The organism is Nonomuraea cavernae, from assembly GCF_040655715.1.
Lineage (GTDB): Bacteria > Actinomycetota > Actinomycetes > Streptosporangiales > Streptosporangiaceae > Nonomuraea > Nonomuraea cavernae_A.
Genome location: NZ_JBFAKL010000009.1, coordinates 224300 through 281018, shown reverse-complemented (window position 1 = coordinate 281018; position 56719 = coordinate 224300). Strand labels below are relative to the sequence as shown.

At 67.8% G+C, this 56719-nt stretch carries 53 protein-coding genes and 2 pseudogenes (2 of these 55 cut by a window edge); 29 read left to right on the top strand and 26 right to left on the bottom strand.

The genetic code is table 11. The annotated features are described in order from the left end of the window. The 6 genes and pseudogenes from AB0I38_RS16355 to AB0I38_RS16330 form a co-directional block, all read left to right on the top strand. Nucleotides 1–161: the final stretch of a hypothetical protein gene (locus AB0I38_RS16355; protein ID WP_358467692.1), read on the top strand. 3412 nt of this gene lie to the left of the window's left edge; only the last 161 of its 3573 coding nucleotides appear in the window; the start codon falls outside the window, past its left edge; it ends in the stop codon at nt 159–161. Nucleotides 162–168: 7 nt separating this feature from the next. Next, nucleotides 169–3009 carry a pPIWI_RE module domain-containing protein gene (locus AB0I38_RS16350; RefSeq protein WP_358467689.1) on the top strand — a complete coding sequence of 947 codons (2841 nt, stop codon included), beginning with the start codon at nt 169–171 and terminating at the stop codon, nt 3007–3009. Nucleotides 3010–3469: 460 nt separating this feature from the next. Continuing rightward, nucleotides 3470–3820 (top strand): ArsR/SmtB family transcription factor, encoded by a 351-nt coding sequence (locus AB0I38_RS16345; protein ID WP_358467686.1) that lies wholly within the window; start codon nt 3470–3472, stop codon nt 3818–3820. Beyond that, nucleotides 3817–4338, top strand: a complete 522-nt coding sequence (locus AB0I38_RS16340) for an SRPBCC family protein (RefSeq protein ID WP_358467683.1) — start codon at nt 3817–3819, stop codon at nt 4336–4338. Before AB0I38_RS16345 ends, AB0I38_RS16340 begins: the two co-directional genes overlap by 4 nt. Beyond that, nucleotides 4338–5003, top strand: coding sequence for a dihydrofolate reductase family protein (locus AB0I38_RS16335; RefSeq protein ID WP_358467680.1), 666 nt, complete (start codon nt 4338–4340; stop codon nt 5001–5003). The genes AB0I38_RS16340 and AB0I38_RS16335 overlap by 1 nt, the downstream gene beginning before the upstream one ends. A gap of 257 nt (nt 5004–5260) precedes the next feature. After that, nucleotides 5261–5386, top strand: a pseudogene (locus AB0I38_RS16330) (transposase); the annotation flags it as partial. A 98-nt stretch (nt 5387–5484) separates the two neighbouring features. Here the strand turns inward: AB0I38_RS16330 and AB0I38_RS16325 are convergent. The 3 genes from AB0I38_RS16325 to AB0I38_RS16315 form a co-directional block, all read right to left on the bottom strand. Next, a complete protein-coding gene (locus AB0I38_RS16325) occupies nt 5485–6090 on the bottom strand; it encodes a class I SAM-dependent methyltransferase (protein WP_358467677.1) in 606 nt (201 codons plus the stop codon). 617 nt (nt 6091–6707) lie between these two features. Next, complete coding sequence (locus tag AB0I38_RS16320; protein WP_358467674.1) at nt 6708–7304, bottom strand: hypothetical protein; 597 nt, start codon at nt 7302–7304, stop codon at nt 6708–6710. A gap of 294 nt (nt 7305–7598) precedes the next feature. Then, nucleotides 7599–8147, bottom strand: coding sequence for a hypothetical protein (locus AB0I38_RS16315; protein WP_358467671.1), 549 nt, complete (start codon nt 8145–8147; stop codon nt 7599–7601). A 55-nt stretch (nt 8148–8202) separates the two neighbouring features. Here AB0I38_RS16315 and AB0I38_RS16310 point away from each other — a divergent pair, with 55 nt between their 5' ends. After that, nucleotides 8203–8502: a protein kinase domain-containing protein gene (locus AB0I38_RS16310; RefSeq protein ID WP_358467669.1), complete on the top strand. Its 300-nt coding sequence runs from the start codon at nt 8203–8205 to the stop codon at nt 8500–8502. Between the two features lie 266 nt (nt 8503–8768). On the opposite strand, the gene dmpG is transcribed toward AB0I38_RS16310, so the two are convergent. The 3 genes from dmpG to AB0I38_RS16290 form a co-directional block, all read right to left on the bottom strand. Next, the gene (gene dmpG / locus AB0I38_RS16305; protein ID WP_358467666.1) at nt 8769–9779 is read right to left on the bottom strand and encodes a 4-hydroxy-2-oxovalerate aldolase; all 1011 of its coding nucleotides are present in this window, start codon (nt 9777–9779) and stop codon (nt 8769–8771) included. A 442-nt stretch (nt 9780–10221) separates the two neighbouring features. Beyond that, nucleotides 10222–10824 (bottom strand): hypothetical protein, encoded by a 603-nt coding sequence (locus AB0I38_RS16295; protein ID WP_358467662.1) that lies wholly within the window; start codon nt 10822–10824, stop codon nt 10222–10224. Nucleotides 10825–10855: 31 nt separating this feature from the next. Beyond that, the gene (locus AB0I38_RS16290; RefSeq protein WP_358467658.1) at nt 10856–11581 is read right to left on the bottom strand and encodes a helix-turn-helix domain-containing protein; all 726 of its coding nucleotides are present in this window, start codon (nt 11579–11581) and stop codon (nt 10856–10858) included. A 298-nt stretch (nt 11582–11879) separates the two neighbouring features. On the opposite strand from AB0I38_RS16290, the gene AB0I38_RS16285 reads away from it, so the two are divergent. Next, nucleotides 11880–14432, top strand: a complete 2553-nt coding sequence (locus AB0I38_RS16285; RefSeq protein WP_358467655.1) for a HelD family protein — start codon at nt 11880–11882, stop codon at nt 14430–14432. Between the two features lie 24 nt (nt 14433–14456). Here AB0I38_RS16285 and AB0I38_RS16280 read toward each other — a convergent pair whose 3' ends face one another. Further along, on the bottom strand, nt 14457–15602 hold the full coding sequence (locus AB0I38_RS16280; protein WP_358467653.1) for a methyltransferase domain-containing protein: 1146 nt from the start codon (nt 15600–15602) through the stop codon (nt 14457–14459). After that, a complete protein-coding gene (locus AB0I38_RS16275) occupies nt 15599–15730 on the bottom strand; it encodes a hypothetical protein (RefSeq protein WP_358467650.1) in 132 nt (43 codons plus the stop codon). The genes AB0I38_RS16280 and AB0I38_RS16275 overlap by 4 nt, the downstream gene beginning before the upstream one ends. Nucleotides 15731–15976: 246 nt before the next feature. On the opposite strand from AB0I38_RS16275, the gene AB0I38_RS16270 reads away from it, so the two are divergent. From AB0I38_RS16270 to AB0I38_RS16260, 3 genes are read left to right on the top strand one after another with little or no spacing between them, the layout of a single operon-like run. Next, the gene (locus tag AB0I38_RS16270; protein WP_358467647.1) at nt 15977–16246 is read left to right on the top strand and encodes a hypothetical protein; all 270 of its coding nucleotides are present in this window, start codon (nt 15977–15979) and stop codon (nt 16244–16246) included. After that, on the top strand, nt 16221–16733 hold the full coding sequence (locus AB0I38_RS16265) for a DUF6879 family protein (RefSeq protein ID WP_358467644.1): 513 nt from the start codon (nt 16221–16223) through the stop codon (nt 16731–16733). The genes AB0I38_RS16270 and AB0I38_RS16265 overlap by 26 nt, the downstream gene beginning before the upstream one ends. Before the next feature lie 8 nt (nt 16734–16741). After that, on the top strand, nt 16742–18886 hold the full coding sequence (locus AB0I38_RS16260) for an ATP-binding protein (RefSeq protein WP_358467642.1): 2145 nt from the start codon (nt 16742–16744) through the stop codon (nt 18884–18886). A gap of 47 nt (nt 18887–18933) precedes the next feature. Here AB0I38_RS16260 and AB0I38_RS16255 read toward each other — a convergent pair whose 3' ends face one another. After that, the gene (locus tag AB0I38_RS16255; protein ID WP_358467640.1) at nt 18934–19182 is read right to left on the bottom strand and encodes a hypothetical protein; all 249 of its coding nucleotides are present in this window, start codon (nt 19180–19182) and stop codon (nt 18934–18936) included. A 500-nt stretch (nt 19183–19682) separates the two neighbouring features. Next, nucleotides 19683–20165 (bottom strand): ATP-binding protein, encoded by a 483-nt coding sequence (locus AB0I38_RS16250; protein ID WP_358467637.1) that lies wholly within the window; start codon nt 20163–20165, stop codon nt 19683–19685. A 282-nt stretch (nt 20166–20447) separates the two neighbouring features. Here AB0I38_RS16250 and AB0I38_RS16245 point away from each other — a divergent pair, with 282 nt between their 5' ends. Then, nucleotides 20448–21278 carry a helix-turn-helix domain-containing protein gene (locus tag AB0I38_RS16245; protein ID WP_358467634.1) on the top strand — a complete coding sequence of 277 codons (831 nt, stop codon included), beginning with the start codon at nt 20448–20450 and terminating at the stop codon, nt 21276–21278. Further along, the gene (locus tag AB0I38_RS16240) at nt 21260–21481 is read left to right on the top strand and encodes a DUF397 domain-containing protein (RefSeq protein WP_358467631.1); all 222 of its coding nucleotides are present in this window, start codon (nt 21260–21262) and stop codon (nt 21479–21481) included. The genes AB0I38_RS16245 and AB0I38_RS16240 overlap by 19 nt, the downstream gene beginning before the upstream one ends. 155 nt (nt 21482–21636) lie before the next feature. On the opposite strand, the gene AB0I38_RS16235 is transcribed toward AB0I38_RS16240, so the two are convergent. Next, nucleotides 21637–22089 carry a hypothetical protein gene (locus tag AB0I38_RS16235; RefSeq protein WP_358467628.1) on the bottom strand — a complete coding sequence of 151 codons (453 nt, stop codon included), beginning with the start codon at nt 22087–22089 and terminating at the stop codon, nt 21637–21639. A gap of 215 nt (nt 22090–22304) precedes the next feature. On the opposite strand from AB0I38_RS16235, the gene AB0I38_RS16230 reads away from it, so the two are divergent. The 6 genes from AB0I38_RS16230 (at nt 22305) to AB0I38_RS16205 (ending at nt 33387) form a co-directional block, all read left to right on the top strand. Then, on the top strand, nt 22305–24743 hold the full coding sequence (locus AB0I38_RS16230) for a type I restriction-modification system subunit M (protein WP_358467626.1): 2439 nt from the start codon (nt 22305–22307) through the stop codon (nt 24741–24743). Next, nucleotides 24655–25974 carry a restriction endonuclease subunit S gene (locus AB0I38_RS16225; RefSeq protein WP_358467623.1) on the top strand — a complete coding sequence of 440 codons (1320 nt, stop codon included), beginning with the start codon at nt 24655–24657 and terminating at the stop codon, nt 25972–25974. The genes AB0I38_RS16230 and AB0I38_RS16225 overlap by 89 nt, the downstream gene beginning before the upstream one ends. 89 nt (nt 25975–26063) lie before the next feature. Continuing rightward, nucleotides 26064–29231, top strand: coding sequence for a type I restriction endonuclease subunit R (locus tag AB0I38_RS16220; protein ID WP_358467620.1), 3168 nt, complete (start codon nt 26064–26066; stop codon nt 29229–29231). A 19-nt stretch (nt 29232–29250) separates the two neighbouring features. Then, entirely contained in the window at nt 29251–29955 is a 705-nt protein-coding gene (locus AB0I38_RS16215) for a M48 family metallopeptidase (protein WP_358467617.1), read from the top strand. After that, a complete protein-coding gene (locus tag AB0I38_RS16210; protein WP_358467614.1) occupies nt 29956–31839 on the top strand; it encodes an HsdM family class I SAM-dependent methyltransferase in 1884 nt (627 codons plus the stop codon). 21 nt (nt 31840–31860) lie between these two features. Continuing rightward, nucleotides 31861–33387: a serine/threonine-protein kinase gene (locus tag AB0I38_RS16205; protein WP_358467612.1), complete on the top strand. Its 1527-nt coding sequence runs from the start codon at nt 31861–31863 to the stop codon at nt 33385–33387. Between the two features lie 27 nt (nt 33388–33414). Here AB0I38_RS16205 and AB0I38_RS16200 read toward each other — a convergent pair whose 3' ends face one another. Continuing rightward, nucleotides 33415–33930, bottom strand: a complete 516-nt coding sequence (locus tag AB0I38_RS16200) for a DinB family protein (protein WP_358467609.1) — start codon at nt 33928–33930, stop codon at nt 33415–33417. 359 nt (nt 33931–34289) lie between these two features. After that, nucleotides 34290–35108 (bottom strand): sugar nucleotide-binding protein, encoded by an 819-nt coding sequence (locus tag AB0I38_RS16195; protein ID WP_358467606.1) that lies wholly within the window; start codon nt 35106–35108, stop codon nt 34290–34292. 197 nt (nt 35109–35305) lie between these two features. Between AB0I38_RS16195 and AB0I38_RS16190 the strand changes: the two genes are divergently transcribed. Both AB0I38_RS16190 and AB0I38_RS16185 read left to right on the top strand, forming a co-directional pair. Beyond that, a complete protein-coding gene (locus AB0I38_RS16190; protein ID WP_358467603.1) occupies nt 35306–38155 on the top strand; it encodes a helix-turn-helix transcriptional regulator in 2850 nt (949 codons plus the stop codon). Nucleotides 38156–38157: 2 nt separating this feature from the next. After that, on the top strand, nt 38158–39036 hold the full coding sequence (locus tag AB0I38_RS16185; protein ID WP_358467600.1) for an alpha/beta fold hydrolase: 879 nt from the start codon (nt 38158–38160) through the stop codon (nt 39034–39036). 146 nt (nt 39037–39182) lie between these two features. On the opposite strand, the gene AB0I38_RS16180 is transcribed toward AB0I38_RS16185, so the two are convergent. Together AB0I38_RS16180 and AB0I38_RS16175 are read right to left on the bottom strand one after the other, a co-directional pair. Beyond that, nucleotides 39183–39608 carry a VOC family protein gene (locus AB0I38_RS16180; RefSeq protein ID WP_436838750.1) on the bottom strand — a complete coding sequence of 142 codons (426 nt, stop codon included), beginning with the start codon at nt 39606–39608 and terminating at the stop codon, nt 39183–39185. Nucleotides 39609–39751: 143 nt separating this feature from the next. Continuing rightward, a complete protein-coding gene (locus AB0I38_RS16175) occupies nt 39752–40096 on the bottom strand; it encodes a VOC family protein (RefSeq protein ID WP_358467595.1) in 345 nt (114 codons plus the stop codon). Between the two features lie 268 nt (nt 40097–40364). Between AB0I38_RS16175 and AB0I38_RS16170 the strand changes: the two genes are divergently transcribed. The 3 genes from AB0I38_RS16170 to AB0I38_RS16160 are packed head-to-tail and all read left to right on the top strand — an operon-like array spanning nt 40365 to nt 43183. Beyond that, nucleotides 40365–40574 carry a ferredoxin gene (locus tag AB0I38_RS16170; protein ID WP_358467593.1) on the top strand — a complete coding sequence of 70 codons (210 nt, stop codon included), beginning with the start codon at nt 40365–40367 and terminating at the stop codon, nt 40572–40574. Beyond that, the gene (locus AB0I38_RS16165) at nt 40564–41934 is read left to right on the top strand and encodes an NAD(P)/FAD-dependent oxidoreductase (protein WP_358467591.1); all 1371 of its coding nucleotides are present in this window, start codon (nt 40564–40566) and stop codon (nt 41932–41934) included. The genes AB0I38_RS16170 and AB0I38_RS16165 overlap by 11 nt, the downstream gene beginning before the upstream one ends. Before the next feature lie 31 nt (nt 41935–41965). Beyond that, the gene (locus tag AB0I38_RS16160) at nt 41966–43183 is read left to right on the top strand and encodes a cytochrome P450 (protein ID WP_358467589.1); all 1218 of its coding nucleotides are present in this window, start codon (nt 41966–41968) and stop codon (nt 43181–43183) included. 219 nt (nt 43184–43402) lie between these two features. Here AB0I38_RS16160 and AB0I38_RS16155 read toward each other — a convergent pair whose 3' ends face one another. Further along, the gene (locus AB0I38_RS16155; protein ID WP_358467587.1) at nt 43403–44206 is read right to left on the bottom strand and encodes an aldo/keto reductase; all 804 of its coding nucleotides are present in this window, start codon (nt 44204–44206) and stop codon (nt 43403–43405) included. Nucleotides 44207–44315: 109 nt separating this feature from the next. Here AB0I38_RS16155 and AB0I38_RS16150 point away from each other — a divergent pair, with 109 nt between their 5' ends. Next, on the top strand, nt 44316–45014 hold the full coding sequence (locus AB0I38_RS16150) for a helix-turn-helix transcriptional regulator (RefSeq protein WP_358467585.1): 699 nt from the start codon (nt 44316–44318) through the stop codon (nt 45012–45014). 59 nt (nt 45015–45073) lie between these two features. Here AB0I38_RS16150 and AB0I38_RS16145 read toward each other — a convergent pair whose 3' ends face one another. After that, entirely contained in the window at nt 45074–46405 is a 1332-nt protein-coding gene (locus AB0I38_RS16145) for a glycoside hydrolase family 6 protein (protein WP_358467583.1), read from the bottom strand. Between the two features lie 244 nt (nt 46406–46649). Between AB0I38_RS16145 and AB0I38_RS16140 the strand changes: the two genes are divergently transcribed. Continuing rightward, on the top strand, nt 46650–47612 hold the full coding sequence (locus AB0I38_RS16140; protein WP_358467580.1) for a phage baseplate protein: 963 nt from the start codon (nt 46650–46652) through the stop codon (nt 47610–47612). A gap of 80 nt (nt 47613–47692) precedes the next feature. Here AB0I38_RS16140 and AB0I38_RS16135 read toward each other — a convergent pair whose 3' ends face one another. From AB0I38_RS16135 to AB0I38_RS16120, 4 genes are all read right to left on the bottom strand, one after another. After that, entirely contained in the window at nt 47693–48517 is an 825-nt protein-coding gene (locus AB0I38_RS16135; RefSeq protein WP_358467578.1) for a carbohydrate deacetylase, read from the bottom strand. Beyond that, the gene (locus AB0I38_RS16130) at nt 48514–49914 is read right to left on the bottom strand and encodes an MFS transporter (RefSeq protein WP_358467576.1); all 1401 of its coding nucleotides are present in this window, start codon (nt 49912–49914) and stop codon (nt 48514–48516) included. The genes AB0I38_RS16135 and AB0I38_RS16130 overlap by 4 nt, the downstream gene beginning before the upstream one ends. Before the next feature lie 208 nt (nt 49915–50122). Beyond that, nucleotides 50123–50695 (bottom strand): DUF4386 domain-containing protein, encoded by a 573-nt coding sequence (locus AB0I38_RS16125; protein WP_358467574.1) that lies wholly within the window; start codon nt 50693–50695, stop codon nt 50123–50125. A gap of 161 nt (nt 50696–50856) precedes the next feature. Further along, nucleotides 50857–51492, bottom strand: a complete 636-nt coding sequence (locus AB0I38_RS16120) for a hypothetical protein (protein ID WP_358467572.1) — start codon at nt 51490–51492, stop codon at nt 50857–50859. A gap of 392 nt (nt 51493–51884) precedes the next feature. Here AB0I38_RS16120 and AB0I38_RS16115 point away from each other — a divergent pair, with 392 nt between their 5' ends. After that, nucleotides 51885–52454, top strand: a complete 570-nt coding sequence (locus tag AB0I38_RS16115; protein ID WP_358467570.1) for a hypothetical protein — start codon at nt 51885–51887, stop codon at nt 52452–52454. A 115-nt stretch (nt 52455–52569) separates the two neighbouring features. Here the strand turns inward: AB0I38_RS16115 and AB0I38_RS16110 are convergent, their stop codons facing one another. Further along, nucleotides 52570–52911: an STAS domain-containing protein gene (locus AB0I38_RS16110; protein ID WP_358467568.1), complete on the bottom strand. Its 342-nt coding sequence runs from the start codon at nt 52909–52911 to the stop codon at nt 52570–52572. Between the two features lie 409 nt (nt 52912–53320). Between AB0I38_RS16110 and AB0I38_RS16105 the strand changes: the two genes are divergently transcribed. Further along, a complete protein-coding gene (locus AB0I38_RS16105) occupies nt 53321–53494 on the top strand; it encodes a hypothetical protein (RefSeq protein ID WP_358467566.1) in 174 nt (57 codons plus the stop codon). 107 nt (nt 53495–53601) lie between these two features. On the opposite strand, the pseudogene AB0I38_RS40390 reads toward AB0I38_RS16105, so the two are convergent. After that, a pseudogene (locus tag AB0I38_RS40390) lies at nt 53602–53721 on the bottom strand (zinc ribbon domain-containing protein); the annotation flags it as partial. 322 nt (nt 53722–54043) lie between these two features. On the opposite strand from AB0I38_RS40390, the gene AB0I38_RS16095 reads away from it, so the two are divergent. Then, nucleotides 54044–54367: a hypothetical protein gene (locus AB0I38_RS16095; protein WP_358467564.1), complete on the top strand. Its 324-nt coding sequence runs from the start codon at nt 54044–54046 to the stop codon at nt 54365–54367. Here the strand turns inward: AB0I38_RS16095 and AB0I38_RS16090 are convergent. The 3 genes from AB0I38_RS16090 to AB0I38_RS16080 form a co-directional block, all read right to left on the bottom strand. After that, entirely contained in the window at nt 54288–54692 is a 405-nt protein-coding gene (locus tag AB0I38_RS16090; RefSeq protein ID WP_358467562.1) for an AfsR/SARP family transcriptional regulator, read from the bottom strand. The genes AB0I38_RS16095 and AB0I38_RS16090 overlap by 80 nt on opposite strands. A gap of 93 nt (nt 54693–54785) precedes the next feature. Then, nucleotides 54786–55007, bottom strand: a complete 222-nt coding sequence (locus AB0I38_RS16085) for a hypothetical protein (RefSeq protein ID WP_358467560.1) — start codon at nt 55005–55007, stop codon at nt 54786–54788. Nucleotides 55008–55305: 298 nt separating this feature from the next. Next, nucleotides 55306–56719 carry the 3' portion of a sensor histidine kinase gene (locus tag AB0I38_RS16080; protein ID WP_358467558.1) on the bottom strand. The gene runs 809 nt beyond the window's last position, so the window shows 1414 of its 2223 coding nt (coding positions 810–2223); the start codon falls outside the window, past its right edge — the gene reads right to left on this strand; its stop codon occupies nt 55306–55308.

The following is a 56719-nucleotide window of genomic DNA, read 5'->3' as shown; positions in this document are numbered from 1 at the left end:
TTGACGACGGCCTCCTCGCAGCCCTCCGCTCCATCCTCACCCCGTACTTCGACGCCGGAGCCGATCCTGCGGCATTTCCGGACCCAGCGGATCCGGCCCTCGCCCGGCTGCTCTACCAACCGCTGTACAACGCCCTGTCCGACCTCGAACACCACCGTTGAGGACACCGTGCCCGTCACTTACGACTCCATCCGCGCCGCCTCGTGGCAACCCGTCTCGCCGGACGCCACCGTAGTGGGCCGCTACCGCGCGCTGCGCTTCCCTGAGAACTGGCGCGACGCGATCCTCGCGCTCTGCGACCTGGGCCGCCCCGAAGGGGCCGAGCCCTACCGCACGGTGCCCACTCGCCGCTTCGAGCAGGTGATCCAGGCCTTCGCCCCCGACCTCCTGGTGTTGCCCCGTCCGTCGGAGCACTGGCTGTACGTGCCCGAGGAGGTCACAGACCCGCTGCCTGACCCTGTCTTCCGTGCGCTGCTGGACCGCTGGCTCGGCGACCTGCGACCGGAGGCGGAGCACCGTGCCTTCCTCAAGGACGTCCGCGCCGAGCTGGCGGCGTCCCCGCCCGTCTGGGAACCGGTCGAAGCCGAGCTGCTCCGCTGCCCCACGACCCCGATCGGCGGCACGGCCGCGCCCCTCGCGCACCAATTCCCGCTCAGCACCGACTGGCTGGCAAGGCGCGTCCTGGCGCTGGGGCCGTACGAGCACGCCGCCGGCCGGCTCCATTTTCGCGCCGTACCTCGCGGCCTCAAAGACAAGGGCACCGAACTGGTCTCTCAACCGCTTCCGGCGCCGTCCGGTACACGTACCTGGTGGTATTCGGTCGTTCTCAACATCACCCTGCACACCGTTCCCTTCGACCCTCTCCCCCGTTTTCATCTGCACTTCAGCATCCGCCGCTGGGCGACCCGGGTCAGTTCGACAACCGGCAGGGTCCACCTGCCGTACCGGCGCAGGACGACCGTGCTGTTGCGGCCACGGGTGCCGTACCTGCCGGGCGCCCCGCGCAGTGAGCGGTACGCGCTGGCCAAGGTGGAACGCCGCTGGGACAAGGAGCAAGGAGAGTGGGCCGCCGGCTGGGTGAACGGCGGACCGACCGGCATCCTGCGCGGGATCTCGCTGGCCGAGCCTTTCCCCGGCGTGGACGACATCCTCGCCGATCCGGAGGGGTGGGTGAACCAGGGGCTGCGCGCGGGCATCGTCTACAGCACGGCCATGGGCAGCCACCAGGTCAAGGCGGGCCTGATGTCGCATCAGCGTTCTGAGCTCACCGCATGGGCTGAGCAGGCCCTCCCTCCTGAGGTGCGCGCGACCTCCACATTGGTCCGCACGCGACGGGCGCGGTCTGCCAAGCCCCTCAACGCTCCTCCCACCGTGAAAAAGGAGAACAAACCTCAAGAAGACGCCCGCAGGGCGGAGGAACGGCGGGTAGGCGCAGCCTTCGCGATGTCCTTGCTGACCTCGGAGGTCGAGGGGGGAACGCTTCCCACGCTGGAGGCACGGCTTCTCTGGCAGACCCGTGAACTACGCGAGGCCGCGATCGCAGGACTCGTCGAACGCCTCGGGTTGAAGGGCGAGGGCGGCATCTTCACCGAGACGCAGTACGAGGCCGCACGCCCCGGCGACCCGGTGACCCTTGAGTGGCAGTCCGCCGAGCTCACCGTGCGGCTGCACTGCGTCAAGCTGACGGCCGGCCTCGGAGAAGGGCTCGCGCTGGCGCCGAAGGGAAAGCTCCGGACCTCCTCGGCGATCGGCGCGGCCATCCGCGACCGGCGGACCAGCGCCCGCTCCTGGCTGGCCGACGACATCACGGGCACGGCTCCCACACTGGCGCTGGTGGAACTCGACCGCAGGGCCGACTTCGAGACCGGCGACCACGACCCCAAGTTCGCGCTCAGGCTCGGCTTCGCAGACGCCGGCGCGGTCACCCAGTTCGTGTCGGTGCCCAAGAAGGCCGGACGATACGACTCTGTGAAGAACCTCGGTCACCGCGTTTCGATGGCCTGGGACGACGGCCTGCGACAGCTTGGCATCCGGGTGCACCCCGAGCACGGCCTTGGCGAGACGCTGCCCGTCGGCCTGCGGTACGCCGCGGTCTGGCTCGTCAGGAAGAATCGCACGCCACACAGTCGGTGGGCGGCGTACGTCCCGATCGCTGTGCTCGTGACTCCGCAACGATCGGGCAGCGGCATCGCCGGTGTCCAGGGTTGGGACCCCGAGGCGAACGCATGGGTCCCGTATCCCGCGTTGCTGCTGAAGCTGACCCGGCTCGCGGAGGTCGCCGTGCCCGGCACCGAGAACAGCGCACCCAGCAACTACTACCGCGCCATGGACGAGCAGCGGCGTGACACGGAGGAGTGGCTGCAGAAGATGCTGCGCTCCCTGCGCGGCGCCCCCACGCTGCTCCTCGCCCACGGGCAGAACGCCCGTTCGCAATGGACGTGGCTTCAGGACGGCCATGTGGAACCGGACCGCATCCGCGACGGCCACGCGCCGGCTCGGCGGCTGCACCCGGACCTGCGGCTCGTCCGCGTGCGAACCGCGCAGGGCCGGGAGACACCTCAGTGGTGGGGCATCAGCCCGAAGGACGGGGCGAACGGACTGCCGTCCCACCTGTGGGTGCCGCAGGGCGACGGGACAAGCCGCGTCTTCTACAGCACCACCCCTAAGCCCGTCCAGTTCCAGACTTCGGCCATCAAGGCCGACAAATTGGCCCCTCGGCGCGCCGGCGAGGGCGAGAGCGATACCCGGATCGACACCAACATCCCCGGCTGGAATCCCGGGCTGGTGGAGATCGCCGTCCTCGGATGCCATCAGGACGACGGTGACGATCCGGAAGCGCTGGCGCTCGCCGTGCACCAGCTGCGTCAACCGCCGGACTACCCACAGGCCCTCACTCTTCCCCTGCCACTACACCTGGCGGGGCTTGGCCAGGAATACGTCCTGCCGACGCTCACGGAGGAAGTCGAGGATGAGGCTTCCGCTGTCGAGGACCCGCCGCGTTCGACGTAATTCGGGGGTTCTAGAGGATCCGGAGTGCTGAGCTTGCAGGTCAGGGGCCCGGCCGGGGGCGGGCAACCCGCCCCATTTTCACGCCCCAGTGACGTCCCGGAAGAGACAAGGAGACTCTTGTCACATGGATCTCACCCGTGCCACAGCATGAGCTAGATCACCCGCACACCATCCCCCTGGACGTGAACTTCCGAGGCGCCAGAGCAACCGACGCCTCCGCCGCCGAACGCGCCATGTCAGCGTTCCGCCACCGGTGACCGTGACCTGGACGGTGGAGGCCGATCAGGGTTGCTGGATCTCCTTGAACTGCTCTGTTGTGTCTGTGCGCCGTTCCGTCCGGCTCGCACAGGAGGGACGACGGGACCTTCCTGCGGTCTTCCACGTGCCGCACGGTCCGAGACGCTCGTTGGTCACACAGCCCTCGCGTAGACACATTCCGATATAGGCATATGATGGCGGCATGGCACGAGCGGCGACGACCTCGGACGCGTTCAACGCGATCGCCGAGCCGCAGCGGCGGGAGATCCTGGTGCTGCTGCGGGGCGGCGAGCGGCCCGTGACCGAACTGGCGCGGGACCTGGGGATGAGCCAGCCACAGGCGTCCAAGCACCTGCGGGTGCTCCGCGAGGTCGGGCTGGTGCGGGTCCGCGGGGCGGGCAAGCAGCGGCTGTACGGCCTGGACCCCCGCGGGCTGCGGCCGGTCCACGAGTGGGTGGGCGGCTTCGAGAAATTCTGGAACGAGACCTTCGACCGACTGGACGAGTACGTGCGAGATCTGGAACAGGGCAAGGCAGGAGAAACCACCGAATGACGACGACCAGTGGCGGCGGCGAGCCTGACCACACGACCGCGGACCGCGAGATCGTGGTCTCCCGGGCCATCGGCGCCCCACGGGAGCTGGTGTTCGAGGCGTTCACGCAGGTCCGGCACCTGTCGCGATGGTGGGGACCGGAAGGATTCACGACCACGACGCGGTCCTTCGAGTTCCGCGTCGGCGGGGCCTGGGACTTCGTGATGCACGGGCCGGACGGGACCGACTACCAGGAGTGGATCACCTGGACCGAGATCGCGCCGCCGGAGCGGATCGCGCTGGAGCACGGCGAGTCCCGCGACGACCCCAACTCCTTCGAGTCGGTTTTGACCTTCGAGTCGACCGGCGAGGAGACCCGGATCGTGATGCGCACGGTGTTCCCCAACAAGGAACTCCGTGAGGAGGCGGTGGAGAAATACCACGCGATCGAGGGCGGCGAGCAGACCCTGCGCAACCTGGCGGCCTACGTCGCCGAACTCACCTGGAACGAGACCACACCGAAGGGAGCGGAGGGCTGATGGCCGGGAAGGTGTTCTTCAGCGTGACGATGTCGCTCGACGGCTTCATGGCGCCGGAAGCCGTGCCCGTCGAGCTCGTCTTCTCGCCCGAAGGTCAGAGCGACCCGAGGGTCCAGCGCTGGATGACGAAGTGGTCGGAGCTGCAGGCGTGGGCGTTCCCGCAGCGGTGGATCAGGGAGAACCTCAAGCTCGGCGAGGGCGGCGAGGAAGGACTCGACAACGACATCGCACGGGCGACGTACGAGCGCACCGGCGTGAGCGTCATGGGCAAGCGGATGTTCGACGCCGGCGAGCTGGCATGGCCGGAGGAGGCGCCGTTCCACACCCCGGTGTTCGTCCTCACCCACACCAGGCGGGACCCGTGGGAACGGCCGGGCGGCACCACCTTCCACTTCGTCAACGACGGCATCTCCAGCGCCCTCGACCAGGCCCGCGAGGCCGCCGGCGACCGCGACGTCCGCATCGCCGGCGGCGCCGAGACAATCCAGGAGTACCTGGACAGCGGCCTGATCGACGAGTTCTCGATCACCCTCGCGCCCGTGCTGTTCGGCACCGGCATCCGCCTGTTCGACCGCGTGGACCCGGCCCACCTCACCCTCGACCAGACCCGCTCGGACGCATCATCCCGGGTGACCCACCTGACCTACACCGTCGGGAAGCGGTAACCGGCGCACCACCCCGCGGCCCCGGTCGCGCGGGGTGGGGCGCCGGCCCAGCCGAGTACGGGCACCGCTGCGCCCCTGCGGATACTTGTCTGAATTCCGTCCCGCAGTCCGTGATGGTCTATGCCTGAAGATGATCACACTCCGCGATCGACCAGCACCGGAATGCATAGGGAATGAATGCTTACCGCCAGTGGTGATTCCCCGGGTTAGCGTCCACAGGAGCGGTGCGCACCATGGTTCGCGAGTTCGCGCAGCGGATGATTACCGCCGAGCTCGATGAGCTGGTGGTCTCCTTCCGGTCCCGACCCTTGGATGGCGGGCCGTACACCTTCGTGTGGATCGACGCGCTCACCCAGAAGATGCGCTCGGGCCGCCGGGCCGTGAAGGATGTGCGCCGTCGGACCGACATGTGGTCGGCAAGGTAGGCAGGCGCAAGTTGCTCCTCCACGCGGTCCCTGCTCATCCGCCCTCAGCCGCTGTGTCAGGCAGGGCGGAGAAGAGCAACCAGGAAGCTCGAGTCGTCCCCGAACGGACGCAGGTCCCAGGAGGACAGCAGCAGGTCGGGTTCGAGCGCGCTGGCTGCCGCATCCGCAAAGAACTCGCTGAACTCGTAGCCGCGGCCGGCGCCGAAGCCGATCGCGGCCCGGCCCTCCTGCGTGAGGTGCGCGCGGAACCGTCTCAGCACCTCACGACGGGTGCTCGGCGCGAGGAACGTCATCACGTTCCCGGCGCAGACGATGGCATCGAACGGCGTGGTGATGCCTTGCGCAGGAAGGTCGAGTTCGGCCAGGTCGCCGACCATCCAGCGCGGCCCGGGGTGATCCTGCTCGGCGGCCTCGATCAGAGCCGGGTCGACATCGACGCCGACGATGTCGTGGCCGGCCTCGGCCAACATGCCGCCGACCCGGCCGGATCCGCAGCCGGCGTCGAGGATGCGGGCGCGGCGCGGCACCATGGCGTCCATGAGGCGGGCCTCCCCGGCGAGGTCGTCACCGGCGCGAGACATGGAACGGAAGCGCTCAATGAACCAGGTGGAGTGACCGGGGTCGGCCGCGACCTTCTGCATCCAGATGCTCTGTTCAACCATGCCTGCATTCTCCCTGAGCGGAGGGGGCGATCGGCGTCCGCCGATCGCCCCCTCCGCCTGCTCAATAATCGTGAGCGACGGTCCAACCTGGTCGACGCCCTAACGCCCAGCGGACGTCACCGCCCGTACGCAGGATCGCGTACACGCGAAGGCCGCACCCAGGGTGACGACCCAGCGGCGTCCGCCCTCCCATCATGAACCCATCGGCTCTCGAAGGGCCCGGCGGCTCATCGAGATTCAAGATCAGAGCGCTGCGTATCCGGCGCTCATCGACAAGGAGGGAACACGATGTCCAAACGCTCCACCATCGCAGTTGCGATCGGAACACTGGCTGCGGCACTCGTCGGCCCGGGCATTGCCGCGACCGCAACCCCCGCCTCAGCCACAGCGATCTCGCACAGCCAGGTCAGTGAAGTCGGCTCCACGCCTGCTGCGCCTCTCGCGACCTGTAACTACTTGGTGTGGCCGGTGCAAGGAATCAACGTCCACGCCGACAAGGACAGAAGCTCGGCCATACTCCGACACTTCAAGCAGAACACAGTGCTCTACGGACTCAGCTGTGACAACTCGAAGGGAGGCGCTTACGCAAGCTGCGGTTCGGACATTCTCTGGAAGTCCTACGGCGTCGGCTGGCTCCCGACGAAGTGCCTTACGCGCGTTTGATCGGCGCCGGCTACGCACGCCAGCGCGTGGGCGCCGAGAAAACGAGAGGCGCGCGGCGCGGAGGGCGGCGATGACCGCGCGATGAAGGCCAGGGCCGTGGCTAGATCCTCACTCGTACAGCCGCTGGCGATCGTGTCATCCGGCGCGTGCGCGGCAAGCTCGGCACCGAACGCGTCGCGACGGGCGACCAGGCTCCGAATCCGCCGCCCGCCGGCGCGATCGTCGGCCGGCCCGAGCACCAGCGCGGATACCGATGATCGCAGGTACGACCGGTCGGGGCAGTCGAGCACGGCGATCCCGGTGGCCGCCGTCCGCTCGATGACCACGGCGACGGCCTCGTGCCGGCCGGGATCGTCCGCCCCCGGGATCCACGCAGACCACGACCATGGCGTCGGCCCGCCCGGAGTCGATGAACAGCCCGGCGACCGCCAGCGGCGGCAGTCCGCAGTCGGCCGGCAGGCACAGCTCAGGGCCACGGTGCCGAGCATCGCGGCCACGTCCTGTGCCAGGCCGCCGGATACGAAGCGCGACGCGGCGAGCAGAACATCCAACCGGCGGGACCCTTCACAGCAGGGGAATTTCGTGATCGTCGACAGCGATGATCGGCTTTCCGGCCGAGTGGACACGTCGGCCTCGCCGAGACCAAGCAGGGCGTAAGGCCGGCCGCAGCCCGTTCACAGCGCAGGCTGAAGGATCGATGGGCTGCATCACCTGTGCGATGACCGCTGAAGACGAAGACGCAGGCCCACCGGAGGATCGGCGAGCCTGCCCGGGTTCGGTGGGTCAGGTGGTGGCCTCGCCGGTTTGGGTCGGCAGGGTGATCAGTGGATCGTGCCGTGACAATCTCAGGGCTGGGCCAGGCATGGAGCGTCGACAATTCCCACGGAGAGTTCCTTGCCTGAAGCACCCAGTACGCGGATGGCGCTGGTGTCCCCGGAATAGGCCACCTCGGCCGCGGAGTCACAGATCTTCTTGGCCGCACCCGACTCCTCGTCACCGAGGCTGGTCTCGATCGACAGAGAGGTGCACTGGCCTTCCACCGTGACCGAGCGGATCTGCGCCTGCCGTACCTTCTTCTTGACCTTCTCGACGCTCCCGCCGCAGGGATCCTGTCCGGCCACGCTCTGGTCGTCCGAAGAGGACAGGCTCTGCGGCGGCACGCCGGAGCCGTCCTGACCGCAGCCGGTCAGGACGAGCAGGGCAGCGGCAAGCAGGGTAGCGGCGAGCAGGATCTTGCCGGCGTTCGGCGTCATCGCGCGGTCACCGACACTGTCCAGCCGTGCTTGCAGCCGGATCTGAAGGTCCGGCGACCGATCCGGGCCAAGGCTGCCTCTCCACCTGCCAGTGCTCCTGCTGCTGATGCCTGGCATCTCCTGCGGCACTCCGAACGGCATGACAACCACCTTCAATAGAGCAGCACTCTATCCAATAGAGCACTACACTACCTACGTGGCTGTCAAGAGGAAGTCCAGTCAGCGCGCAGGGATCACGTCGAGGCTCGCCCACCCCGGTGCGCCCGTGTTACATGATTTCGGCAGCTATCAGGATCCGGCGCTGGGGAGCCGCCTGCTCATGGTGATGCAGTTCGTCGAGGGCACGGGGGTCGACGACGTCGTCGCCGAGCACGGGCCTCTCCCGCTGGGATGGATCGCGTCCATCGGCGCCCAGGTGGCGGCCGTGCTGACGGCGGCGCACGAGCTCGGCATCCTGCACCGCGACCTGAAGCCGCCCAACCGCCGCCCGGCCTGATTCGCAGACCTTCTTCACCAGGACCTGCATTTAACGAACAGGCACGACCTCCGAGATCATGAGGTTCTCGACGCCAAATGATCAGAGAAGACCGTGCCTGCCCCCTTATCATCGCCGATCATCCCTGCCCTGGACTGCGCAACCTCGCCATCGGCGCGCTACGCCTGACCGGCGCGACCGGTGTGCCCCAGGACCTCAGGCACGTGTCCCTCTCTTGCCGAAATGTCGGTGAAGCCGACCGAGTCGCCGCGGCCTCATCGCGACGGTCATGCCCGGGTCATCTCCAGCGCGATATCGACGAGCATGTCCTCCTGCCCGCCGACCAGCCCACGCCGACCGGCCTCGATGAGCAGGGTGCGGGGGTCGAGACCGGCCGCGGCCGCCGCGGTCTCGGCATGACGCAGGAAGCTGGAGTAGACGCCGGCGAACCCGAGTGTGAGCGTCTCCCGATCCACCCGCACCGGGCGGTCCTGCAGCGGGCGCACGAGGTCGTCGGCCGCGTCCTCCAGCGCCGTCAGGTCGCAGCCCACGTCCCAGCCGAGCAGGGTGGCGACGGCGACGAACGGCTCGATGGGGCAGTTCCCGGCACCCGCGCCCTGACCGGCCAGCGACGCATCGACCCGATACACGCCTTCCTCGACCGCAGCCAGGGAGTTGGCGACCGACAGCGACAGATTCTCGTGGGCGTGGATGCCGATCTGGGTGCCGTCGGTGAGGACGTCGCGGTAGGCGCGCACCCGCTGGCGCACGTCCTCGGTGGTCAGTCGGCCGGCGGAGTCGGTGATGTAGACGCAGTGCGCGCCGTAGGACTCCATGAGCCGCGCCTGCCGGGCCAATTCGGCGGGCTCCAGCATGTGGCTCATCATGAGGAAGCCGGAGACGTCCATGCCGAGTTCCCGCGCCGCCGCGATGTGCTGCGCGGCGACGTCCGCCTCGGTGCAGTGCGTGGCGACCCGCACGGAGCCGACGCCACGGGCGGATGCCTCGCGCAGGTCGGCGACGGTTCCGACGCCGGGCAGCAACAGCGTCGTGATGACCGCCCGGCTCGTCGCGGCGACCGCCGCGTCGATCCACTCCCAGTCGGTGTTGCTGGCCGGGCCGTAGGTGAGGCTGGACCCGGCGAGCCCGTCGCCGTGCGTCACCTCGATCGCGGCGACACCCGCCCGATCCAGCGCCGCCACGATCGCGCCGACCTTCGCGGGGCTGATGCGGTGCCGGATGGCGTGCATGCCGTCGCGCAGAGTCACGTCCTGAAGATAGATCTCCGGCCCGGTCATGCCGCCACCTCCGATGCCGCCGCGACGCGCTCGGCGACGCGGATGGCCGCCGAGGTCATGATGTCGAGATTGCCGGCGTACGCGGGCAGGTAGTGGGCCCGGCCTTCAACCTCGAGGAAGACGCTGACCTTCCACCTGACATCGTCGTCGCCGTCCAGCAGGATGCGGACATCGTTTCGGTACTTATGTTGTCAACCCCGGCCGGTCCGGTCCTGGATCACACCATCCGCGGATCGCCGGACGAACGCGACCGCGACTGCTCCTCCAACAGGTCCGACGCCCCGCTCGTCGCCGGCCCGTCGTACGAGGCAGCGCGAACCACGAGTCCGGGTGTGCGGACGATCTGTTCGCCCCAGAGCGCTTCGGGAGAGTACGGCCACGTGGAAGGCGACCTCGATCCCATCGGACAGGAGCTTGACAGCTTCGGCCAGGTCGTCGGCGGTCACCGCCACGGCGTCAGTGTCGAGTCAGGGAAAGATATGCCTCGGCAGCTGAGCAGGAAGGCCAGGTCGAACAGGTGTCGCTGGGGATCGCGCGAATCCGCTACGGCGGCGCGAGCTTTGATGACGAGGGCGCCTCCCAGATCGGGCATCGGAACCCGGCCCTGCGCGGAGCCGAACATGACGGGCATGACGCCTGTGCTTTGCAGCGCACGCCATCCGCCATCGACCTCGACGGCGTCCTTGCCCGCGATCCGCAAGGGAAGAAGATGCCGGGGCGGATGGTCCGGCGCGACGATATCGATGACTAGCTTGTCCTGCGTGAAACGGTGCAGTCGCCTACCGTCCGAGGTAGGAGCAGGAGTGAAACCCAGCGAACGGACATGAGTGGCGCACGTGGCAAGACTGGACGGCCTCAGTACGAGGTTTGCGATGACGTCCAGGTCCGATGAGAAACGTATAGGGGTCCTGCCCAGAGCCAAGCCGTGAAGCGCCACCATCTGGCCTCCGATGAGCGCCCACGCATGCTCTTCCAGCACCCTCGACAGATTCAACATGGTCGGCCACAGACGGTTGTCGGGCAGACTGACCTGGCCGAGATCCACGGGTCGGTTCCTGAGACGAGGGAGCTCGATTTCAGTCACGGGGGGTGGCTTCCAGGAGTTGATTGATGATCTGGAGGGCGGTCCGGCGGGAGCGCGGATCGCCGCTGTCGAGGAGATCCACGGCGACCACCGCGACCGGCATGACCTCACGATCGATGACTACAGGGAGGTTATTCTCGGTTACCGAGGGCAACCGTAGCACCAGGTTTCCCGATGGACTGGAGACGAGGTGGAACTCCTTCTGCAACAGCCGCCAGGTGCGGTCACCGAGATAAGCCTCTGCCTCCTCCGCCGCGATGAGGTCGAGCCCATGCCGAGCGGTCGCAGAAACTCCGGAAGGGACGACACCGTCCCACCGCAAGATTTCATCCAGGTAGGCGGGCCGGACGCGGACCCGGCGCACGACGGCACGAGCCTTCGCCAGCCCGTCCCAGTTCTCTGCCGGGTTCCGGGCGATCAGCCGCTTGAGTTTGTAGCGTTGCTGCGGCGACATCCCCAGGGCCCTGGTGAGCCCGCTCCAGTCGACCGTCCCCAGATCAGTGAGCAGTGCCGCCCACGCGGACAAGGGGGCCAACGGCCGACCCGGCCGTCGCCAGTTCGTCGCCAGAAGCCGCTGGACGGAGGCAGGATCAATGAGCCGAGTGCGACCGGCCATTCGATAGGCCAGATTGCCCGACCTGGCCATGGCATTGACACGCCCGGCCGTGACCCCGAGCAGGCCCGCCGCCTCATTATTGGTTAGCCAGTCCTCAGCCATATCCTCAACTATAACCGTGCGGTGCTAGTTGAGGATATGCCGGTCCAGCAGGCCGACAGCTTCGAGCATCCACTGACGGCATGCCTGACCCCGACATGGTTGACCACGACGAGGCGAAGCATCTATTGTCATTCACAGCAAATAAGTGGCTGTGTATCGGGGTCACAGTCTCCGCTCATGGCGGTCCGCTTCTCTCCGCGAGCCTAGTGACGCGGGTCGCACAGGGTGATACATCGATTCGACATGCCCGCCGTGGATCGCTCCAACAACGGGTATCGATTCCTTCCCCGGAGGGCATATGAGCACGGTCGAGCGAAACGCGGTGATCGCTGAGGAACAGCTGGCCGTGGATCACATCTACGACTGCGTGGACCAGGACCATAAGGCAGTCGAGAGCTTCCGCCTGGGCAACTTGGGGGACTGCCCGGATGCAGGGCTGGCATCTCACCCGGACCTGCCGAAAGAGTACGGACGCCGCGAAGACCTCGGCCATCAACCCCTGGTGATCGCGCGGATCGATCTGATCGAGGACCCTGACGACAGACTCACCTGGTACATCGGCCGGGGCACGGTACGCGACCGCCAGGGCGACCTGGCGCTGGTGAAATGGACCTCCAAGACGGCGACCGCCTGGCGGCTGGCCGGCCCTGACAATCCCGGCGACGTGCGACGGCAGCGTCAGCTCCGATGCGAAGGCCCCAAGGTTCTCGACTACAGCGACACCGAGATCCAGGTGATCACTGCCAAGGGTGAGACGGTCCTGGCCCCCGTGATCGAGGACGAGCCCGATCCCTTCCTCCTCGCCGACCTGGACCTCGCCCGCGACGGCGTCATGCGCGACATCGTCGAGACGATCCAGCGCCACCAACTCCGGCTGGTGGCCGACAATCGGAAGGGCCTGCTCGTCATCCAAGGCGGACCGGGCACCGGCAAGACCGCGGTCGGCCTGCATCGCGTCACCTGGCTGCTGGACAACGAGCACTTCACCGCCGACCAAGTGCTCGTCATCGGCCCGCACAAGGCATTCCTGCAGTACGTACGGGACGTCCTGCCTCGTCTGGGCACCCGTGGCGTGGCCACTGTGGACATCGCGGCCCTGTGGCCCGGCGACGTCCGCGGGGCCGACCCGATCACCGCCCGCCTGGTCAAGTCGGACGAGCGGATGGCCAGGGTCCTCCACAACGCGGTCGTGAACCTCATCCGAGAGGATCTCGCCACTGAGGAGGGGTTCAACTTCCGCGGGGCGCGCCTGGACATCGACAAGGCGGAGCTCGTCCGGCTGATGTCGGCAGCCCGCGAGGCCAAGGGTTCCTACCTGGTACGGCGCCGCCGCTTCATCGACACCACGATCGACTGGTTGATGACCCAGTACTCGGAGCTGACCCGGGTCAAGAACACCGACGGCCGGCTCCGCGCACAACTGGAGAAAGTCGCAGCTGTTTCCGCGCTCTTCAACCGCGTCTGGCCGTCGGCCAGCGCCGAGCAGGTCTTCCGGCACCTGCTCGCCGACAGGGACAGCCTCGAGGCTGCCGCGTTCGGCGTGCTCACCCTCGACGAGCAGGATGCGCTTGTCCGTCCACAGGCCAGACGTCTCTCGGAAGAACCCTGGTCCGCCGAGGACCTCGTCTGCCTGGAGGAACTCCGCTGGCTTCTGACCGGGGAGAACGAGCGTCGCTACCAGCACCTGATCATCGACGAAGCCCAGGACTTGACGCCCATGCAGGCCAAGTCGCTGGCTCGCTGGTGCCCGTCCGGTTCGATGACGGTCCTCGGGGATCTGGCGCAGACCACGGGCGTCCGCCAGTACGACGTATGGGAGCGCCTGGCGGACATCATGGCCGGTCCCGAAGGCTGGCACATCGCGGCACTGGGTGTCGGCTACCGGGTGCCCGCCGACGTCATGAAGTTCGCCGCGATGCTCGGTACGAAGATCTCGCCCTCCACAGCGATCCCGGCCTCCGTGCGACCGCCATCGGCCGACGCCTTGGAGGTCACATCGGTCTCCAGGCAGCGGATCGTCGCCGAGACGGTCAGCCGTGCCCAGCGACTGGCCATGAAGGATGGCGATCAGGCACGTTCCGTCGCGGTTCTGACGCCGCCGAGCAACGAACTCCACGCCGAGATCGCCGATCGGATCGCCGCCGCCCAGGAGTCCGCCTTGCCGGGGATCGGGCAACAGATCACTGTCATGCCGGCCCACACCGCCAAGGGGCTGGAGTTCGACCATGTCGTGGTCGTCGAGCCGCACCTGTTCGCCGAGCAGAACTCCGCGGGCCTTCGGCAGCTCTACGTCGCTCTCACTCGGTGCACGCAGTCCTTGACGGTGCTCCACTCGTCCCCGTTGCCCGCCGAACTCGGCGGGCCGGTCAAGGCGCCCGTGGCCGCCGTCGAGAAAGCCCAGGTCGCTCCTCCGCCCGCGGGCGAGCGGTTCGCCGACGGCGACGAGTTCCGGGTCTCCCTCAAGGAGCGCGCGGGTACCGATCGTCAGCAGGCCGCGCACGCCCGGCTCAAGCACATGCTCGCCGCCGAGCTGTACGGAAACGAACGCGCGCCCCAGTTGGACACCGACTTCGCCGACATCGTGTGCGAGGGGGCGGATGGGCTCGGCTTCTACGTGATCTCCATGCAGGACGCCGACACCTACGCCGAGCTGCGTGCCCTGGCTCCTCAGCTCCTGGAAGCCGAATGGGCCAGTGATCAGGAGATCGACCGCCTCTTCCTGGTGCTGCCGAAGGAGCCACAGGACCTGTGGGCGGTCGAGGTCGTCAAGCGGCTCTTCGACGTCTCGATCATCTGGAAGACCGAGATGGGTTGGGCCGGCCCTCTAGTGGACGCTGCGCTGGGCCTGTGAGCGGCAACGGCCGATCACACGCGCTCAGCCGATCACGCGGCTGGGCGTGTCGAGCCAGTAGCGCTGCTCCTGCGGACCGACCGTCATGCCGAACCGGTCGCGGCGGGGCTCGCCCCACCGCACCCACTGGAAGTAGGCGGCCACGACCTCGTCCCACACCGGCCGGTCGCTCAGCTGGTACAGCGTGTACTCGGTCTTCCCTTCCTCCCAGATGACCAGGGCTTTCTCCCATGCCCTGGTGGTGCTGGACACCCAGGCCAGGAAGCGGCCCGGCTCGGTGCGCGTGTCCAGCCGCAGCCCTGTCAGCGCGGCGATCGTCAGCCTCGCGCCGGGCGGCGCTCCGGCGATCATGCGAGGGTCGACGCGGGTGGTGCTCTCCCGCAGCTGCACCTCTTCCGGGTCCGGCAGATAGACGGGACGCTGAGACCGCAGGGCCATGTAGTCGGCGTACTCGCGAAAGCGGCCCTGCGCGGTGCCATCCGCCAGCACGACCAGGCGCAGCACATGCCCGTCACCGACCCCCGTGTGCATGGGGGTCACGATCACGGCTCCGGGCCGGCACTGCTGGATCCAGGCATGCGGCACCGTCCGCACCGCGCAGGTGGCGTGCACACGGTCGAACGGCCCGCGCTCGGCGACCCCTTCGGCACCGTCACCGACGACCAGGTGCGGCCGCAGGCCCGCCTCGGCGAGATTCTTCGCCGCCGCCTCGGCGAGGACCGGGTCGACCTCCACCGAGGTGATGTTCTGCTCTCCGGCCAGGTGGCAGAGCAGTGCGGCCGTCCAGCCCGTGCCCGTGCCGATCTCCAGGACCCGATCGCCCGGCTGAGGATCGAGGAGTTCGAGCAGGTCGGCGACCGTCGCCGGCGCGGACGACGACGAGCTGTAGTTGCCGTCCAGGGTGGCCAGGCCGGTCGCGCCGTCGTCGAGCTGGGTGACGATCGCCGTCTCGGTGTAGACGCTGGTCATCCACAGCCCGGGGTCGGTGTCCCGGTCGATCAGGAACGGCGGCCGGCCACCGTCGCCGTCGGCGGGGATCAGCGCCAGCGGCGGGACGTACGCGTGGCGCGGCACCGACCGCAGCGCGCGCTCGATCCGGCTGTCGACCGGGGCCCGCACCTCTTCGATGCGGGCGATCATCGCGTCCAGCAGGGGGCCGAGCTCGGTCACTTCTTGCCGCCGTCGGCCGGCTTCTCCCGGGATCCGCCTCCCTGGCCCGCTCCGTCTTTCGACTGGTCCTTGCCGGGCTTGAACTCGTCGTAGCCGTGCTTCTTGCCGCCCTCGCGCTTACCACCCACAGCGATCTCCTTTCGCATGTGATTGCCCAGCGTGACCGTAAAGGCACCGAACGGTATCGGGCAAGCGACCTTGGGGAGACGGTGTGCTATCCCAGGTTCCAGAGGGTGGCTGTGGACAAAAGCAGACGATCCCTCTGACTGGATAGAGAACGGAAAGTCATCATTCGCAGAACCCGGGATAGCTGCACCCTTCCGAAATGGAGACCTTGACCAAATAAATCCCTCGGTTGAAGCTTGAGGCCAGAAATGACCGACCTCGGCTCTGGAGGCGTCATGGCCCTACGTTTCATCGGCATCGATCCTGACACGGCGGGCGGCAACTGCCCTTCCGTGTGGGTCGACGAGGTCTCAGGTGACCTGTTGTTTCAAGGCTGGGAGGTCACGGATCAGACTACGCTGAACGAAGTCGCAGCCGTGAGCCCGATCGCCGCACATGAGAAGATCGTGAGGCTGCCTGCTCGCATGCGAACAATCATCCAGGAGGCAAGTAGTGACGGAGCGGCCGACCTTCGATGAACTGTTCGCTGGATGCACCCGGTCAGCCGTGCATCTGGAGATGCGAGACATGTACACGCCCGATGACCCGGTGTATCTCGATTGGCAAGCCGGCGTCCATATCGACGCGGTCGAACGATGGCGTGAGTGGTATGACCTGGTCGTAGCCACTGTAGAGCGCGGCGTGGAGATGCGCCGCGCTCGTATCGTGTCGGAGCCGATCACCGACTTCATCCGGCATGAGTACGACCTGACGGCTGAGCTGAATATCGCCGCCGGTGAACAGGTGCGATGGCTGTCTCGGCGCGAGGCTTCCGATCTGGCGCTGCCGGGCAACGACTTCTGGGTATTTGATGATCGGCTGGTCAGGTTCGGGCATTTCTCGGGTGATGGCGCATACCTCTTCCAGGAGATCACCGAGGAGCCGGCCGTCGTGCGGCTCTGCGTCTCAGCCTTCGAATCCGTCTGGGATCGAGCTGTCGATCACAAGGACTACCGTCCGGCTTGAGGTAGGCGATGGTTTCCCGGCCAGACTCCTCGAATGACTTCTCCGGCGAGGCGGAGACCGTTGTGCAGGCGGGCGTGGTACACGGAGGCATCCACCTGCATCGCGCTCAGCACGTCTTCACGGCGCCCCGTCAGCTGCCGCTCAGCCCTTCGGGGTTCGTCAACCGGGAAGCGGATCTGCTGAAGCTCGACCGCTTCTTCGTCGCCCGCCCGGGCTCCCGCGAGCAGGGCCGCATGCCCGTTGGTGTTTCCACGGTGTCGGGTCCCCCCGGAATAGGTAAAACCGCGATGGCGGTGCACTGGGCGCATCGCGTCCGCAGTGAATTTCCCGACGGTGACCTTTACATAGACATGCAAGGATTCGGTCCAGGATCACCGCTCTCAGCGGAGGCGGTGCTTGAGGCCTTTCTGCGAGCCCTGAATGTGCGACCTGACAACATCCCAGAGACGTTGACTGGACGTGCGGCTCTCTTCAGGTCGTTGCTGAACGGAAAACGCGTTCTTCTTCTCATCGACAATGCCACCTCGTCTGCCCAGGTACGCCATCTGATTCCTGGGTCGCATCAATGCTTCACACTGGTAACCAGTAGAAACACTCTCTCCGGGTTGGTGGTGAGGGAAGGAGCGCTCCCCGTGACGTTGGACGTCCTGTCTGCCGAGGAATCCGTTCTGCTTCTCTCGGAGCTGATGGGGCATGAAAGGATAGCTGCCGAGGCGGAAATCGCTCAGCAAGTCGCCCAACTGTGCGGCCATCTGCCGCTCGCGCTCAGGGTGGTGGCGGAGCGTGCGGTGAATCGGCCGCAACTCTCATTGGCCGATCTCGTCGACGAACTGGACGGTGAACAAAGACGGCTTGATGGGCTCGCTTCGGCCGAGGACGAGCTCAGCGATACCCGCGCGGTCTTCTCCTGGTCTTATCAGGCGCTGCCCCCAGAACTCATGCGTACGTTCAGACTGATCGGCCTGCATGAAGGAGCGGACATCGGTTTGGGGGCGGCTGCGGCTCTGATCGGAGTGAACGTTGGGGAGGCGACACGGCAACTCAGGGCACTCGTCGGCGTCCACCTACTTCAAGAGACAACTACGAACCGCTTTCAGCTGCACGCACTACTGAGGTCGTATTCAAGGGAGCGCGTTCTTGCGGAAGAGACGCAGGCAGAACGCTTGCAGGCTGTCCGGCGGTCGCTGAGCTGGTATCTCCTCACCGCCGACAGGGCAAGATCGGCCCTGCTGCCGTTCTTTCCCTCCATCCCGCTCGTTCCACCAGGCCACCTGGATTTGGCTGATGAGTTCGAGAACGGTCGACAGGCAATGAGCTGGTTCGACACAGAAAGGCCGAATCTCCTTGTCGCCATGCGCCAGGCGACCGACTTCGGTCAGTTCGATATCGGATGGAAGCTGGCGTTCGTCACAACGGGTTTTTTCGAGCTGCGCTCTTATTGGGAGGAGTGGGAAAGTAATCACCGAAGTGGTCTGGCGGCTGCCGCGTCCCTGGGAGACTCTTTCGGTGAGGCGGTCAACATGCAAATGCTGGGGGATGTAGCCTGGCGCCGCGGCCGATTCGATGAAGCCATTTCAAACTATCGACGTGCTGCGGAAATCAGTCGAAACCTCTCCGTAAGCTGGATCGAAGGGTTCGCACTCCGTGGCGAAGGTCTGGTATGGGAGGAGCAGGGGAACTTTCATGCGGCGTCTGAAATGTTCACATCGGCGTTGCTGATATTCCGATCCGATGGACAGCGTCGAGGCGAAGGAATGTCGTTGCTCAGCCTGGGAAAGTGCGCTCATGCCCTCAACGATCCGACGCAAGCGGTGGCATTGGGTACGGCAGCCGTAAGAATATTCGACGAGATCGACGACGCCTGGACATCGGCATGGGGAAGGCTGGCACTGGCGATCAGCCTGACGGCCGTGGAGGCGGATCTCGACGCGATGGCGCAGCTTCGCCGGGCCTGCGAGACATTCCGGCTATTCGAGGATCATCACAGCGAGGCAGAAGCACTCGTTCTGCTCGCCGAGCTATACGGACGGTCCGGCGATGTGACCCACGCGCAGACTTGCCGGCGCCGGGCGGCGGAGTTGTATGAAATCTTGGGTGACTCCCGTGCGGCCGAGATGTGGGCCAGTATGGAGGACATGGAGGCCGGCGGATGAGCTCACGGCCGGACAGAATACGGAGATTTGCCAGGTGGGCAGGCGGACTAACCGTAGCCTCGGTCGTGCTCGCGCTCGCGTTCTACTTGGTTCTGGTTGGACTGGACAAGGCAGACAAAGTGGCGAGCATATTGGCGTTGTTCGTCGGCCTCGCCGGCCTGGGCGTCGCTGTTTACGGTCTGTTCGGGGCTGAGCGTCGACGCGATGCGGCTCATCCGCCGCAACCAGCCCGCCCCCGAGTCGATGACTCTCCGCCGGGTGACGTCCACAACACGATTTCGGGCGGGGTCGTGCATGGATCGGTGATACAGGGACGAGATTTTTCCGGGCCTTTGAACATCGGCGGACTGTCGTCCTCGTCCGCGGAAGATCCTGATCCTCAACAGTAGGACGAAGCTCGCCCACTATTCGATCAGGACGCACAGGCCGGGCCCCGCCGAGTAGCCGGGGGCAGTCACACCCCGGCTACTCGGCGGGTGAGCGGCGACGGCGCTGAGCGACATGCGAACTCACCGGGCTCCACCTCTGAGCAGCGATGCCCAGATCCGCTCAGTCTCCGCTGTCGTGGTCCACGCCGTCTCGTGGATCACTCCATCCGCGGACCGCCGGACGAACGCGAGCCCGCCCGCGACACAGAACTCGTAGCAGGGCACACAACGGCTGCACGTGTGCTCGCGCACCCGGACCCGGACGCACCGGGCAGTGGGAGTCGCCCAGGCGATCCGTTCATGTCCCTCCTGGGCAGGAGCCACGTGAAGGCCGTGATACTCCTCCAGCAGGTCCGGCGCCCTGCTCATCACCGCTCTTCCGTACGAGGCAGCGCGAACCAGGTCGCCTTACCCGCCAGCCCACGACACGTGGCGAACCCGTGCGGAATGCAGCCGTACAGCCCGGCCGACAACTCCGCCACGATCAGCAGTCCCCGCCCATGCTCGGCCTGAGCATCCACACCCCGGCGCACCGGGAGAACGGCCCCCGCATCGACCACCATGCACACCACTTCGACCGGATCGACCCGTACCACCAGCTCGTACGGCGCGTCACCATAAAGAACCGCGTTCGTGACCAGCTCGCTGACCATCAGCACGGCGTCGTCAACCAGATCCCGCCCCAGACCGACCAGCAGGAGCGCGCGCCGGACGAGGTCGCGGGCATCACCGACCGCACGAGCATCGTCCCGAAGCCGCCAGACCATGCTTTGCCCAACAGAGCCGGAACGCTCCGCCACCACAGCGCCCTTCACCGATTGCTCGACTCCCGGCGCGATCTCGCCGAACAAGGAACCCTTTCCGTACATTTTGATCCTTTTCTATGGAATGTCGATTTGCTCCCGCTCTAGGTATGTCACCAAGTTTCCGGCCGCAGCGTTGTCCCTGTCCATTTCCTGTCATGGTCAGAGATCGGGCAGAAACCTTTGACTTTCAGTCTGCCCAGGTGAAGACTTATCTTGTAGAAGAAATCAGTGCACAAACGAGTCCCAAAAACCTCCTTTGAATGGGGCTCGTCGTCAACATTTGTCAGCACCCGTCAAGATGCTGGGGAGACAGGTGAGGGGATGGTCATGAGCAACGACCTTGATCCGCGTCTAACGCCAGTTCAGCGCTTCGGCAGAGAGCTAGCCCGAACACGAAGGGAGCACGAACTGACGCAGTCAGCTCTTGGCAAGCGCTTGGACTGCTCGTCATCGCTCGTCGCACATATCGAAAAGGGGGATCGCAAACCGAAGCCGGATTTCGCCGCGGGCTGTGACCAGGTGTTCAGGACAGGCGACCGCTTCGCCCGCCTTTGTCGCAGCATCACATCTCCGTCCGGGCCGAGCTGGTACCTCCGGTGGACGGACGAAATCGAGCCCTCGGCGCGCGTTCTCAGAAGCTGGGATCCGCTCTTGATCCCCGGCTTGCTTCAGATCGAGGACTACGCCAGGGCGGTCTTTCGGGGCGATCTTGCGGGGAGCTCAGATCGAAAGGTCGAGGATGGCGTCAGCGCTCGCATGCACCGCCAGCTCATCCTCGACACCGAAGCACCGCCCACGCTATGGGTCCTCTTTGATGAGATGGTGCTTCGTCGCCCTGTCGGGAGTCCGTACGTCATGGCCGCGCAACTGGAGCATCTCCTTGCCGTTGCCGACCGCCCCTACATCACGGTGCAAGTCGTCCCCTTCGACACTCCGTGTACTGCCGGCCTGCTATCCAGTTGCATCATCGCTGAGCTACCGGACGGCCCCACGGCTGTATCGGTGGACTCCGCCGGTAGAGGCGAGGTGTCAGCTGAACACGACTTCGTTGCGCTGATCTGGGGTAGATATGACAAACTTCGAGCAGAGGCGTACCGTCCCGGACAGTCTCTAGAGATGATCGAGGAAGCCCGAGACCAATGGAAGCTCAAGACCTAATCCATGCGCTCCATCGGGCGGCATGGAGGAAGAGTTCCCACAGCGGCGGCAACGGCGGGAACTGCGTCGAGGTCGCCAGCAATCTCCCCGGAATCGTCGCAGTGCGCGACAGCAAGAACCCGAACGGCCCCGCGCTCGTCTTCACCCCGGGCGAGTGGCGAGCCTTCCTCGGCGGTGTCAAGCTCGGAGAGTTCGACGCTTAGTCTGATTGCCCTCGGACAGCGAGACTCTTGTCATCCCCTTTGAGGGGTATTAGTCGTTTCCATATCGCATGCGCGAGCGCCTGACCGCTTCCGGTGGTCAGGCGCTTGTTACGTTATCGACCAGGCGTCAAAGGCATAGGTCGAGACGCGGGCTGTCAGGCCGCGAGAGCCGTGTCGAGGTAAGTAATGTCGCTGGTGGCCACGTACAGGCGCCAGCTCAGCACATGGTGGCGCGTCACTACGGTGACGTGGACGCCGGCGGCGGCGAGCCAGGTGGCGAGGTCGGCGAAGTAGCCGTCTCCCGAGCCGATGAAGACCCGTTCGAAGCGCAGGTCGATGCGGTCGCCGATGGCCATGTCTGTCAGCACGCTGTCCGCGCCGTCCGGGCCTGAGCGGGTCAGGATCTGGGCTCCACGGATCCCGCGGCCGACCTCGACCAGTGAGCGGGGATTGACTCCGACGACGAACTGGTCCAGCGGGCCGACCGGCACCCGCTGCCGGTACTCGGTCATGGTCTGCTCGACCTCCGCCATCGTCGGCAGGGGTGACGCGGTCAGGTTCTCAATGTCCAGTAGATGAATCGCACGCCCGTCACGCAGGGATCGCATCGCCGCCCTCACCCTCCTCGGCTACATGACGAAAAGGTTAGTTGGCTGTGAACTCTGTATGCAAGCAACTTCTGGGGTGTGTACACATCAGCGCTACAGTGCTAGCGTGCTGTCAACGGTTGTGCCGTCGGGACACTAGAGAAGCGCGTGTCCGTTGATGAGACGCCTGCAAGACTGAGCCGGATGTCCCACCGATCGAAGGAGATGGCCACCTCGTGGCGAAGCTGACGTTGCCGCAGCTTGAGCGGCACCTGTTCGGAGCGGCCGACATCCTGCGCGGCAAGATGGACGCCTCGGAGTTCAAGGAATACATCTTCGGGATGCTGTTCCTGAAGCGCGCTTCCGACCAGTTCGACGTGGTGCGGGCCGAGCTCATCAAGAAGTGGCTCAAGCAGAACAAGAGCCAGGAGGAAGCCGAGCGGATGGCGGGCTCCCCCGCCTTCTACCGGGGCGAGAGCTTCTACGTGCCCCAAGAGTCACGCTGGTCGTACATCAAGGACCACTCCCGGGAGAAGAACGTCGGCAACCTGCTCAACAAGGCGCTGGAAGGGCTGGCCAACTACAACTCCACCGCCCTCGAAGGCGTGCTGGAGCACATCGACTTCATGCGCAAGGTCGGCCAGTCAACCCTCTCCGACAAACGGCTGCAGCAGCTCATCGACCACTTCCACCGGGTGCGGCTGCGCAACGAGGACTTCGAATTCCCCGACCTGCTGGGCGCGGCGTACGAGTACCTGATCGGGGAGTTCGCCGACTCGGCCGGCAAGAAGGGCGGCGAGTTCTACACCCCTCGTGGCGTCGTGCGGATGATGGTCCGCCTGGTCAAGCCGAGGCCCGGCATGCGCGTCTACGACCCTTGCGCCGGCTCGGGCGGCATGCTCATCCACTCCAAGGAATACATCGACGAGCACGGTCTGAACTCTCGCGACCTGACCCTGGCCGGACAGGAGGCGGCGGGCACCACCTGGGCCGTGTCCAAGATGAACATGATCCTTCACGGCGTGCTCAACGCCGACCTGGAGAACGAGGACACCCTCGCCGACCCCAGGCACCTCGAAGACGGCGAGCTTGCCCGCTTCGACCGGGTCCTCACCAATCCGCCCTTCTCGCTCAACTACTCGGCCGCCGACATGAAGCACAAGGAGCGCTTCAAGTACGGGTACGCGCCCGAGAGCGGCAAGAAGGCGGACCTGATGTTCGCCCAGCACGTGCTTGCCGTCCTCACTCCTGATGGCATCGGCGCGACGGTCATGCCTCATGGCGTGCTCTTTCGCGGCGGCAAGGAGAAGGAGATCCGGGAAGGGATCATCAAGGACGACCGCCTGGTGGCGGTGATCGGCCTGGCGCCCAACCTCTTCTACGGCACCGGCATCCCGGCCTGCATCCTCGTCCTGCGCGGCACCGACCCCCGGCCTGCCGAGCAGCGCCGCAAGGTGCTGTTCATCAACGCCGACCGCGAGTTCACCACTGGGCGCGCGCAGAACTACCTCGACCCGCAGCACGCCGAGAAGATCGTCGCCGCGTACGAGGAGTACCGGGACATTCCTGGCTTCGCCCGCGTCGTGGACGTTAAGGATCTGCGCGAGAACGACTTCAACCTCAACATCCGGCGGTACGTGGACAACACCCCGCCGCCCGAGCCCCAGGACGTCCGCGCCCACCTTCACGGTGGAGTCCCCAAGGCGGAGGTGGCAGCCAAGGCGGGCCTGTTCGAGGCGTTCGGCATCGACCCGGCTGAGCTGTTCGTCGCGCGCGATGCTGACTACTACGACTTCCTGCCCGAAGGGTGGAAGGCGACGGCCGAGCGCCTTCCCTCGCTGGCCGAGCCCACCGAGGCCAGGCTGCGCAAGGCGTTCTCCGAGTGGTGGGTACGGCACAGCAAGCGGCTGGTCGAACTACCCGACACGCACAAGGTCATGGAGACCCGGGCCGAGTTGCTCGACTCGTTCGTTGCCGAGCTGCTGCCGTTGAAGGTGCTCGACCGGTTCGAGCTGGCCGGCATCGTAGCCGCCTGGTGGGGTGAGGCGCAATACGACATCAAGACCCTCGGGCTGAATGGATTCGAGGGCGTGGTCGAGGGTTGGCTCACCACGATCGAGTCGGCGTTCGAGCTAGATGAGGAAGACGTCGAGTACTGGGACAAGCAGAAGGTCGCTGCGGAGAAGCGCAAGGCACGTGACCATCGGATCGTGCCCGTGCTCATCCCGGACTACCTCATGGAGTTGGAGGAGGCAGAGGCGGAGTACGCCGAGTTGAACGCTCAGCTCAAGGCGGCCACGGCCAAATCGTCCGAGGACGACGAGGACGAACCTGCCGAGGAGCAGCTCTCCGGGACCGAACTCAAGAATCTCAAGGCGCGTACGGCCGCCGCCCGCAAGAAGGTCGGCAAGCTGGAGGACCACTTCCTGCCCCGGCTCCGCATGGCTGTTGGCGCACTCGACAACGACTCCCGCCGCGACCTCGTGATCGATGTCCTCCGAACGCAACTCTCAGCCCGCCTAGAATCTCGTACGGCTGCCGCTCGCCGACTGGCCGAGTCGGCATTCCGAACCTGGGCCGAGAAGTATGCAGTCACGTTGCACGACTTGGAAGCTCAACGCGAAGCGGTTGCGGCCCGCTTGGAGAACTACCTCAAGGAGTTGGGCTATGCGTGAGCATTCGATAGGTATCCCAACGGAGGCTGACTGGCCAGAAATCCCACTTAGAGACCTCTGCCATTTGGTCTCGCGAGGGACAGCCCCAACATACGTTGAGAACAGCCCAGTCCTAGCAATCGGTCAACGCTGTATTCAAAATTCTGGCTTTGACGCCAGCAATGCTCGCCCACACGATCGACGCTACAAGCGCGTTCTGTGGGCCGCTCCTGGAGACGTGCTTCTTAACTCCACCGGCACTGGCACGATTGGCCGTAGCTGTATTTTCGACAAGTCGAACATGTTCATGGTGGACAGTCATGTGACAGTGATCCGCGTTGACCGCACAAAGGCGGAGCCGCGCTGGATCAATGCACTGCTTCGTTCAAGGTGGGGTCAACGGCATCTAGAGTCACATTGCTACACAGGATCTACCAACCAGATCGAACTTTCACGCAGTGAATTGACATGGATGTCAGTTCCAGTGCCGCCATACATGGAGCAGCGGCGGATCGCGGAAATTCTCGACACCCTCGACTCTCAAATCTCGGTTACTTCAAGGATTATCGACAAGCTTCAGGCAAGAGCGCACGGCCTGATCGAGGACCTACTTGCCTCCACGGCCGCCGAGAAGACGCCTCTGGGGATACATCTGACTCAGCCGCCAAAAAATGGGTTTTCCCCCAAAGAGGTCGATGAATGGACGGGACTGCAGGCTATCGGGCTCGGCTGTCTAACTCCCGACGGATTTCAGCCACGCCAGCTCAAGAACGTGCCCGCACGGGATGGTCGCAACAAGTCAGCACTGCTGAACGACGGCGATCTGCTGATGAGCCGGGCAAATACTCGTGACTTGGTCGGCCTCGTCGGCATCTATCATGACGTTGGGTCACCATGCATCTACCCTGACCTCATGATGCGCCTGACCCCCGTCGAAACCTGTCGGACTGCATATCTTGAACTCCTTCTTCGCAGCAATAACTCCAGGCGGCAGATCCAGGGACTCGCGCAGGGAACATCCGAAAGCATGGTGAAAGTCAGCGGCGCTTCCGTTCGACAGTTGCGGCTCGCCATACCGGCGCTATTCGAACAGGATCGCATCCTGTCAATCGTGGATACGGTGCGACTCGAAATCGATGCACAGAAACGCGAACGCAACGGCCTGATCAGGCTTAAAGACGGCTTGGCGGAAGACCTGCTGACCGGTCGGGTTCGGGTTTCGGAAGCGGAAGCCATACTGGAAAATCTTTAGCCCGTCCAGGGCAAGCAATGCTTGCCCCGGTAACGCGGCTATTTGTTCGGGGGAACAAATGTTAGACGGTTTACGGAGGGAGTCGGACGGTGGCCGACTACGAATACACGTTGGTGGAACGTCCCCTGATCGAGCAGCTCAAAAGCATGGGCTGGAACCACGCGGCCGGCGCCGAGAAAGGCGCCGTCCTGCCCCTCATCGCGAAGGCGTCCCTGCGCAAAACCTTCGACGAAGTGATCCTTGAAGACCACGTACGGGACGCCCTCGCCCGCATCAACCTCGACGACCAAGGCCACCCCTGGCTCGACGACACCAGGACCAGCCAGGCCTACAACGCCCTGACCCGAGTCCCCGCCGCCAGCCTCCTGGAAGCCAACAAGCACGTCACCGACCTCCTGATCAAGGGCGTCGCCGTCGACGGCCCGAACGGCAGCCGGGACCAGACGGTGCACTTCATCGACTGGAAGACCCCCGGCAACAACGACTTCACCGTCGTCAACCAGTTCCGCGTGGACGTCCCCGGCACCGGCGGCAGCAAGCCGATCGTCCCCGACCTCGTCCTGTTCGTGAACGGCATCCCCCTCGTAGTCATCGAGTGCAAGACCCCCACGGAGAGCGACCTCGGCAAAGCAGTGGGCCAAATCCGCCGCTACGCCACCGACACCCCGAAACTCTTCCACTCCGTCCAGCTGACGGTGGCGACCAGCGGTGAGGACGCCAAGCTCGGCACCATCACCGCCGCCCACGAGCACTACGTCCCCTGGCGCGACCCGTACCCGCTGACCATGGCGGAGCTCGCCACCCGCCGGAACAAGACCCAGGAGCAGCTCAGCAAGCAGGAGATCCTCGCCGCCGGCGTGCTCGACCCGGTCAACCTGCTCAACATCGTCCACAACTTCGTCGCCTTCATGACCATCGACACCGGCACGACGGTCAAGGTGGCACCCCGCTACCAGCAGTTCCGGGCAGTCGAGCGGACTGTTCACAGGCTGCTGACGGGCAAGCCGGGCCAGCGCGGCGGGATCATCTGGCACACCCAGGGCTCGGGCAAGAGTCTCACCATGACCTTCCTGGTCCGCCGGATGCGGTCGATCGCGGAGCTCGCGCACTACAAGGTGGTGGCCGTCACCGACCGCACCCAGCTCCAGGACCAGCTCCAGGAGACCATGCAGCTGAGCGGCGAGAAGGTGGACATCGCCAAGAGCAGCGCCCGAGCCAGGACGTACCTGGCCCGGAGCGGCCCCGGCGTCGTCTTCGTGATGATCCAGAAGAATCAGGACGGCTCGCCCAAAGATGGAATGGATCTGGGCGAGGTCAACACCGACGACTCGATCGTGGTGCTGATCGACGAGGTACACCGCTCGCACACCGCCTCTCTCGGCTCGAACCTCCGCGAGGCGCTGCCCAACGCCGCCCGGATCGGCTTCACCGGCACGCCGATCATGACGAAGAAGGGCCGGCGCAAGACCAGCGTGGACCTCTTCGGCTCGTACATCGACACCTACCGCCTCCGGGAGGCCGAGGAGGACGGCGTGATCGTGCCGATCCTGTACGAGGGCTTCAAGGTCAAGGGCGCGCTCAGTAACGGCCAGGACCTGGACGAGCTCTTCGAGGAGGAGTTCGAGGACCTGACCGACGAGGAGCGGCAGCAGCTCCAGCAGCGCTGGGCCACCAAGGGCGCCGTCTCGACGGCGCAGAAGCTCGTCGACGTGAAGGCCAAGCACATGCTCCGCCACTACGTGGACAAGGTGCTGCCCGAGGGCTTCAAGGCCCAAGTGGTCGCGCACGACCGGGAGACCACGGTGCGCTATCGGGAGGCGCTTCTGGACGCCCGCGACGAGCTGGTCAGGGACGTCATGAACCTGCCGCCGAAACTGCTGGACCGCGACCCGGACGAGCTGAGGCCGCGCCAGGCCCAGCTCGTCCGGGCCTACCAGCAGCTCGACCTGCTCAAGCGGATCGATTTCGTGCCGGTTATCTCCGAGGGAGACGCGAAGGACGAGAGCCGGTTCGACGAGTGGACCGACGAGGCCAAGCAGAAGACGAGGGTCGACGGCTTCACCCGCCCCTTCGGGGAGAACGACATCGCCTTCGTGATCGTCAAGTCGATGCTGCTGACCGGCTTCGACGCGCCGATCGAGCAGGTGATGTACCTGGACCGGAAGATGGAAATGCACGACCTGCTCCAGGCGGTGGCCAGGGTCAACCGGACCGCGGACGGCAAGCCGTACGGCTATGTGGTCGACTATCGCGGCGTGGCGCAGAACCTCGTGGACGCGCTGCGCGTCTACGCCGATGACAGCTTCGACTCGGGAGAAGGCAGGGACGTCGCCGACGCGCTGCGCGAGATGCGGGTCGAGATCGCCAAGCTGGAGCCGCAGTTGCAGCGGCTCCGGATGATGTTCCGCGATCCCACGGACGTGGACGGCTGCGTTCTGGACCTGGCCGATCCGCAGCGGCGCGACAGGTTCAACGTCGAGCTGGCCATCTTCGCCCGTACGGTCAACACGGTCCTGCCAGATCCGGCGGCGAAGCCGTACCTGCCGGACCTCAAGCGGTTCATGGTCATCAAGTTGACCGCGAACCGGCGCTACCGCGTGGACGGCGGCGAGTTCGATCCGGGCGCGTACGGCAAGAAGATCAAGCTGCTGATCGACGAGCACGTGACCTCGCTCGGCATCGAGCAGCAGCTCCCGCCCATAGCGCTGACCGCGGCCAACTTCGCCGCCACGGTCGAGAAGATGACCGGCGGCTCGCGGGCCAAGGCGTCGGAGATGGAGAACGCCATCAGGCACCACATCGAGGTGCACCGCGGCCAGGACCCGGCCCGCTACCAGCTCCTCAGCGAGCGTTTGGAGCAGATCATCACCGAGCTCAAGGACGAATGGGACCAGCAGCTGCTCGCGTTCAAGGACCTGATGGAGGACATCGTGGAGGATCGGCGGGACAACCCGCACAACCTCAGCCCCGTCGAGAACGCCCTGTTCGGCCTGCTGCTGACCGAGCTGGCCACCTCCGCCGAGGCCGTCGACGACCCTCGGTACGTCGAGGCCAGCCGGGAGATCTACCAGAAGGCGGCGCGGACCATCTACATCCGGGACTTCTGGAAGAAGAAGCAGGACGTGGAGGACTTCCGGAAGGAGATCCTCGAGATCCTGGTCACCCACGACCTAGGGGACTTCCATCGGCTGGAGCAGGTCGCCGACAAGGCGCGTGACGTGGTCCAGCAGAACCGGGCGGATATCCCGAAGGCATGAGGCTGGCATGCTAGTGACCGTGAGTGATTTTCCTGGAGTCCTGCGGGTCGGTGACCTTGAAGTCGCCGTCTCGGTCAGTGAGCGCCGCAAGAGCGTGCGGCTCACGGTGGAACGGGACGCCTCCATCACCGCGGTCGTCCCCTCGCAGGTTTCCCGTACCGAGTTGACCAAGGTGGTCGAGGCCAAACGCTCGTGGCTCTACGGCAAGGTCGCCGAGAAGCGGGACCTCGGCGAGGCGCCGCCGGACAGGGAGTTCGTCTCCGGTGAGGGGTTCCTGTATCTCGGACGCTCGTACCGGCTGCGCGTCGTCGACTCCGGTGACGTGCGCCTGATTCGCGGCCGGCTGGAGCTGGCCCGGGGTGGTGGCGCGAAGGAGCTGGTCGGTTGGTATCGCCGCGTCGGTCACCCATGGCTGACCAGGAGGGTTCAGCCGTGGGTGACGCGGATCGGAGTCGAGCCGAGCGGGCTGCGCGTGCGCCCGCTCGGCTATCGATGGGGTTCGTGCTCCCGTGACGGCCAGGTCAACATCCACTGGGCGACGATGCAGCTCCCGCCGACGTTGATCGACTACGTGCTCGTGCATGAGCTGGCGCATCTCCATCGGGCCGATCACGGCGCCGAGTTCTGGCGGATCGTGGAGCATGCGCTTCCCGGTCATGAGGACTACCGCGAGCGGCTCCGCCGTACGGGACATGATCTTTGGCTGCCGGAAGAGGGACGATAGATGCACGACGACGTCACGGTGAACGCGGCGGACATCGCCCGGCTTGCCGACGTCGGCCGGGCCGCGGTCAGCAACTGGCGCAAGCGGTTCGACGATTTTCCCCAGCCTGTCGGCGGAACCGCGACCAGCCCGGCCTTCTCCCTGGTCGAGGTCGAAGGCTGGCTTCGCCGGCACAACCGCTATGTGGAAGTGGCGCCGATCGAGCGGCTCTGGCAGAGGCTCCGATCGGCCACCGATGACCTGCGGCTCGGCGACGCCGTGGGATTCGCCGGGACCGTGCTCCTCCACCTCGGGCAGAAGCCCGGCCTTGATGAGAAGGCCCTGTTCGAGCGCTTGCGGAAGACGGCTCCTGACGGCTTGGACGTCGACGCGGGGCTCGTCGGGGCGATCGTCGAGGTGGGCCGGTCCGAGGGTCCGGTCAAGGCGTTCGACGGCATCTGTGATCGCTATGTGGACCTGCACTCCCGCCGGCTGCTCGCCACCCCCCGAGACGTGGCCAGGCTCATGGCGCGCATCGGCGACACATCCGGACGTACGGTGCTCGACCCGTCATGCGGAATAGGAACGCTGCTCCTCGAATCCTCCGGATCGCTCACACTCGGCCAAGATGTGAGCGAGAGCGCGGCCCGCCTGGCCGCCCTCCGCCTGCGGTTCCACGGCTACGAATCGCGTGTTGAGACGGGTGACTCTCTGCGCGCGGACGCCTTCGCCGGGGAGCAGGCCGAGGTGGTGGTCTGCAATCCGCCCTTCAGCGAGCGCGGCTGGGGCTACGAGGAGCTGACCAGCGATCCCCGCTGGGAGTACGGTCTGCCGCCCCGTGGCGAGTCGGAGCTCGCCTGGGTGCAGCACTGCCTGGCACACGTGCGGCCCGGCGGCCTGGTGGTCATCATGATGCCGGGCGTCGCCGCGAGCCGCCGGCCAGGCCGCCGGGTCCGGGGCAATCTGCTGCGGGCCGGGGCGCTCCGGGCGATCATCACGCTCTCGGCGGGCGCCGCCCCCGCTTCCAGCGGAGCTCCTGACCTGTGGGTCCTGCGCCGACCTGAAGCCGTTGTCGCACCACCGTCCGAGGTTCTGATGGTGGACGCCGGAGAGGACCTCGCGCTCGCCGAAACCGCCTGGCAGGCGTTCTGCTCGTCCAAGGACCTTCCCCAAGGCAGCAACGCCGTGAGGATCATCGACCTCCTGGACGAAGAGGTCGATCTGACGACCAGCCGTCGGATTTCGATCCTCAGGCAACCGGACGCGTCGAGCTTCTCCGCCCTGCGAGAGAAGGCGGCGATATTGGCCAAGTCACTGGCCGCCACCCTGCCTCGCCTTTCGGCCGCCCAAAGGCACGAACGAGCGATGTCCAGCATCGGAGAACTCGCCCGTGCCGGGGTCGTGACCATCCTTCAAGGCCCGCTCAAGCTCCCCAGCGAAGGCGAACTTCCCGTTCTCACCGCGAAGGACCTCCTGCTGGGGCGGGCGCCCACGGGCCGCAGCGCGGACGCGCCCGGCCTGGCGCGGGTGGAACGCGACGACGTCGTCTCCCCGGTCGTCACGGACAGCGGCTGGTTCCCCCGGGTCATGACGGAATCGGGGGCAGTCCTCGGCCCTCAACTCCTGCTCATCCGCGCCGACCCCGACCGGCTGGACCCTCACTTCCTGGCCGGTTGCCTGCGCGCCGCCAGCGGCTCAAGAGCCCGGCCCGGTACATCGGTGCGGCTCGATCCTCGCCGCGCGCAGTTGCCCAGGCTGGCCATCGACGAGCAACGCCGCTACGGAGACGCCTTCCGCCAGCTGCTGGCCTACGAGGACGCCACCCGTGCGCTTCACGAGATCGGCGATAATCTTGTGGCGGCCGGTATCGACGGCCTCTTCAACGGAAGCCTGCATCCCGAGTGATCCCCCCTTCTGGAGGCATGGGTGACTCTCGTCCTCGATCGCTACCGGCTCGACCCCGTCCATCTGGGCAGAGGCGGCATGGGCGTGGTGTGGGGCGCCCAGGACGAGAAGCTCGGGCGGCGGGTGGCGATCAAGTTCATCCGGTTCCCCGACGGGATGCCCGATCCAGAGCTTGAGGCCCGGTTCACCCACGAGGCGAAGATCATGTCGAGGCTCGCCCACCCCGGCGCGCCCGTGCTGCATGATTTCGGCAGCTATCAGGACCCGGCGCTGGGAAGCCGCCTGCTCATGGTGATGCAGTTCGTCGAGGGCACGGGGGTCGACGACGTCGTAGCCGAACACGGGCCTCTCCCGCTGGGATGGGTCGCGTCCATCGGTGCCCAGGTGGCGGCCGTGCTGACGGCGGCGCACGACCTCGGCATCCTGCACCGCGACCTGAAGCCGTCCAACCTCATGCTGCGCCGGGATGGTTCCATCCAGGTGGTGGACTTCGGGCTGGCCCTGATGAACGATCCCGAGCTGACCAAGCTGACCAGGACCGGCCAGCAGCTCGGCACCGCCGCCTACATGTCCCCCGAGCAGGTCAGCGCCGGCCAGCCCACGGAGAGGAGCGACGTCTACTCGCTGGGCGCCGTGCTGCACGAACTCCTCACCGGGCGGCATCTGTTCACCGGGCCGTCCGAATACAGCGTGATGGACCAGCATGTCAACACACCTCCCGCAGCGGTCGGGCAGCTCCGGCCTGACGTGCCGAGGGCGCTGGACGAGCTGATCCTGGCGATGCTGGAGAAGCAGCCGGAAGACCGCCCGGCGACGGCGACCGAGGTGCACGATCGGCTCATGCCGTATCTGGCGGGGACGGGCCCGCTCGGCGACATGACCGCCCCCGGTTCCAGCCCCACCAGAATGTACGCGCACGCGATCAGCCGTACGCTCACCGACGGAGTCCGGTCGGCGGTCCCCGCCGAGGGGAACGCCTCCGCGGATGACGACTTCAGCCGCGGTGACATCGGGCTCGCCCGCAGGCGGGCCATGTCTCTCGTCAGGGAGTCGCGGTACGGCGACGCGGCGGACGTGCTCGCCGAGGTCGCCGCGCCGGCGAGCCACAACCTGGGTGTGGCGGACCCGGATGTGATCGGCCTGCGCTGGCAGCTCGCGAACGTGCTGTTCGACGGCCGGGACTATCTGCAGGCCGCGCGCGAGTTCCAGCAGATCGCGGAAGACCTGCTCCTGCAGGCGGAGCCTGACCACGAGCAGATATCCCAGTGCAGGCTGCAGGAAGCGACCTGTCACGTCCACGCGGGCGATCCCGATCTCGCGCTCCACATCATGCGCGAACTGCTGGCAGGAGAGATGCGCCGCTTCCCCGAGGACGACGCGCGGCTCTTGGAGTTGCGTCGCCAGATAGGCGAGCTGGAAGTCGGCGTCGGCGATGTGGACAAGGCTCGCGTCACACTCACGGACTTACGGAATGACCTCACCAGGCTCTACGGCCCAGACCACGGCGCGACGATCCGCGTGTCCGAGTTGCTGGCAGGTCTTTCCTGACGGCGTTCGACCAACTCTGGCGGGCGCTCAGTAGTAGCCCTTCCCGCCGTCGACGAGTTCCCTGATGACGTCCAGGTGGCCGGCGTGCCTGCCGGTCTCCTCGACCATGTGGATGAGCATCCAGCGCAGGCTCGCCGCGGCCGAGCGGTAGTCGGGGTGCTTGCCCACGTCGTCCAGTGAGTGGGCGGCGACGATTTCGTTCGAGATCTGGCACTGGCGCTCGTACTCGTCGAGGAGCTGCGCCAGCGGGACGCCCTCGAGCCGCATGTCGGCGTCCTCCACGCTCTCGTCGAACTGCGGGTTGCCGTCGGCGGGGCGCCCCAGGAAGAGCACCTCGAACCAGCAGTGCTCGGTCCATCGCAGGTGCGACACCAGGCCCGCCATGGTCATGAGCGGCGAGGTGGGCAGCACCGGCCGGTAGGCGTCCTCCTCCGACAGCCCTTCGCACTTCCATGGGACGATCGCGCGCTGCATGTCGAGCCAGCCGACGAGTTGGGTGCGTTCGTCGGCGACGAAGGGCGGGCGTACACGAGGAATGCTCATGGGGGCGGATGTTAGTGCGGCGATTCCGGCATCGCACGACATTTTCGCCCCTGGCGGCATCTCTGCGATGTCCACATTGTCCATTCGGGGACCTCGTCGAGCGGAACGTGCCAGCGCGTGCGGCGCCGACGGGTGATGTGTCTTCCGCTCGTCCGCCCATCCGGGCCACGAGTTGCCCGGACGTGAGCCCGCGGACGAAGACGAAGCTATGGGCCTCCGCGAGGCCGGTCTCGGCGAACCAGGCGTGGTCGCCAGGAGGCGTGGTCATGGCAGAGCCCACCGACACACATCCGGCCGGGAGACACCCGGATACCGGTCACTCCGCTCGATCCACCGAGGGACGAGGCGACGGCTCACCGTCACCCGAGAAACTCCCGCGCACCGCGCAGCCTGGTCCGCAGCCGCCGCTGCGTCATGGCGCACTCCAAGCGCACATCTACGGGGCCGGGCAAGCCCGTGTCCGCCCGCCGCCCGCTCGGCAAGTGTCCGCCATCGAGTCCGTCGCGTTGGGCGATGAGCAGCCCTAGCTCGTAGCGGCTCACGGCATCGGCTCCGGCGACGTGGTGGACACCGCGATGCTCGGATACGGCGAGTTCCAGGAGAGCAGCGGCGAGGTCGGCAACGTGGACCGGGCACCGCACATCGTCCGTGAACAGCACTCCACTGGACCTACGGGTGACCAGCGCGTGCACCCGAGCTTCGTGCGAGGACTCCCCGTCGCCGATGATGAGCGACGTCCGGACGATGACGGCGGTGGGCGAGATCGCGCTCACCGCCGTCTCGGCGGCTGCCTTCGCCGCCCCGTACGGCGTGATCGGATCCGGAACGCAGGTCTCGTCATAGCGAACGGCGGCGCCGGAGAAGACCGCGTCGCTCGACACCTGGACCAGGCGCGCTGCCACCAGCGAGGCCGCGAGGGCCACGTTCGCCGCGCCGACCGCGGTGGTCGTCCAATCAGTATGACGGTAGGCCGCGTTGATGATCAGCTCCGGGCGTAATGAGCTGATCAGCGCGTGTACCTCGTCTTGGCGACGCACATCGAGTGGCGACCAGGTGACACCTGCGATCTCGCCCGGACGCGTCAGACAGGTCGCGGCGACCTCGTACCCTGCCGCCAGGCATCGCCGAGCGAGCTTTCTGCCGAGGAAGCCGCTGCCTCCGACGATGAGGGCTTTCATAGCCGGTCACCATAGTCGGCCCATCGCCATGGGACGGTGCCCCCGGTCGCGGTCCGGATGGTTCCTTGGGAGCAACGGTCCTTCGGCAGCCTTCAGCTGAGCTGTTCGGCCAGTCCGACGATGATGCCCTCGGGGCCGCGGAGCCTCGGCGCCTCTCTCGTGGCATATGCGGTGACCTGCTAATACAGTCGCTGATTGTGCTTTATGGCAGATCAGTGGAGACCACCGCCATCGATGACGTGATCGCCCGGGCGCGCGGGGGCGCCGGGGCCGCGCTGGTGCTGCGCGGAGAGGCGGGCGTCGGCAAGACGGCGCTGCTCGACCTGGCGGCTGCGCGCGGCGGCGGCATGCGGGTGCTCAGGGCCACCGGCGTCGAACCCGAGTCGGACCTGGCCTTCGCCGCCCTGCACCAGGTGCTGCGGCCGGTGACCGGGCTGCTCGACGCGCTCCCGGAGCCGCAGCGCGAGGCGGTACGGGGGGCACTCGGGCTGGGCGGGGGTGCCTACGGGGATCGGTTCCTGCTGGCGGCCGGAACGCTGTCGCTGCTGGCGGAGGCGGCGGTGCCGGACGGGCTGATCTGTGTGGTGGACGATTTCCAGTGGGTGGATCGGGCGTCGGCAGACGCGCTGCTGTTCGCGGCCAGGCGACTGGGGACGGAGCGGATCGCGATGCTGCTGGCGGTGCGGTCCGCGGGCGAGCCCGGGAGGGATGGGCCCGCGGTTCATGAGGGTGTGCCGCTGAAGGGGGTACCGGTAGTGGACGTGGCGGGGCTGGCGGAGCCCGCGGCCGCCGAACTGCTGAACGCGAGGGTCGCCGCGGCGATCGCGCGGACCGTCGGTGCTCGGGACGGAATCGCGGGATCAATGGGCGGCGGGATCGCGGGGTCAATGGGCGGCGGGATCGCGGCGTCCGTCAGGCGGGAGCTCGTCGCGCAGACCCGGGGCAATCCACTGGCCCTGCGGGAGACGATCACACTGCTCAATCCCGAACAGCTCGCCGGGCGAGAGCCGCTGCCCGACCCACTGCCCGGCGGCTCCCAGCTCTTCGGCGAGCAGGTGGCGGCGCTCTCCGCACCGGCGCGGACGGTGGCGCTGGTGGCGGCCGTCGAGAGTGACCTCGACCTCATCCTCCGCGCCGCCGCCCGGTTGGCGGCCCAGGCGTATGCCCTATCCTCCCCTCCTCTTGCGGCGGCGGAGGTGGGACGGGCCGGGCTGCGGGAGATGGAGTCGGCCGGGCTGGCGACCGTGTCAGGAACAACCGTACGTTTCCGCCACCCCCTCATCCGCTCCGCCGCCCACGAGGCGGCCGACCCCGCCGCCCGGCGGGCCGCCCACGCGGCGCTGGCCGAACTGATCGAGGGCGACCGCCGCGCGTGGCACCTCGCCGAGGCCGCCCTGGGCCAGGATGAGCACGTCGCCGCCGCCCTCGAGCGGACCGCCGCGCGGGCCCGCGATCGCGGCGGCTACGGCGACGCCGCCACCGCCCTCATCAGATCCGCCGCCCTCACCCCCGCCCCCCTGGCCAGGGCCGCGCGGCTGAAGGACGCCGCGGTGGCCGCCTGGCTCGGCGGCCGTCCCGGGCAGGCGGAGTCCCTGCTGGCCGAGGCCCGCGAGCTGGCCGGATCGGACGCCGGGCTGACGATGGAGATCGCCCAGTTGCGCGGCCGGTTCGAGCTGAACTCCGGGAACGCCGCCGAGGCCGTACGGATCCTGGCGGCGGGCGAAAGCCTGGACATGCTGGCCGACGCCTCGGAGGCAGCCTCGTACGTGGGCGACACCGAGGCCATCATCGCCATCGGGCGGCGGGCGGCGGCCCACCCGGAAGGCTTCCTGCGTGACGTGCTCGCCGGCATCGGCGCGACGCTCGCCGACGGCAGCGGCGACGGCCTGCTCAGACGAGCTCTCGGACGTACGGAGGAACTGACCGAGGCGGCCGAGTTCCTGTGGGCGTGCGCGGCGGCCAGCTACCTGGGCGAGGCCGACCTGTCGGCCGAGTTCGTCGAGCGGGCCGGCCGAGTGGCCCGGGTGTCGGGGAAGGCGGGCCAGCTTCCGGTGGTGCTGGAGTTCGTCGCCACCGCCGAGCGGCTCGCCGGCCGGCTGGCGCAAAGCCAGGCGGTCTCGGAGGAGGGCCTGGAGCTGGCCCGCGAGGCCGGGTACGCCAACACCGTGGCGGCGCACCTCGCCAACCTGGCCGTCGTGGCGGCGCTGCGGGGCAAGGAGGAGACCTGCCGGCGGCACGCCCAGGAGGCGCTGGCGATCGCCGTACCGCATCGGGTGGGCCTGCGGGTGGGGACGGCGGCATACGGGCTGGCCATGCTCGACCTGACCTTGGGCCGGTTCGCCGCGGCGCACGACCGCTTCACCGCCCTCGTGGCCGCCGGGCCGGGAGCCGGGCATCCGACCGTGGTGTGGCGGACGACCCCGGATCGCATCGAGGCGGCGGTCGGCGCCGGTGATCTGGGCGGGGCGAGGCAGGCGCTTGAGGCGTACGAGGGGTGGTCGGCGAACGCGGCCACCGCGGAGTCGCGGGCCCTGCTCGCCCGCTGCCGCGGCCTGGTCCTGGGCGCCCTGGATGACAGGGAGGGGCCGGCCGCGCACCTGGAGCCGTTCTTCGAGGCGATGCGGCTGCACGACAACCCGTTCGAAGCGGCGAGAACCGGGCTGCTGCTGGGCGAGCGCCTGCGCCGCGCGCATCGCCCCGCCGAGGCGCGGGCACATCTGCGGGCGGCGCTGGAGACGTTCCAGTCGGCGGGGGCGGAGCCGTGGGCGCGGCGCGCGCATGGCGAGTTGCGCGCGGCGGGCGAGAGCACGCGGGCACCGCGAGGGTCGGTGCTCGACACGCTGACCCCGCAGGAGCTGCGGATCGCCGACCTGGTCGCCGACGGCCTGTCCAGCAAGGAGATCGCCGCCCGGCTGTTCCTCAGCCCACGGACGGTTGAGTATCACCTCTACAAGATCTATCCGAAGGTAGGCGTCGGCACCCGTACTGAACTGGCGTCCCTAGTAGTTCTACAGAAGGCGCCAGTAGCCGGACAGGACATGCTCTGAGCATGCCTGAGAACAACATCTGGAGCGAAGAGTTCGGCGCCACGACGGACGCGCCGATCCTGCTGATCATGGGTTCGATGTCGCAGGGCGTCCTGTGGCCGGACGAGTTCGTCGGCAGGCTGACGGCCGGTGGCCGGCGCGTGATCCGATACGACCACCGCGACACCGGCCGCTCGGACACCATCGACTTCGACAAGGAGCCTTATACGTGGGACGACATCAAGAACGACGTAATGCGGGTGATGGACGCGCATGGCCTGGACAGCGCGCATCTGGTCGGCCACTCGGCGGGCGGGCTGCTCGGCCAGCTGATCGCGGTGGAGCGGCCGGAGCGGGTGCGCACGCTCACCGTCATCGGCTCTTCGCCGCTCGGCGGCGGTGAGGGCGCGGTGATCATGCGGGCGTTGATGGGCGAGCCGCAGCCCGAAGGCAGCTTGCCGCCGCCGGCGCCCGAGTTCGTCACGTTCTTCCGGGCGCTGATCACGAACCCGCCGCCGGCCGACCGGCGCGAGCAGATCGACCTCATGATCGCCGAGCAGCGCGTCCTGCACGGGACGGGGTTGCCCTTCGACGAGGATGCCGCCCGCCTGCTGCAAGAACGCGTCTACGACCGGGCCCGCGACCTGTTCGCCGTGGCCAATCACCGCCGGGCCGCGGCGGCGAACCCGGACTTCGAGCCGGTGGGCGTCCTGGACCAGATCAAGGTGCCGGCCCTGGTCATCGAGGGCACCTGCGAGCCTGTCAAACCCGGTCACAGCGCGCTCATCGCGGAGCGGATCCCAGGGGCGCGGCTGATGATGGTGGAGGGGATGGGGCACACGCTGCCGGTGGAGGTGCACGAGGAACTGGCGACGGCGATCCTCGCGCATACGGCGGCATGATCGCCCTGTGCGGACTGACCGCACGGCCGCCGGTACGGGCGTCACCGGTCAGGAAAGGCGTCCTCGGCGCCGAGGACGCCCAGCGTTTGAACCGCTCATAGCCTCCCCGTTGATCTCCAGGCAGTCGAAGATCGCGTTGGCCGCCTTCAGCTGAGCTGTTCGGCCAGTCCGACGATGATGCCCTCGGGGCCGCGGACGTAGCAGAGCCGATAGCTGTCCTCGTACTGCGCCAGTTCGCCGACGAGTTCGGCGCCGTGGGCGCGCAGGCGGGCGACGACGTCCTCGACGTCGTCGACGGCGAACATGATGCGACGAATGCCCAGCGTGTTCGCCGGTGCGTCCTTAGGCTCGGCGCTGATCGCCTTCGGCGTGTGGAACATCGCCAGCTCGATGCGGCCGTGGCCGTCCGGGGTCCGCAGCATCGCGATGTCCTGTCGGACGTCGTCGATCCCGATGACACGCTCCACCCAGCGTCCCTCGATCGGCGACTTGCCCTCCAGTTCCATGCCGAGTTCGACGAAGAACGAGATAACCGCGTCGAGGTCCTCGACGACGATGAGGACGTTGTCCATCCGCTGGATCGTCATGCTGGGTCTCCTTGGTGTGCTGCGGCCACGGTGGCCGCGTCCGCCCAGGAGACGGAGCCGCCAGGCCGTTCTCGACATCGTCTTGACGTGGCGGTGCCGTCACGCGCCAGCCGTACCGCGGCGGCGGCTCAATCACCGACGAAGCAGAACTCGTTGCCTTCCGGGTCGGCCATGACCTGGAAGGAACCTTGATCGTCGGTGACGGTCTCGCCGATCCGCGTGGCGCCCAGTCGCAGCGCGTGGGTGGTGGCCGGCTCGATCGCGTCGACCTCGATGTCCAGGTGCAGCCGGTTCTTCACCGCTTTGTCCTCTGCGACCGGCTGGAACGCCAGCCGTACGCCCCCCGGTGGTTCGACATGGGACCAGCCACGGGCGCGATCCACCGGGTCACCGCCGAGAAGGGCGGCCCAGAAGCGCACCAGGCTCCGCGGATCCCGGCAATCCACCACGATCTGGTTCAGGCGCGCGTCCATGATGGCCAGAGTAGCGATCGCTGGAGGTGGCCGACGCCCTGGTGCCCGACCACCAGGTGATCATGGCCGACCTGCCGGGCCAGCCTGGCCTGGCCTGCCCTGCTGCCCGCGCTCCTCGGCTGTCATGGGGAGTACTGAAAGGTGTGGGGCTTGAGCGGGTGTTCCCAGCATCGCGTTCGGGAAATTGTCTCTTCATCACTAAATGTCCGATTCCCTTTGCCGCTGCTCTGGGCAGGAACAAGGGCGGGGCAACGGAGGGAGTGGTGGGATGCGGATCGTTGTGGACCTCACCCGCTGCCAAGGCTATGCGCAGTGCGTGTTCCTCGCGCCCAGGGTGTTCCACCTGCACGGGGAGGAGGCGCTGCTGTACGACCCGGCCGTCCCCGACGACCAGTGCGAGCGCGTGCGCCAGGCCGCGGCGGCGTGCCCGGTCCAGGCCATCCTCCTCGGCGAGGAGGTGAGCGCCGGTGGCCGGTGACCTGCGGGAGGGCCGCATCGTCATCGTCGGCGCGTCGCTGGCCGGGCTGCGAGCCGCTGAGACGCTGCGCGAACAGGGCTTCACCGGCTCGCTGACCGTGGTGGGAGACGAGCTCCATCCGCCCTACGACAGGCCGCCGCTGTCCAAACAGGTGCTGCTCGGTCAGGCGGCGGCGAATGCCACCGGGCTGCCGGTGCGCCGGGACCCGGACGCCGAATGGCGGCTCGGGGTGCCTGCCACCGGTCTGGATCCCCTCGGAAAACGGGTGCTGCTGGCCGGCGGCGAGTCGCTGCCCTTCGACCGGTTGCTGATCGCGACCGGGACCCGGGCGCGGCCCTGGCCCAACCCGGCGGAAGCCGCCCTGGACGGCGTGTTCACCCTGCGCACCTGCGATGACGCCGGACGGCTGGCCGAGCGGCTGGCCGCCGGGCCGCAGCGGGTTCTGGTGATCGGCGGCGGCTTCACCGGCTCGGAGATCGCCTCGGCCTGCCGGGAGCGGGGACTGGAGGTCACGGTCACCGAACGCGGCCCCGCACCCCTGGTGGGGGCGCTCGGCGGCACGCTGTCGAAGCTCGCCGCCAGAGCGCAGCATGCCCACGGCGTGGACCTGCGCTGCGGGACCACGGTCGCCGCCCTGCGCGGGGACGGGAACGGCCGGTTCATCGGTGCGGACCTGTCCGACGGCAGCCACGTCGACGCGGACGTGTGCGTCGTCGCGGTGGGGGCGGTCCGCAACGTCGAATGGCTGGCAGGCTCCGGGCTGGCAGCGGGCCCGCGCGGGATCGCCTGCGACGGCGGGTGCCGGGCCTTCGACATGTACGGGATCGTCACCGACGACGTCTTCGTCGCCGGTGATGTCTCCCGCTTCCCCCACCCGCTGTTCGAGTACCAGTTGCTCTCCTTGGAACACTGGAGCAACGCGGTCGCACAGGCCGAGGTGGCGGCCCACAACATGGTCAACCCGGGGCCGCTGCGGCGTCCCCACCTCGCCCTCCCGGCGTTCTGGTCGAACCAGTTCGGGCTCAACATCAAGTCGGTGGGCGTCCCCACCTTCTCCGACCAGATCGTCCTTGCGCAGGGCTCGCTGGAGGAGCGCCGTCTGGTCGTGGTGTACGGCTACCGGGGCCGGGTCACCGCCGCGGTCACCGTCAACATGGCCAAGTCGCTCGAGTACTACCAGAACCTGATCGAGACCGCTGCCCCGTTCCCACCCGCGCCCGGCGCGGCGGACCGGCCGCTCGCCGCCGACCTCACACTTCCCTCCGATGTGCCGGATCCGAAGAGGCTTTCCCACGGCCCCACCGTCGCGCTCACCGGTCACCTGCCGGACCGCCGGCTGACCGTGGTGCGGCCTGGCTGACCCTTCCGCCCGTCCACGAGGAGCCGAGACCATGACCGCCGACACCCTGCTCGAACGGATCACCGACTACGCCAACCGCCCCGACCCCTACCCTCTCTACTCGGAACTCCGCGAAGCCGGTCCCGTGGTGCGCCAGGCGGACGGCAGCTACCTGATCGGCACCTACCACGAGATCAACGCCCTGCTCCGTGACCCGCGGATCAGTGCCGATCCCCGCAACCGCCTGGCCCCGGCCCCCGGTCTGTCCGAGGAGGCGTCGCAGCTCCCCTTCCTGCGACTCGACGACCCCACGCACCACCGGCTGCGCACTCTGGCCATGCGGCCGTTCGGCCCACCACACAGCCCCGGCCGGATCGACGCCATGCGCGGCCAGATCACCGAACTCACCAAGGAGCTGATCGACGGGCTCCGGGACCGCGCCCAGGTCGACCTCGTCGACGACTTCGCCTACCCCCTGCCCGTCACGGTCATCTGCCGGCTGCTCGGCGTCCCGCGAGAGGACGAGCCGCTGTTTCGGCAATGGTCCGACACGATCGTCGCCTCCGCCGACGTCAAGCCCGGAGACGACGCCACCGAGCGAGACCCGGCGGGCGAACAGGCCCGGATCGAGATGGGCCGCTACCTGGTGGACCTCGCCGAGCAGCGCCGCGGTCATCCCAGTGACGACATGCTCTCCGCCTTCATCAACGAACCGGACCCGGCCATGCGGCTCACCAACGAGGAACTCGCGGAAACCGCCGTCCTGCTGCTCATCGCCGGGCACGAGACCACGGTCAACCTGATCACCAACGGAGTTCTCACCCTGCTGCGCCACCCCGACCAGCTCGACCGGCTGCGCCGCGACCCCGGCCTGCTGCCCAGCGCCGTGGAGGAACTGCTGCGTTACGAACCCCCGGTCCACATGCGCGAGCGCGTCCCCCTCGCCGACATCGACGTCGCAGGCTCCACCGTCCCCAAGGGCACGTCCCTGATACTCGTGCTCGCCTCAGGCAACCGCGACCCCGAACGGTTCCACGAGCCGGACCGGTTCGACCCCGCTCGCCCGGACAACCAGCACCTCGGCTTCGGCGGCGGCATCCACTTCTGCTACGGCGCGCCGCTCGCCCGAATCGAGGCCCACATCGCACTCGGCGCGCTGATCCCCCATCTCGGCACCACGACCCTGGCCCAGGACCCGCCGCCCTACCGGCACAACGCCATGCTGCGCGGCCCCCGCCACCTCCCCGTCCAGGTGCACCAGCCCGTCTGACATCCGCGCGCGGCGAGGTCGCCGAACTGATCAGACGCCGATCCCACCTGGGCCTGAGGCGGCTCGGCCGTCTCAGGCGATGGCCGAAGGCGAAGGTCAGCGGAACCCGCTCCTTGTTGGTGCCGTTCGACCAGGTGACGGTGTCGGTGCAGCGCACGCCGTGCCCGGGCACGAGCTTGGCCTTCAGCCTGGGATGGCAACCGGCCTCGCCGGCGATCGTTATCCGTTCGCCGCGAGGTTCTCCTCCAGGTGATCGAGAGACCCGGTGCCCGGAATCGCCAGCACCGACGGCGACGTCGCCAGCAGCGCGGTGATCGCGACCTGCGCCGCGGTCGCGCCCAGGCGGGCTGCGACCTTCCCGAGCCGTACGGCGTCGAGTAGGTCGCCGCCACCGCCGAGCGGGAAGTACGGCACGTACGCGATACCTGCTTCCTCGCATTCCGCGAGCAGCCCCATGCCAGCGGTGCGCCGATTCTGCACCGCGGCGACGGGCGCGATCGCCCGAGCCTCGGCGAACTGGGCGGCGTCGACGTTACTGACGCCCAGGTGCCGGATCAGCCCCTCCGCCCGGAGCTCGGCAAGCACCGCGAACCGTTCGGCGATCGACTCGCCACCCGGCCCGGTCATCCCGCCCACCCGCAGATACACCAGGTCGAGCCGGTCCAGCCCGAGGGAGCGCAGATCCGCCTCGACCAGGCCGCGCAATTGATCGGGCGTCGCCTGTCCGCTCGGCATACCGTTCGGCCCGCGCAGCGGCCCGACCTTCGTCGCGATCACCAGGTCGTCACGGTAGGGGGTCAATGCCGTACGGATCAGCTCGTTGGCCCAAACCGCTCCCCTGCCGTAGAAGCCGGCCGTGTCGATGTGGTTCACGCCCAGCTCCACGGCGCGCCGGAGCACCGCGATGCCGCTTTCCGGGGCTCGCGGCGGACCGTCGAAGGTGCCCATCGCCAGGCGCATCGCGCCGAAGCCGAGCCGGTTGACGGTCAGGTCTCCGCCGAGGGAGAAGGTCTTGTTCGTCATGGGCTCATGGTGACCCGCCGCCACGATGCCCCGCGAGCTCGTGGCAGCTTGCTGCCAGACTGGCGGAGTGCGGAATGAACAGGTGTTCTCAGTCCAAGGGGACGGGGAGTTGATCGCGCGTGCCGGCCATCTCTTCGAGTCCGTGCACACCGAGTTCCTGTGCGCCGCCCGGGACCTCAGGACCTGGTCGCAGCCGGAGACCAGGGCAGCGATCCTGCACCGGGTGCGTGCCACGGATTCGCCGGGCTTCACCCCTCGCAAGCTGCTCAGCCCGGTAGCGCTCGCCGAGGAGGAGACCCGCGCGCACCTGCGGCTGGTGCGGAGCAAGGGGGCTCTCGTCCGGATCAGCGGCTCGCCGCTGCCGCACGAGACCATCATCATCGACCGGCGGGTGATGATCCTCGCCGGCCGGCAGACCCTGGCCGGGCGTGAATACACCGTGACGACGGCGCAGACCCTGGTCGACGGCGTCCACTCGCTGTTCTCAGCGATCTGGGATAACTCCGTTGATCTCGACACCTATCTGCGCGGCGATGTCCCCCACCTCGATGCCGACGGCCGCATGATCCTCGAAGCCCTCGGTTCGGGGCTCACCGACGAATCGGCGGCCAAACGGCTCGGCGTCTCGCTCCGCACCTACCGGCGGCGCGTGGCCGAGCTGATGACCAGGCTGGAGGCCGGCTCCCGCTTCCAGGCCGGGCTGCGTGCGGGCGAGCTGGGGCTACCGCGAACCGTTGTCTCCCCTGCCTGGAGTGCGGCCGAAGATCGGCAGGCAGCGGCCGGGCCGGCGCGCGCCGTCGAGTTCTGACGACGCGCTTACCGGGTCCGCACCGCTGCCGTTCACCGCAGGCCGGCTGAGACGCCCGGTCAGGTGCCGTCGATCAGGCGGATGGCGAGATCCGGGCTGAACTGGCCGGCGGGCGTGCCCGGAGCGATGCCGCAGGGGCCGTCGGAGTCACCGGGGATCTTCACCCACAGCAGCATCTCGGTGCCGTTGTCACCGCCGAGCTGGGGGGCGACGCCGATCTTGCGGCCGGCGGGGTTGCACCACTCGCCGTTGGCGCCGTTGCCGTTGCGGCTGACGTCGATCACCCACTTGGCGCCGCCGCCGAGAGAGGCGTTGACCGAGGCGGCATAGGTGGCGGACTGGCCGGTCGGGTAGTAGTTGGAGACGTTCACCGCGAAGCCGCGGATGTTGCCGACGCCCGCGTCCCGCAGCCGCGCCGCCATCGTCCCGGCCGGGACCCAGCCGGCGTTACCGGCGTCGAGGTAGGCCCAGGTGTTGGGCGCCTGGTTGCGGAGCTGCTCGGTCGCGTACGTCAGCATGCGGTTGCGGGCCTGGATGGCGGCGGCGTCCATGCAGGCGAAGTCGCCCAGGGAGTCGGGCTCGATGATGACGGCCGCGGGGCGGTCGCCGATGCCGGCGGCGACGGCGGAGATCCACGTCCTGTACTCCGCCTCGCTGCCGGCGCCGCCGCCGGAGTGCCCGCCGCAGGCGTCGCGGCCCGGGATGTTGTACGCCACCAGGACCGGCAGCTTGTCGGCGGCGTCCGCCGCGGCCACGTACTGGGAGACGGCGGCGCGGACGTCGCCGCTCCAGCCGCCGATCCAGCGGGCCATCGGCTTGGACGCGATGGACGACTGGATGCGCCCCGCGCGGGAGTCACCGGCGTTGTTCCGCACCCAGCTGGCGGGGTTGGAGTTGGGGTCGGTGTAGAAGCCGTTGGTCATCTCGACCGGCCCGGACGCCGACTGCTCGGTCAGCGAGACGTTGTCCAGGAAGAAACTGAAGCCGGTGTTCCTGCCGAGCTGGAACGACACCTGCCCGGCCGGCGTGCCGAGGCTGGAGGTGAAGGGGAAGCTGAATCGCTTGCTCGTGGTGGACAGCGAGACCGCCGCGTTCAGGGTGTTGGTGTACGGGGCGTTCGCGAGCTGCACCGTGGTGACCGCGGTGACCGGAGCGGAGGCCGAGGCGTCGAACGAGAGCGTGTAGGACTTGCCCGCGACCAGGGGGATGTCGTTCTGGGCCACCATGGCGTCCCACGGGTTGGCCGTGCCGCCCGTCACGTTGACGCGCAGCCGCCCGGCGTCCACGGCCACGGCGGTGTTGGCCGAGTTCCACCAGGGTGCGGTGCCGTTCGTGAAGGTGCCGTTCGCCACCAGCTCCGGTGCCGCGACGGCGGGAGCCGCGCTCACCATCGATAACAGTGTCAGCGCCGAGGCGGTGATGGCCATCACACGGGTTAACGATCGCACGTAACGCGTCCCTTCTGGTCTTCCGAAACCATCTGGTGATCAATATCACAGACTTAGCCAGATTTCATGACAACTCAGGGAAAACAGGAGCGTCAAGCGCCTTGACCGGCCGGCGGCACACTTTGATCATTCATCGGACCCTCCCTAGGGTGAGGCTCGCCCAAGCTCCCCAGCGAACGGAGTCGACATGACATCCCCCGTACCGGTTACCCGTAGAGGGCTCCTCAAGCTCGGCGCCGGAGTCGCCGCGACCGCCGCACTGGCGAACACCCAGCCCGCGGGCGCCGCCACCGCGGACGGCCGGTTCGAGCTGACCGCCCCCTCGACCTCGCTGATCTGGAAGAAGGCCCTGTACGACGAGACCGTCCTGCAGTCGTTCACGATCGACAACGCCAACGGGCACATCTACACGGTCCAGCTCAAGAACGGCTCCGGCTCGGATGCCGCGGGCAACCTGTGCCTGACCAAGCTCAGCCTGAGTGGCTCGATTCTCGGCCACATGTACCTCATGGGCTTCGGCCACGGCGTCCAGATCGGGGTCGAGCCGTCGGGCTCCTCCGCCTACCTGTGGACGGAGACCGACGGGGTGAGCGACGACGGGAGCGCCCGAGGCTCCAAGCTGGCCAGGTTCAAGTTCGTCAACGGCCAGACGCTGACGTCGACGTCGTCGGCGCTGACCAAGTACGCGCCGGTCGCCGGCGCGAGCAACACCACGTGCACGGTCGACCCCTCGACCAACCGGCTGGTCATGCGTTACCACGACGGGAGCACGTTCCGCTTCGCGGTGTTCTCGCTGGCGGCGGTGAAGTCCGGCAGCACCCAGAAACTGCACGACATCGCCCAGCCGTCCGGCCTGGGCACCTTCCAGGGGTACGCCGCCTACGGCAACTTCGTCTACATTCTGACCGGCAACGCCTACAGCGACGCGAACCCCGCGCCGGGCAACACCTACGTCACCTGCCTCGACCTGCGCTCCGGGCAGCAGGTCCAGCGCGCGCGCAGCGTGGCCGGCAAGTCCCTGGACTACCGCGAGCCGGAGGGCATGGGCATCCAGATCGTCTCCGGCGCCCCACGGCTCTGCCTCGGCCTGGCCTCAGGCCTCGGGGGCGCGCGCAAGGCCAGCATCTTCTACAAGACCCAGCTCGTCTGAGACGACTCCGCGGCTCGCCACAGCGCGGGGCACGGGATAGATGATCCTGGACACCGCGAGCCCCCGCGCCGGTCGTCGGTTCACCAGCCGCCGACGACCTCGATGCCCTCGCGCTCAAGGGCTCGATGCCACACCGGGTCACGCAGCAGCCGCGCCTCCCAGATCCGCACGATGCCGTCCGGTCCGGTGACCGCGTCCTCGCGGGACGGGTGCAGGAACAACTCGCTCGTGCCCTCGGGGAGGGCCGCGAGGCGGCGGAGATAGTCGTCCCGCAGTCGCTCGTAGCCACCGAGCTCGTGCGCGCCGCGCCGGTTGGTCGCGATCGTCCGCGGGATGGACACGCCGAGGGCGTCGGCCAGGGCGACGGCGCCCTCGTGCGCCGCCGCGAGCCGCGGCGGGAGCGGCCCGCCGAAGTACGGCTCGGGGTCACGGGGCAGCCGGAAGGCGAGGCCGTGACGCGCGCACCACTCAAGCGCCTCGGCGAGCCAGGATCGGCCGTGCAGGCCGTAGAGGGTGCCCGCGTGGGAGTCGGCCGCTTCGGGCGCGAAGCCCCGGTCGCGCATCCAGCGCAGCTGCGCGTCCGCCTCCCGGATGACATCCTCGGCCTCACCACGGGCTCCGAGCACGAACGGATCGTCACTGAGTGTTCCGTCCGGATCGACGAGGCTCGCCGCGGCGTCGAGGGGCCGCCAGCGCGGGAGCCCGCGCTCGCTCGTGAGCGTCACGTGCAGCCGCGGCCTGACGCCGAGGGCCCGGACCTGGTTCGCGGCTGGTTCCGCGTCCGGTGAGAGGCAGATGAGCGTCGTCGCGCTGACCTGTCCTTCGGCGAGCAGTGCGACGATGACCTCCGTCGTCCCGGGTTCGCGGCTGAGATCGTCGGCTGTGATCACGACGCGCCGGGTCATCGGGGACGCTCCACGGCCGACTCGTCCACGGGACCGGCGGGCGGCGGCTCGACCGGCTCAGCGGGCTCGGCCGCCGTGGGCGGCGTCTCGACGGGGACCGAGACGAGTCGCGCCGCGATCGCGCCGATCGCCGTCAGGACGAACGGGTACACGCATAAGTACACCCGGAACGCGAGCCCGGGGTCGGCGCCGGGATCGTCGCCCGAGTTGTAGCCGAAGAACACGCCCAGCGAGGTGAGCGCGAGCCCGGTCACGATCCCGTTGAGCCGGCCGAAGAAGCCGAACGCGGACAGGAAGAGCCCTTCGCGGTGCTCCCCGTTGCGTGCCGCGTCGGCGTCGAGCACCCGCGCGACGATGAGGTCGTTCGTCGCGAGCATGCCCGACCAGCCGGCCCCGACGAGCACCCCGGCGGCGATCGCGGTCAGGAGGTCGGTGGCGAAGAACAGGGCCGCGAAACTGACCGCCAGGACGGCGAAGGCGAGCCGCCAGGTCCACAGGGCGCCGCGGCGTGCGACGACGCGCGTCCACACCACGAGGCCGGCCACCGAGACGAGGATGACGATGCCCTGAAGATAGAGCGCGTTCCCGACCGGGAGCCCGAGCGAGTAGCGGACGTACAGCTGGATGCCCGAGAGCACGAGCGCCATCGCCACCCCGTAACAGGCGCCGGTGAGCCCGACCGTCCAGAACATCGGGTTGCGCACGATCGACAACACGCTGGGCAGCAGCCGGGGCCGCTCGCGCGTGGAGTAGCGGGGCCTCTCTCTCGCGCTGAGCGCCATGAACACGATCACGACGAGCGCGATCGCGCCATAGATGATCGCGGTGGTCTGGAAGCCCTGGGTGGATTCCTCGGTGCCGAACACCTGGGTCGTGAGCAGCGGGGTGACCGCGAGCGAGATCACGAGCGCCACGAGCTGGAAGCCCTGGCGCAGGCCGTTGGCCACGGCGCGGTCGCGCTCCCGCGGGTAGAGCTCGGGGAGCAGCGCGCCGTAGTTGGCGTTGAGCATCGAGTCGAACGCCTCGCACAGGATCGCGAACACCGCGAACCACAGCACGAGGCCGATGCCCCGCAAAGAGGCCGGCGCGGAGAAGAACGCGATCATGCAGGCCACGAGCATCGGCGCGCCGACGAGCAGCCACGGCCGGCGCCGCCCGAACCGGGTGCGGGTGCGGTCGGACAGGTGGCCGAGCAGCGGGTTGTCGAGCGCGTCGATGACCGCGTAGATCACCATGACCACGCCATAGGCGCGAACGTCGAGCCCGAGAATGTCGACGTAGAAAAGGATCATCGATCCTTTGATCATGTTGATCGGGATGGAAGTGCCGAACATCCCGATGGCGTAGCGCCACGCGGGAGTCCGCCCCGGGGCGGAGGCCGTACCGGGCTGGGACACGCGATCACCTTTCCGGCCGATGCGGACGCTGTACGGGGCGTTATCTTCGCACTCGAAGGGGAGCAGCGGGTCTCGCGGAGCCGTGCCGCGCCGGACGTCGACCGCCGGTCCGGTTCCGGTGTTGCCGGTCTGCGGTCCCATGCACGTCGAGATCATACCCAGCCACGAAACGGTGATCCCTGACAGCTGACCACGAACGGCCGGTTGACTACGCCGTGCTGACCCGCGCCGGCCGTGACGTCTGAGGCAGTGTGAAACCCTTGGCGAACAACCAGATGGGCAGCACCAGGACTTCGAACAACCCGCCCGGCGCCAGTAAGAGCATGCCCAGTCCCGCGTCCATATCCAGGACACCGAGGAGGTCCAGCGGCACTCCCAGCAGAAGCAGGGCGTAGCCGATGAGTCCGAGGACCGCGATGGGCTGCGGAACTATACCGGAAACGAACAGCAGATAGGTGAACACCAAGCCGCCGATGGCCGTGGGAATGTAGACCCACAACATCGTGTTGGGGACGGCTTGCAGCTGAGTCAGCAGGTAGATGCCGCAGATGGCGGAGACCGCGAACTCGGCAACCCTCATGATGGGGTACCAAAGGGCCAGCTTCCGATTGAAGCTCCGTAGGACTCGGTACATGAGCAGTCCGATTCCTACCACGGCCAGGCCTGAACACATCATGAGCGCTACGCCGGACGTCAGCGCCGTTTTGTCGGGGTTGCCGTCTATGAACGTTTGAGTGAGTGTGGTGCCGATCATTGCCGAGACCATCTGGAAGATGAACAAGGCTCCTACCGTGACCGCGATCTTCCGGGGTGTCATGACTGGGCTGCCCTTTCTCGGTCTGGTGCGACATGCACTTCGGAGCCGGTGATGTCGCTGACCGTCCTGGCCGCGTCCTCGGCCAGCGCCCGTCTCGGGCGTTGTCGATGCGGCGGTTTGCGGAGTCAACGTGCGATGTCGGCTCCCTCGCAGCCGGCGGTGCAGCCGTTGTAGATGCTCCAGACGACGGCCATGAATGCCAGGTAGGCCGCGATGGCGCCGAGCATGCACAACACCATGAGGGGTGGAATCCAGCCGAGCCAGATGCAAGCGGCCAAGCCGGCGATCCACATGGCGGTGGCGGCCGCCATGAACAGGATGAGCAGCGCCAGGCACATCGCCCGGCAGGTCTGGGGTGACTCCTCTCCTGCGCCGGCGGGTCCGGGGGACACGAGCCGTTCCACCGTACTGATCAACACGGGGTCGCGCTTGACGGCCTCGGTCAGCGCGTCCAGCCTCTTGCGCTCGTTCATGGATCGCAGTTCGGGGAATGCCGTGACGAACTCCCTGGCCGCGTCCTGAGCCCTCAGCGTCAAAGCCCGGGCGTCGGTGTCGGTGATGCCGACGAGCGCGCCGAGATCCGCGAACAGCCCTTCCCTGTTCGACTCCGTGTTGCGCCTCGCCTCGGCGCGCAGCGCGTTGGCCTTGTCCACGTACGCGCGCCGCCGCTCATCGTCCAGGTCCTTGACGATGCTCGCCTGGGCGGCGAGCAGGTCCATACCGGCGGCCACGATCTGCTGGAATGCCGGATTCTGCGACATGCGATGTGCGGTGTCCTCGGCCACAACTCCTCCAGGGGTTATCCGGGATCACACCCTCCGGGAAGGGCGCAGTGACCTAACCCTGCGGCGGGTTCGTCGTAGCGGAAATCGCCAATAGCAGCCACGTTCATCACCGGCGCTGATTAACCACCCGCATGCCTGCGCGTGCTGACCGGGTTCGGGACCTGACCGCGTCCGGCGGGCTGACCTGGTCCGGCGGCCCGTTCTCTCGGCGTTACGTCAGCGCGGCCGAGGGGCGGTCGCTGATCAGCTCCGGCGATGGGTTCTGCTCAGAATGCCCATATCCGTCTCCGGATGGGGCACGTTTACTGGCGGTGCCCGGTCACCTTTCTTCGGGCGGGGTGCGCCGGCGATATGGGACGGAGAGGGTCGTGTCGACCGAGACCGTGATGTGGGTGGTCGTCATCGTCGGGGTGACGGTGCCGGCCGTCGGCTTCTGCTGGGTGCGGAGGCGTCGAGGTCGTCTTCGCGAGCGATTCGGCCCTGAGTACGAGCGCGCTGTTGCCGTCGAGAGTGACCGCAGGGCGGCCGAGCGTGAGGCGCGGGCGAGCCGGACACGATCGGGACGACTCGATGTACGGCCGCTCGCTCCCGAGGCGCGCCGCGGCTATGCCGAGAGGTGGAGGGCGGTCCAGGAGCGTTTCGTGAACGAGCCGGGTCCCGCGGTCAGCGAGGCCGATCTGCTGGTGAGGGCCGTCATGGCCAAGCGCGGCTATCTCACCGAGGACTTCGCGCAGCGGGTGTCCGACCTGTCGGTGAGACACAGCCGCACCCTGGATCACTACCGCCAAGCCCATGAGATCAGCGGGCGCGCCGCGGGCGGTTGGGTGTCGATCCAGGAACTTCGACACGCCATGACGCAGTTCCACGTCCTGTTCGACGACCTCATAGGGACAGACGCTCAGCCTGAGGAGGTTGCCAGCCGCGGACATGATCGATGAGTCCACCACGCGGTCGTGCCATGGCGATCAGGCGCACGTCCTTGTCTGCGCGCGTCGCGGCGCTGAAGTGGACCAGAGTCGCTTCGCAGGTGGTCGACGACGGCGGCGCCTGCAGTCAAAAACCGGCCGTCTGCGCCCAGTTGGTGAGTTCGAGCAGGCGCCGGACTTGCGGGGAGGGCGACCGCAACGTCAGAACGTGGCCGTCAGGCAGGCCGACGGCGGCGGTGAGCAGGCAGCGCAGGCCCCCGACGTCGCAGAACATCAGACCGCTCAGATCGATGCAGAAGCTGGTGTGGCCCGCTATCGAGGCCAGTGTCCGGACCAGGGTGGGAAGGGTGGCGCGATCGAGCTCACCTTCGATACGCAGGCCGGCAAGGTCGGCGAGTGGTGTGATGCGCAGGCGCCGGTCGGCCGCCGTGCTGGGTGTGAAAGCGGCGATCGGGTCCGTAGTGTTCATGGCTGCTCCTGCGGGCGGGGAGTGCGGGCCAGGGCGGCCGCGGGTCCGGGGCGGCCATGGACACGTCGCACTGGGGATCAACGTGAACGGAGCAGTCAGGCGCGGTTGACGCCATCGTCCAGGAGACCCGGCGTGGCGGACAGCGGCAGTCTCCATCGGGCTTATCATCAGCCGCGATTACCGAGCCGACAGCTCTCTCTGACACCGTCTGCGCGTTCATCGATTCCAGTGATAACCGGACCGATAATGGCTCGTTTCCCTGCCGCAGGCCAGGGAGGACACTGGGCCTTCAGGCCGCGTGACCGCGGCGAATGTCCGCCAGGCACGAGGCCATGGCCGATGGGGCGACGGATTCGACAGATCTGCTCCGGGAGCGACGACCGAGCTGAGCGGTGAGAGGGAAGTCTCGATGAGTCTGCGTTGGAAAATCAACAACAAGGTGCGGGCCCTCAAGCTCTGGATCAGGCCGCGCCTCGGCCGCACCACCCCCAGCCAGCGCCCGCCGATCGCGGGCAAGACCGATCGGGTCGTGGGCGATCCGCAGCAGTCCAGCGGGAAGGTCAAGGACGCTCCCCGGGACTGATCCCTCATGCCGGACACCCCAGCCCAGGCCGGGCCGAGCGTTTTGTCCGGTCAGAGCGAACAGGACGCCTTGTGACTCCTCCGCTCCCTGAAGGGAGCGGTTTCTCGCTAGGCCGCTTCCGCAGCCGGGCGAAGGGCAAGCCCTGCCCTGAGGATGTTGATCGCCGCATTGACGTCGGCGTGCGCATGGTGGCCGCACGCCGTGCATCGGAACTCGGCTTGGGTGGCGCGGTTCTCCTTCGCGCGGTGCCCGCATCGGGCGCATGTTCGCGATGCGCAGGTCCTCGTACACGATCACGTCGCATGCGCGCACGAGTGCGAGCGCGGCCTTGTGAGCGCCGTCAAGGCGCTGCCGCCGTACCTTGCCGTGCAGTGCGGCGACACGCGCCACAGCCCCCCGCTCAGCAACGAAACCACGCTATCGGCACTAACCCGGAAGGAAACCCTTGATGCGCAGACCAGACAACTCACTGCACGCTCAGGCCTTGGCGGCCCTCCCGCTCCTGATTCCCGCGTCGCCTAAAGGCGACGGTCCCCTCCGGAGTGCTTGATGAAGCCCGTCAAGCCGAATGAGGCCGGCGAGCAACCCGACCATGCGGCCAACGCGCAGTGGCTCAAGGACAACCCGGCCGCCATGCCGCAGAGGAGCGCCGGGCGCTGGGCTGTGTACGACCGTGCCGGCCACCTGCGCGGCCACCTCGCCGGCGACGGCCCGACTCGCGACACCCGCTTCAAGGCGATCATCTCGGCGAACGACTGGACGCCTCCGGGCGACGCGCCGGTCGGCTACGGCATCACCTTGCACGATGCCGGGGCGCACCTCCTCGACACCGGCGTGTTGGAAGGCAGCCTCGATGAGGGCGCGGGTGACTGAGCGGGCTCTGCGGAGAGTGGGTAAAGATCGAAGCGCTCCCCACGACTGAAATATCGACGCCGAGTTGGTCGGCCAGGCGGCGTCGGAGCCGTTCGTAGTGGACCAAGGCCTCGGCCGGCCGGCCGCAGCGACCGAGCAGGCGTACGTGTAAGGACTCGCGCAGCGGATGGCGCCGTGCCAGATCGGCCACCCACGCGAGCACGTCGCAGCCATGCTCGTCGGCCACGACGAGGTCGATCCGTCGCTCGACCGCGCTGAGATGCAGCTCTTGCAGGTACGCCGACACCGGAGCCGGGGCCTGGACCCGCGAGTCCCGGGAGAGCATCTCGCCGGGGAGATTGTCCGATCCCCGACGAGGTCGTCACGCTGACACCACCGTCAGCGTCCGCGAGTTATCGGAGACCTTCCGAAAACCGCCTCAGTAGTCGGCATGCGACATGGGGGCATTTCGCCAGCCCGGTTCCGTCCCGGCGAGCCCACCTCCGTCGTGTTCGGCCAGTGCTATCTGCCACTTACGGACCGGGTAGCCGATGACGCGGTCGTAGCACGACGGGTCGCCCGCGCCGTTCGCGTCGTAGTAGAGGATCGGGACGGCGGCGCCGCTTGGATCGACGTGGATCGCCGGGCTCCAGTCGTTCACGGCCGCGTCACCGCGCCGGCGACGCTCCCCGCGGCGAACCACGAACGACCCGCGACAGTCGCCGAATCCGGCGCCTACCATCCGGTGAATGTCCGATTGACGGGTTCACCTCCGACGTCTCATCTGGAAGACGTCGACACAGGAGGCACTGCGGTGAAATACATGCTCCTCACCTATGGTTCGCAGCGGGACTATGACGCGTTGGCGGGTGCGGACACCGGCCGGCCGGGCCGCGGAGCCTGGGGGTTCGGGCCCGCGAGCACGCGGACGCGCGGTCACCGGATCGGAGCCTGCCCGGTCATCCCCGTGCCGCTTCGGAGCGCGGCGAGCCGGTGATCTTCGCGGTCCGCGAGCGCCCGGGAAGCGGGAGCGTGGCCTCCACCTGTGTTCCCGGCCCGGCGCCGGCGCCGGTCGCGGGGGCCGGGGTGATCAGGCAGGTGCCGCCCAGCTCGGCGGCGCGCTCGCGCATCGAGGCGAAGCCGACGCCGGAGCGGCGGTGGCGGGGCAGCCCCTTGCCGTCGTCACGCACCCGCACGACCAGCGCGTCCTCGGAGCAGGCCAGCGTGACGGTGGTGCGGGTGGCGTCGGCGTGCTTGCGCACGTTGGTCAGCGCCTCCTGCGCGATCCGGTACGCCGCCACCTCCACTGCCGCAGGCAGGTCGCGGGTCTCGCCCTCCATCTCGACCTGGACGGGCGGTCCCGGCTTCTCGGCGAGCGCGCGCACCGCCCCCAGCAGGCCGAGGTCGTCCAGGCTGGGCGGCCGCAGGCCGTAGACCAGCTCGCGGACCTCCTGGCTGACCGTGTCCATGCTGCCGCGCAGGTCCCTCAGCATCCGGTCGGCCGCGGACGGCACCTCCCGCAGGCGCAGCTGGGCCATGGTCAGCGACATCGACATGTTGGTGAGCGCCTGGCCGAGGCCGTCATGCAGGTCGCGGCGGAGCCTGCGCCGCTCCTCCTCACGCGCGTTCAGGATGCGCTCCCGGGAACGCTGCAGGTCGGCCGTCATCAGCACGGCGTGCGCGACGTCCGCGACGTGCAGGGTCGCCGTCCTGATCAGCCGTTCGGTGTAGGCGGCGGAGAAGCGGCGCGGTCCGGGCGGCCCGATCAGCATCCGGCCGACCGGCTCGCCGTGCCACACCAGTGGCACGACGCGCGGGTCCGAACCGACCTGGCCCAGCTCCACCCGCATGCCCCCCGGGCCGGCCTCGACGACCACGCCGGTCACGCCCAGGCCGTCGTGCACCACCGCCGTGACGGCGGCCAGCGCGTTGACCGGCTCGGTCTCGCCGGCCTCGCGCGCCAGCCTCCTGGCCAGTTCCTCGGGCCGGCCGTGCTCGCCGTACAGCATCACGTCGGTGAGGCGGCCCAGGCGGGTGCGCAGCGGCTGGAAGAACGCGCCCGCCACCAGCGCGGCGGCCAGCCCCGCCACCTGGTCGTAGCCCGACACCAGCAGCGCGGCCAGGGCCCCGGTGCCGAAGTACACCGCGCCGACCGCGGCGATCAGGCCGGCCGCGATGACGGTCCGGCTGATGACGGTGTCGATGCCGTACAGGCGGTACTGCAGCACCGCGAACGCGATCGCCACCGAGATCAGCGCGGTCCAGATCGTCGCCGGCAGCCAGTAGTCCTCGCCGAGCAGCACGAACAGCGTGTAGACGACGAACGCGCTCAGCGGCCAGGCGATCTGCCTGCGCGCCGTCGAGGACGCGTGC

What these genes read in the sequence shown, in the direction of transcription:
- AB0I38_RS16200 (WP_358467609.1), bottom strand. Translation starts at nt 33,930, where the DNA reads ATGAGCATTCCTCGTGTACGCCCGCCCTTCGTCGCCGACGAACGCACC.
- AB0I38_RS16095 (WP_358467564.1), top strand. Translation starts at nt 54,044, where the DNA reads ATGAAGCCCGTCAAGCCGAATGAGGCCGGCGAGCAACCCGACCATGCG.
- dmpG (WP_358467666.1), bottom strand. Translation starts at nt 9,779, where the DNA reads ATGACCGGGCCGGAGATCTATCTTCAGGACGTGACTCTGCGCGACGGC.
- AB0I38_RS16210 (WP_358467614.1), top strand. Translation starts at nt 29,956, where the DNA reads ATGCACGACGACGTCACGGTGAACGCGGCGGACATCGCCCGGCTTGCC.
- AB0I38_RS16290 (WP_358467658.1), bottom strand. Translation starts at nt 11,581, where the DNA reads ATGGCTGAGGACTGGCTAACCAATAATGAGGCGGCGGGCCTGCTCGGG.
- AB0I38_RS16270 (WP_358467647.1), top strand. Translation starts at nt 15,977, where the DNA reads ATGACCGACCTCGGCTCTGGAGGCGTCATGGCCCTACGTTTCATCGGC.
- AB0I38_RS16090 (WP_358467562.1), bottom strand. Translation starts at nt 54,692, where the DNA reads ATGCTCTCCCGGGACTCGCGGGTCCAGGCCCCGGCTCCGGTGTCGGCG.
- AB0I38_RS16340 (WP_358467683.1), top strand. Translation starts at nt 3,817, where the DNA reads ATGACGACGACCAGTGGCGGCGGCGAGCCTGACCACACGACCGCGGAC.
- AB0I38_RS16335 (WP_358467680.1), top strand. Translation starts at nt 4,338, where the DNA reads ATGGCCGGGAAGGTGTTCTTCAGCGTGACGATGTCGCTCGACGGCTTC.
- AB0I38_RS16315 (WP_358467671.1), bottom strand. Translation starts at nt 8,147, where the DNA reads ATGCCGTTCGGAGTGCCGCAGGAGATGCCAGGCATCAGCAGCAGGAGC.
- AB0I38_RS16345 (WP_358467686.1), top strand. Translation starts at nt 3,470, where the DNA reads ATGGCACGAGCGGCGACGACCTCGGACGCGTTCAACGCGATCGCCGAG.
- AB0I38_RS16285 (WP_358467655.1), top strand. Translation starts at nt 11,880, where the DNA reads ATGAGCACGGTCGAGCGAAACGCGGTGATCGCTGAGGAACAGCTGGCC.
- AB0I38_RS16160 (WP_358467589.1), top strand. Translation starts at nt 41,966, where the DNA reads ATGACCGCCGACACCCTGCTCGAACGGATCACCGACTACGCCAACCGC.
- AB0I38_RS16240 (WP_358467631.1), top strand. Translation starts at nt 21,260, where the DNA reads ATGGAAGCTCAAGACCTAATCCATGCGCTCCATCGGGCGGCATGGAGG.
- AB0I38_RS16175 (WP_358467595.1), bottom strand. Translation starts at nt 40,096, where the DNA reads ATGGACGCGCGCCTGAACCAGATCGTGGTGGATTGCCGGGATCCGCGG.
- AB0I38_RS16140 (WP_358467580.1), top strand. Translation starts at nt 46,650, where the DNA reads ATGACATCCCCCGTACCGGTTACCCGTAGAGGGCTCCTCAAGCTCGGC.
- AB0I38_RS16145 (WP_358467583.1), bottom strand. Translation starts at nt 46,405, where the DNA reads ATGGTGAGCGCGGCTCCCGCCGTCGCGGCACCGGAGCTGGTGGCGAAC.
- AB0I38_RS16225 (WP_358467623.1), top strand. Translation starts at nt 24,655, where the DNA reads ATGCAGTCACGTTGCACGACTTGGAAGCTCAACGCGAAGCGGTTGCGG.
- AB0I38_RS16195 (WP_358467606.1), bottom strand. Translation starts at nt 35,108, where the DNA reads ATGAAAGCCCTCATCGTCGGAGGCAGCGGCTTCCTCGGCAGAAAGCTC.
- AB0I38_RS16260 (WP_358467642.1), top strand. Translation starts at nt 16,742, where the DNA reads ATGGTTTCCCGGCCAGACTCCTCGAATGACTTCTCCGGCGAGGCGGAG.
- AB0I38_RS16120 (WP_358467572.1), bottom strand. Translation starts at nt 51,492, where the DNA reads ATGTCGCAGAATCCGGCATTCCAGCAGATCGTGGCCGCCGGTATGGAC.
- AB0I38_RS16180 (WP_436838750.1), bottom strand. Translation starts at nt 39,608, where the DNA reads ATGGACAACGTCCTCATCGTCGTCGAGGACCTCGACGCGGTTATCTCG.
- AB0I38_RS16235 (WP_358467628.1), bottom strand. Translation starts at nt 22,089, where the DNA reads ATGCGATCCCTGCGTGACGGGCGTGCGATTCATCTACTGGACATTGAG.
- AB0I38_RS16185 (WP_358467600.1), top strand. Translation starts at nt 38,158, where the DNA reads ATGCCTGAGAACAACATCTGGAGCGAAGAGTTCGGCGCCACGACGGAC.
- AB0I38_RS16135 (WP_358467578.1), bottom strand. Translation starts at nt 48,517, where the DNA reads ATGACCCGGCGCGTCGTGATCACAGCCGACGATCTCAGCCGCGAACCC.
- AB0I38_RS16155 (WP_358467587.1), bottom strand. Translation starts at nt 44,206, where the DNA reads ATGACGAACAAGACCTTCTCCCTCGGCGGAGACCTGACCGTCAACCGG.
- AB0I38_RS16170 (WP_358467593.1), top strand. Translation starts at nt 40,365, where the DNA reads ATGCGGATCGTTGTGGACCTCACCCGCTGCCAAGGCTATGCGCAGTGC.
- AB0I38_RS16105 (WP_358467566.1), top strand. Translation starts at nt 53,321, where the DNA reads ATGAGTCTGCGTTGGAAAATCAACAACAAGGTGCGGGCCCTCAAGCTC.
- AB0I38_RS16325 (WP_358467677.1), bottom strand. Translation starts at nt 6,090, where the DNA reads ATGGTTGAACAGAGCATCTGGATGCAGAAGGTCGCGGCCGACCCCGGT.
- AB0I38_RS16255 (WP_358467640.1), bottom strand. Translation starts at nt 19,182, where the DNA reads ATGCACGACCCCGCCCGAAATCGTGTTGTGGACGTCACCCGGCGGAGA.
- AB0I38_RS16245 (WP_358467634.1), top strand. Translation starts at nt 20,448, where the DNA reads ATGAGCAACGACCTTGATCCGCGTCTAACGCCAGTTCAGCGCTTCGGC.
- AB0I38_RS16110 (WP_358467568.1), bottom strand. Translation starts at nt 52,911, where the DNA reads ATGAACACTACGGACCCGATCGCCGCTTTCACACCCAGCACGGCGGCC.